The 55947-nt window shown below is 71.2% G+C and carries 57 protein-coding genes and 1 pseudogene (2 of these 58 running past the window's edge); 28 read left to right on the top strand and 30 right to left on the bottom strand.

What is annotated here, in order from left to right; all coding sequences use genetic code 11:
* Positions 1 to 467, top strand: partial view of a class II fructose-bisphosphatase gene (gene glpX, locus ABZ934_RS08315; protein WP_136213856.1) — the 3' portion only. 565 nt of this gene lie to the left of the window's left edge; the window shows 467 of its 1032 coding nt (coding positions 566-1032); the start codon falls outside the window, past its left edge; it ends in the stop codon at positions 465 to 467.
* 97 nt (positions 468 to 564) lie between these two features.
* Here glpX and ABZ934_RS08320 read toward each other — a convergent pair whose 3' ends face one another.
* The gene (locus tag ABZ934_RS08320) at positions 565 to 939 is read right to left on the bottom strand and encodes a WhiB family transcriptional regulator (protein WP_361310327.1); all 375 of its coding nucleotides are present in this window, start codon (positions 937 to 939) and stop codon (positions 565 to 567) included.
* A gap of 204 nt (positions 940 to 1143) precedes the next feature.
* The gene (locus ABZ934_RS08325; protein WP_361310010.1) at positions 1144 to 1836 is read right to left on the bottom strand and encodes a DUF1707 domain-containing protein; all 693 of its coding nucleotides are present in this window, start codon (positions 1834 to 1836) and stop codon (positions 1144 to 1146) included.
* 180 nt (positions 1837 to 2016) lie between these two features.
* On the opposite strand from ABZ934_RS08325, the gene ABZ934_RS08330 reads away from it, so the two are divergent.
* Both ABZ934_RS08330 and ABZ934_RS08335 read left to right on the top strand, forming a co-directional pair.
* On the top strand, positions 2017 to 3684 hold the full coding sequence (locus ABZ934_RS08330; RefSeq protein ID WP_361310013.1) for a fumarate hydratase: 1668 nt from the start codon (positions 2017 to 2019) through the stop codon (positions 3682 to 3684).
* A 169-nt stretch (positions 3685 to 3853) separates the two neighbouring features.
* Positions 3854 to 4645 carry a glycerophosphodiester phosphodiesterase family protein gene (locus ABZ934_RS08335; RefSeq protein WP_361310015.1) on the top strand — a complete coding sequence of 264 codons (792 nt, stop codon included), beginning with the start codon at positions 3854 to 3856 and terminating at the stop codon, positions 4643 to 4645.
* 47 nt (positions 4646 to 4692) lie between these two features.
* Here the strand turns inward: ABZ934_RS08335 and ABZ934_RS08340 are convergent, their stop codons facing one another.
* Entirely contained in the window at positions 4693 to 6222 is a 1530-nt protein-coding gene (locus tag ABZ934_RS08340) for a ricin-type beta-trefoil lectin domain protein (protein WP_361310018.1), read from the bottom strand.
* Positions 6223 to 6329: 107 nt separating this feature from the next.
* On the opposite strand from ABZ934_RS08340, the gene ABZ934_RS08345 reads away from it, so the two are divergent.
* The 3 genes from ABZ934_RS08345 to ABZ934_RS08355 all read left to right on the top strand — a co-directional run bounded on the left by ABZ934_RS08345 (position 6330) and on the right by ABZ934_RS08355 (position 10986).
* Positions 6330 to 7745, top strand: a complete 1416-nt coding sequence (locus ABZ934_RS08345) for a class II fumarate hydratase (RefSeq protein ID WP_361310021.1) — start codon at positions 6330 to 6332, stop codon at positions 7743 to 7745.
* Between the two features lie 103 nt (positions 7746 to 7848).
* Complete coding sequence (locus ABZ934_RS08350; protein ID WP_361310024.1) at positions 7849 to 8601, top strand: DUF402 domain-containing protein; 753 nt, start codon at positions 7849 to 7851, stop codon at positions 8599 to 8601.
* A gap of 228 nt (positions 8602 to 8829) precedes the next feature.
* Positions 8830 to 10986: a SpoIIE family protein phosphatase gene (locus ABZ934_RS08355; RefSeq protein WP_361310026.1), complete on the top strand. Its 2157-nt coding sequence runs from the start codon at positions 8830 to 8832 to the stop codon at positions 10984 to 10986.
* A gap of 109 nt (positions 10987 to 11095) precedes the next feature.
* Here the strand turns inward: ABZ934_RS08355 and ABZ934_RS08360 are convergent, their stop codons facing one another.
* Entirely contained in the window at positions 11096 to 13375 is a 2280-nt protein-coding gene (locus tag ABZ934_RS08360; RefSeq protein ID WP_361310029.1) for a transglycosylase domain-containing protein, read from the bottom strand.
* 242 nt (positions 13376 to 13617) lie between these two features.
* Here ABZ934_RS08360 and ABZ934_RS08365 point away from each other — a divergent pair, with 242 nt between their 5' ends.
* Entirely contained in the window at positions 13618 to 14562 is a 945-nt protein-coding gene (locus ABZ934_RS08365) for an SPFH domain-containing protein (protein WP_361310031.1), read from the top strand.
* Positions 14559 to 14849 (top strand): hypothetical protein, encoded by a 291-nt coding sequence (locus ABZ934_RS08370; protein WP_361310033.1) that lies wholly within the window; start codon positions 14559 to 14561, stop codon positions 14847 to 14849. Before ABZ934_RS08365 ends, ABZ934_RS08370 begins: the two co-directional genes overlap by 4 nt.
* 52 nt (positions 14850 to 14901) lie before the next feature.
* On the opposite strand, the gene ABZ934_RS08375 is transcribed toward ABZ934_RS08370, so the two are convergent.
* Positions 14902 to 15870: a hydrogen peroxide-inducible genes activator gene (locus ABZ934_RS08375; protein WP_361310329.1), complete on the bottom strand. Its 969-nt coding sequence runs from the start codon at positions 15868 to 15870 to the stop codon at positions 14902 to 14904.
* Between the two features lie 141 nt (positions 15871 to 16011).
* Between ABZ934_RS08375 and ABZ934_RS08380 the strand changes: the two genes are divergently transcribed.
* Positions 16012 to 16566: a peroxiredoxin gene (locus tag ABZ934_RS08380; RefSeq protein ID WP_361310035.1), complete on the top strand. Its 555-nt coding sequence runs from the start codon at positions 16012 to 16014 to the stop codon at positions 16564 to 16566.
* Positions 16567 to 16569: 3 nt separating this feature from the next.
* A complete protein-coding gene (locus ABZ934_RS08385; protein ID WP_361310037.1) occupies positions 16570 to 17106 on the top strand; it encodes an alkyl hydroperoxide reductase in 537 nt (178 codons plus the stop codon).
* A gap of 39 nt (positions 17107 to 17145) precedes the next feature.
* Here ABZ934_RS08385 and ABZ934_RS08390 read toward each other — a convergent pair whose 3' ends face one another.
* The 4 genes from ABZ934_RS08390 to ABZ934_RS08405 all read right to left on the bottom strand — a co-directional run bounded on the left by ABZ934_RS08390 (position 17146) and on the right by ABZ934_RS08405 (position 22203).
* A complete protein-coding gene (locus ABZ934_RS08390; protein WP_361310040.1) occupies positions 17146 to 18501 on the bottom strand; it encodes an AI-2E family transporter in 1356 nt (451 codons plus the stop codon).
* 139 nt (positions 18502 to 18640) lie between these two features.
* The gene (locus ABZ934_RS08395; protein ID WP_361310042.1) at positions 18641 to 19348 is read right to left on the bottom strand and encodes a transglycosylase SLT domain-containing protein; all 708 of its coding nucleotides are present in this window, start codon (positions 19346 to 19348) and stop codon (positions 18641 to 18643) included.
* A gap of 434 nt (positions 19349 to 19782) precedes the next feature.
* On the bottom strand, positions 19783 to 21099 hold the full coding sequence (locus ABZ934_RS08400) for a PhoH family protein (RefSeq protein WP_361310045.1): 1317 nt from the start codon (positions 21097 to 21099) through the stop codon (positions 19783 to 19785).
* A gap of 342 nt (positions 21100 to 21441) precedes the next feature.
* Positions 21442 to 22203, bottom strand: coding sequence for an isoprenyl transferase (locus ABZ934_RS08405; RefSeq protein WP_361129235.1), 762 nt, complete (start codon positions 22201 to 22203; stop codon positions 21442 to 21444).
* A gap of 127 nt (positions 22204 to 22330) precedes the next feature.
* Between ABZ934_RS08405 and mgrA the strand changes: the two genes are divergently transcribed.
* Positions 22331 to 23368: an L-glyceraldehyde 3-phosphate reductase gene (gene mgrA / locus ABZ934_RS08410; RefSeq protein WP_361310048.1), complete on the top strand. Its 1038-nt coding sequence runs from the start codon at positions 22331 to 22333 to the stop codon at positions 23366 to 23368.
* A gap of 165 nt (positions 23369 to 23533) precedes the next feature.
* Here mgrA and ABZ934_RS08415 read toward each other — a convergent pair whose 3' ends face one another.
* A complete protein-coding gene (locus tag ABZ934_RS08415; RefSeq protein ID WP_361310050.1) occupies positions 23534 to 24313 on the bottom strand; it encodes an A24 family peptidase in 780 nt (259 codons plus the stop codon).
* A 78-nt stretch (positions 24314 to 24391) separates the two neighbouring features.
* On the opposite strand from ABZ934_RS08415, the gene ABZ934_RS08420 reads away from it, so the two are divergent.
* The 3 genes from ABZ934_RS08420 (at position 24392) to ABZ934_RS08430 (ending at position 27108) form a co-directional block, all read left to right on the top strand.
* Positions 24392 to 24844, top strand: coding sequence for a DUF192 domain-containing protein (locus ABZ934_RS08420; RefSeq protein ID WP_361310331.1), 453 nt, complete (start codon positions 24392 to 24394; stop codon positions 24842 to 24844).
* 62 nt (positions 24845 to 24906) lie between these two features.
* Positions 24907 to 25524, top strand: a complete 618-nt coding sequence (locus ABZ934_RS08425) for an SMI1/KNR4 family protein (protein WP_361310053.1) — start codon at positions 24907 to 24909, stop codon at positions 25522 to 25524.
* Between the two features lie 297 nt (positions 25525 to 25821).
* Positions 25822 to 27108 (top strand): extracellular solute-binding protein, encoded by a 1287-nt coding sequence (locus ABZ934_RS08430; protein ID WP_361310056.1) that lies wholly within the window; start codon positions 25822 to 25824, stop codon positions 27106 to 27108.
* Positions 27109 to 27404: 296 nt separating this feature from the next.
* Here ABZ934_RS08430 and ABZ934_RS08435 read toward each other — a convergent pair whose 3' ends face one another.
* Positions 27405 to 28031, bottom strand: a complete 627-nt coding sequence (locus tag ABZ934_RS08435) for a hypothetical protein (RefSeq protein ID WP_361310058.1) — start codon at positions 28029 to 28031, stop codon at positions 27405 to 27407.
* Between the two features lie 376 nt (positions 28032 to 28407).
* Between ABZ934_RS08435 and ABZ934_RS08440 the strand changes: the two genes are divergently transcribed.
* Positions 28408 to 28545 (top strand): hypothetical protein, encoded by a 138-nt coding sequence (locus ABZ934_RS08440; protein WP_361310061.1) that lies wholly within the window; start codon positions 28408 to 28410, stop codon positions 28543 to 28545.
* A gap of 129 nt (positions 28546 to 28674) precedes the next feature.
* On the opposite strand, the gene ABZ934_RS08445 is transcribed toward ABZ934_RS08440, so the two are convergent.
* The gene (locus tag ABZ934_RS08445; RefSeq protein WP_361310064.1) at positions 28675 to 30270 is read right to left on the bottom strand and encodes an MDR family MFS transporter; all 1596 of its coding nucleotides are present in this window, start codon (positions 30268 to 30270) and stop codon (positions 28675 to 28677) included.
* Positions 30271 to 30391: 121 nt separating this feature from the next.
* On the opposite strand from ABZ934_RS08445, the gene ABZ934_RS08450 reads away from it, so the two are divergent.
* Positions 30392 to 30976, top strand: coding sequence for a helix-turn-helix domain-containing protein (locus ABZ934_RS08450; RefSeq protein ID WP_361310067.1), 585 nt, complete (start codon positions 30392 to 30394; stop codon positions 30974 to 30976).
* A 12-nt stretch (positions 30977 to 30988) separates the two neighbouring features.
* Here the strand turns inward: ABZ934_RS08450 and ABZ934_RS08455 are convergent, their stop codons facing one another.
* On the bottom strand, positions 30989 to 31507 hold the full coding sequence (locus tag ABZ934_RS08455) for an ATP-binding protein (protein ID WP_361310070.1): 519 nt from the start codon (positions 31505 to 31507) through the stop codon (positions 30989 to 30991).
* Between the two features lie 253 nt (positions 31508 to 31760).
* On the opposite strand from ABZ934_RS08455, the gene ABZ934_RS08460 reads away from it, so the two are divergent.
* Positions 31761 to 32612: a helix-turn-helix transcriptional regulator gene (locus ABZ934_RS08460; protein WP_361310072.1), complete on the top strand. Its 852-nt coding sequence runs from the start codon at positions 31761 to 31763 to the stop codon at positions 32610 to 32612.
* Positions 32613 to 32622: 10 nt separating this feature from the next.
* A complete protein-coding gene (locus ABZ934_RS08465; RefSeq protein ID WP_329197873.1) occupies positions 32623 to 32814 on the top strand; it encodes a hypothetical protein in 192 nt (63 codons plus the stop codon).
* Here ABZ934_RS08465 and ABZ934_RS08470 read toward each other — a convergent pair.
* The 15 genes from ABZ934_RS08470 to ABZ934_RS08540 form a co-directional block, all read right to left on the bottom strand.
* Positions 32809 to 33618: an alpha/beta hydrolase gene (locus ABZ934_RS08470; RefSeq protein WP_361310075.1), complete on the bottom strand. Its 810-nt coding sequence runs from the start codon at positions 33616 to 33618 to the stop codon at positions 32809 to 32811. The genes ABZ934_RS08465 and ABZ934_RS08470 overlap by 6 nt on opposite strands.
* Before the next feature lie 113 nt (positions 33619 to 33731).
* Positions 33732 to 34367: an OmpA family protein gene (locus tag ABZ934_RS08475; RefSeq protein WP_361310077.1), complete on the bottom strand. Its 636-nt coding sequence runs from the start codon at positions 34365 to 34367 to the stop codon at positions 33732 to 33734.
* Positions 34368 to 34371: 4 nt separating this feature from the next.
* Positions 34372 to 34953 carry a hypothetical protein gene (locus ABZ934_RS08480; RefSeq protein ID WP_361310080.1) on the bottom strand — a complete coding sequence of 194 codons (582 nt, stop codon included), beginning with the start codon at positions 34951 to 34953 and terminating at the stop codon, positions 34372 to 34374.
* Between the two features lie 27 nt (positions 34954 to 34980).
* Positions 34981 to 35634 carry a pilus assembly protein TadG-related protein gene (locus ABZ934_RS08485; RefSeq protein WP_361310083.1) on the bottom strand — a complete coding sequence of 218 codons (654 nt, stop codon included), beginning with the start codon at positions 35632 to 35634 and terminating at the stop codon, positions 34981 to 34983.
* Complete coding sequence (locus tag ABZ934_RS08490; protein WP_361310086.1) at positions 35631 to 35831, bottom strand: hypothetical protein; 201 nt, start codon at positions 35829 to 35831, stop codon at positions 35631 to 35633. Before ABZ934_RS08490 ends, ABZ934_RS08485 begins: the two co-directional genes overlap by 4 nt.
* Positions 35832 to 35941: 110 nt before the next feature.
* A complete protein-coding gene (locus ABZ934_RS08495) occupies positions 35942 to 36628 on the bottom strand; it encodes a response regulator transcription factor (RefSeq protein WP_361310089.1) in 687 nt (228 codons plus the stop codon).
* Entirely contained in the window at positions 36628 to 37854 is a 1227-nt protein-coding gene (locus ABZ934_RS08500) for an ATP-binding protein (RefSeq protein ID WP_361310091.1), read from the bottom strand. Before ABZ934_RS08500 ends, ABZ934_RS08495 begins: the two co-directional genes overlap by 1 nt.
* Positions 37855 to 37857: 3 nt before the next feature.
* Positions 37858 to 38748 (bottom strand): DUF5936 domain-containing protein, encoded by an 891-nt coding sequence (locus ABZ934_RS08505; RefSeq protein WP_361310334.1) that lies wholly within the window; start codon positions 38746 to 38748, stop codon positions 37858 to 37860.
* Positions 38749 to 38761: 13 nt separating this feature from the next.
* The gene (locus tag ABZ934_RS08510; RefSeq protein ID WP_361310093.1) at positions 38762 to 39700 is read right to left on the bottom strand and encodes a type II secretion system F family protein; all 939 of its coding nucleotides are present in this window, start codon (positions 39698 to 39700) and stop codon (positions 38762 to 38764) included.
* The gene (locus ABZ934_RS08515) at positions 39697 to 41124 is read right to left on the bottom strand and encodes an ATPase, T2SS/T4P/T4SS family (protein ID WP_361310095.1); all 1428 of its coding nucleotides are present in this window, start codon (positions 41122 to 41124) and stop codon (positions 39697 to 39699) included. Before ABZ934_RS08515 ends, ABZ934_RS08510 begins: the two co-directional genes overlap by 4 nt.
* A 2-nt stretch (positions 41125 to 41126) precedes the next feature.
* The gene (locus ABZ934_RS08520; protein WP_361310098.1) at positions 41127 to 41528 is read right to left on the bottom strand and encodes a TadE/TadG family type IV pilus assembly protein; all 402 of its coding nucleotides are present in this window, start codon (positions 41526 to 41528) and stop codon (positions 41127 to 41129) included.
* A 1-nt stretch (position 41529) separates the two neighbouring features.
* On the bottom strand, positions 41530 to 41913 hold the full coding sequence (locus ABZ934_RS08525; protein WP_361310100.1) for a TadE family protein: 384 nt from the start codon (positions 41911 to 41913) through the stop codon (positions 41530 to 41532).
* A gap of 4 nt (positions 41914 to 41917) precedes the next feature.
* Positions 41918 to 43186 carry an AAA family ATPase gene (locus ABZ934_RS08530; RefSeq protein ID WP_361310102.1) on the bottom strand — a complete coding sequence of 423 codons (1269 nt, stop codon included), beginning with the start codon at positions 43184 to 43186 and terminating at the stop codon, positions 41918 to 41920.
* Between the two features lie 7 nt (positions 43187 to 43193).
* Positions 43194 to 43895, bottom strand: coding sequence for a Flp pilus assembly protein CpaB (cpaB, locus tag ABZ934_RS08535; protein ID WP_361310104.1), 702 nt, complete (start codon positions 43893 to 43895; stop codon positions 43194 to 43196).
* Positions 43896 to 43934: 39 nt separating this feature from the next.
* A complete protein-coding gene (locus ABZ934_RS08540) occupies positions 43935 to 44867 on the bottom strand; it encodes a hypothetical protein (protein WP_361310106.1) in 933 nt (310 codons plus the stop codon).
* A gap of 353 nt (positions 44868 to 45220) precedes the next feature.
* On the opposite strand from ABZ934_RS08540, the gene ABZ934_RS08545 reads away from it, so the two are divergent.
* The gene (locus tag ABZ934_RS08545; protein WP_361310108.1) at positions 45221 to 46915 is read left to right on the top strand and encodes a glycoside hydrolase family 18 protein; all 1695 of its coding nucleotides are present in this window, start codon (positions 45221 to 45223) and stop codon (positions 46913 to 46915) included.
* Positions 46916 to 47048: 133 nt separating this feature from the next.
* Positions 47049 to 48386 carry a M14 family metallopeptidase gene (locus ABZ934_RS08550; RefSeq protein ID WP_361310111.1) on the top strand — a complete coding sequence of 446 codons (1338 nt, stop codon included), beginning with the start codon at positions 47049 to 47051 and terminating at the stop codon, positions 48384 to 48386.
* Positions 48387 to 48456: 70 nt separating this feature from the next.
* Here the strand turns inward: ABZ934_RS08550 and ABZ934_RS08555 are convergent, their stop codons facing one another.
* Both ABZ934_RS08555 and ABZ934_RS08560 read right to left on the bottom strand, forming a co-directional pair.
* A complete protein-coding gene (locus tag ABZ934_RS08555; protein WP_361310338.1) occupies positions 48457 to 48867 on the bottom strand; it encodes a RidA family protein in 411 nt (136 codons plus the stop codon).
* 174 nt (positions 48868 to 49041) lie between these two features.
* A pseudogene (locus ABZ934_RS08560) lies at positions 49042 to 49286 on the bottom strand (helix-turn-helix domain-containing protein); the annotation flags it as partial.
* Positions 49287 to 49447: 161 nt separating this feature from the next.
* Here ABZ934_RS08560 and ABZ934_RS08565 point away from each other — a divergent pair.
* From ABZ934_RS08565 to ABZ934_RS08600, 8 genes are all read left to right on the top strand, one after another.
* Entirely contained in the window at positions 49448 to 50728 is a 1281-nt protein-coding gene (locus ABZ934_RS08565) for an amino acid deaminase (RefSeq protein ID WP_361310113.1), read from the top strand.
* Positions 50729 to 50733: 5 nt separating this feature from the next.
* A complete protein-coding gene (locus ABZ934_RS08570) occupies positions 50734 to 52302 on the top strand; it encodes a D-aminoacylase (RefSeq protein WP_361310115.1) in 1569 nt (522 codons plus the stop codon).
* 48 nt (positions 52303 to 52350) lie between these two features.
* Complete coding sequence (locus ABZ934_RS08575) at positions 52351 to 53361, top strand: YdcF family protein (protein WP_361310117.1); 1011 nt, start codon at positions 52351 to 52353, stop codon at positions 53359 to 53361.
* 92 nt (positions 53362 to 53453) lie between these two features.
* The gene (locus ABZ934_RS08580; RefSeq protein WP_190183185.1) at positions 53454 to 53648 is read left to right on the top strand and encodes a hypothetical protein; all 195 of its coding nucleotides are present in this window, start codon (positions 53454 to 53456) and stop codon (positions 53646 to 53648) included.
* Positions 53649 to 53805: 157 nt separating this feature from the next.
* The gene (locus ABZ934_RS08585; protein WP_361310120.1) at positions 53806 to 54267 is read left to right on the top strand and encodes a nitroreductase/quinone reductase family protein; all 462 of its coding nucleotides are present in this window, start codon (positions 53806 to 53808) and stop codon (positions 54265 to 54267) included.
* 73 nt (positions 54268 to 54340) lie between these two features.
* Positions 54341 to 54715, top strand: coding sequence for a DUF6083 domain-containing protein (locus tag ABZ934_RS08590; protein WP_361310123.1), 375 nt, complete (start codon positions 54341 to 54343; stop codon positions 54713 to 54715).
* Between the two features lie 102 nt (positions 54716 to 54817).
* Entirely contained in the window at positions 54818 to 55480 is a 663-nt protein-coding gene (locus ABZ934_RS08595; protein ID WP_361310125.1) for a TetR/AcrR family transcriptional regulator, read from the top strand.
* A protein-coding gene (locus tag ABZ934_RS08600; RefSeq protein WP_361310127.1) for a dihydrofolate reductase family protein crosses the window boundary here: on the top strand, positions 55477 to 55947 show its 5' portion. It continues 60 nt past the right edge of the window; the window shows 471 of its 531 coding nt (coding positions 1-471); it begins with the start codon at positions 55477 to 55479; its stop codon lies off the right edge, out of view. Before ABZ934_RS08595 ends, ABZ934_RS08600 begins: the two co-directional genes overlap by 4 nt.

Consider the following 55947-nt stretch of genomic DNA (forward strand, 5'->3'; position numbering starts at 1 on the left):
AGGAGATCCGCGAGACCGGCGCCCGCATCAAGTTCATCTCGGACGGCGACGTCGCGGGCTCGGTCATGGCGGTGCGCGAGGGCACCGGCGTGGACCTGCTCCTCGGCATCGGCGGCACCCCCGAGGGCATCATCTCGGCCTGCGCCATCAAGTGCCTGGGCGGAACCATCCAGGGCAAGCTGTGGCCCAAGGACGACGCCGAGCGCCAGAAGGCCATCGACGCCGGCCACGACCTGGACCGCGTCCTGCACACCAACGACCTGGTGTCCGGCGAGAACGTCTTCTTCGTCGCCACCGGCATCACGGACGGCGAGCTGCTGCGCGGCGTCCACTACCGCTCGGAGACCGCGACCACGTCCTCGCTGGTCATGCGGTCGAAGTCGGGCACGATCCGACAGATCGACTCCACCCACCGCCTGTCGAAGCTGCGCGCGTACAGCGCGATCGACTTCCACCACGCCCGGTAGGAGCGTGCGGCCGGCGGGCAACGCGCGCGAGGGGCGGTCCTCCCGGTGGAGGACCGCCCCTCGCGCGTGCTGTCCGCTCACGTTCCTTCGGCCGGGGTCACCCCGCGGCGGCGACCGGTCCCGCGCCGCTGCCCTGGCGCAGCTCCGCGGCCCGGCGCCGCCGCCGGCCCAGGAGGACCCGCCGCTCGGCGGCGGTCAGGCCGCCCCACACGCCGTAGGGCTCGGGCTGGAGAAGTGCGTGCTCCCGGCAGGCGACCATCACCGGGCAGCGCGCACAGACCCGCTTGGCGGCCTCCTCGCGGGCGAGCCGCGCCGCGGTGGGCTCCTTGGAGGGCGCGAAGAACAGTCCCGCCTCGTCCCTGCGGCACACCGCCTCCGCATGCCAGGGGCCGTCCTCTTCCCTCGCCGGCACCCGCGGCTTCGGCACTGCGGCCGGACGCGCGTGGAGAGTCTTGACGTCGGCTACCTGCAGGGACTGATGCGGCGGATGCGGCACGGTCTACTCCTGACGACGTATACGCGAGCGAGAGACGATGCGTCTGTCCCTACCCGCTGTGCGTGCCCCTAAGCACTGCGTGCCGCGCGTCGGCCGCTCCGGCGAACTTCGACCGAAACGCGCCCCTCCGCTCCCACGCGTGTCGCCGTCGGTGGCCGCTCGCGGTGGTCGGGGCCGGGTTCAGCCGCCGAGCCGCTCGTGTCGCTTGCCGGCGAGGTCGGTCACCCGGGCGCCGCGCTTGGGTCGGGCCTCGATGTTGCCGAGCAGTGCGAAGCCGCGCACGATAACCAGCGGCGCCTGCGGGTCGGCCGCCGCGACGCCCTCGTCGGTCACCTCGAAGTTGCCGAGCACACCGCCGCCGTAGCCGCGGAGCGTCACGTTCTCCGGGACGACGATCTCGACGTTGCCGAGGACGCAGTTCACGTTGATCTCGGTGACCCGCTGCTCGAACACGGCCTCGGTGAGGTCGAGGGAGACGTCACCGAGGACGGAGACCGCGCGGATCAGCGCGCCCGGACGCCAACGACCCTTGCGGGTGGCGGAGCTGCAGACGGCCAGGACCGTCTCGGCCTCGGCGCCCACCGGCCCGGCGACCGGCACGGGAGGCGTGCCCGCCGCGGGGAGCCAGGCGCCGCCGTGGGCCGCGGGCAGGTCGCGCACGAGCACGTCCAGTTGCCCGACCGTCTTCACGGCGTACAGGGTGTCGAGGCGGTCGGAGTGCTCCTCGGCGGTCAGCCGGCCCTCGGCGAGCGCGTCGGCGAGGAGGTGCGCGATCCGGTCGCGGTCGGCGTCGGAGGCGCGCAGGTCGGCGACCGGGAGAACGGCGGGCGCGGCGGAGGCGGCGGGGGCGTTGGGGTGCTTTTCCAGGTCCACGCCGCCAGCATAGCCAGACACGATAGATCGCGATACTCCCCCGTCGATGACGTACTGAGCCCACGGTCCCGGGCCAGTGAGCCTTACCTCACAGACACAGCCGTCCGGCGAGGTCCTACGCTTGAGGACTGCGCTGCCAATTGGTCGTCAGCGCTGTCTGCCGAGTGAGGAATGGCCACGATGCCGGAGTTCGCGTACACCGACCTGCTGCCCTTGGGCGAGGACACCACCCCCTACCGGCTGGTGACCTCCGAAGGCGTCTCCACCTTCGAGGCCGACGGCCGTACGTTCCTCAAGGTCGAGCCGGAGGCGCTGCGCAAGCTCGCCGAAGAGGCCATCCACGACATCCAGCACTTCCTGCGTCCCGCGCACCTCGCGCAGCTGCGCCGGATCATCGACGACCCCGAGGCGTCCTCGAACGACAAGTTCGTCGCCCTGGACCTGCTGAAGAACGCGAACATCGCGGCCGCCGGCGTGCTCCCCATGTGCCAGGACACGGGCACCGCGATCGTCATGGGCAAGCGCGGCCAGAACGTGCTCACGGAGGGCGGCGACGAGGCGGCCCTGTCGCGCGGCATCTACGACGCGTACACGCGGCTGAACCTGCGCTACTCGCAGATGGCCCCGCTCACCATGTGGGACGAGAAGAACACCGGCTCGAACCTGCCCGCGCAGATCGAGCTGTACGCGACCGACGGCGGCGCGTACAAGTTCCTCTTCATGGCGAAGGGCGGCGGCAGCGCCAACAAGTCCTTCCTGTACCAGGAGACCAAGGCGGTCCTCAACGAGACCTCCATGATGAAGTTCCTGGAAGAGAAGATCCGCTCGCTCGGCACGGCGGCCTGTCCGCCCTACCACCTGGCGATCGTCGTCGGCGGCACCTCGGCGGAGCACGCGCTCAAGACCGCCAAGTACGCCTCCGCGCACTACCTGGACGAGCTGCCCACCGAGGGCTCCGCGCTGGGCCACGGCTTCCGTGACCTCGACCTCGAACAGCAGGTCTTCGAGCTGGCGCAGAAGATCGGGATCGGCGCCCAGTTCGGCGGCAAGTACTTCTGCCACGACGTGCGCGTGGTCCGTCTGCCGCGGCACGGCGCGTCGCTGCCGGTGGCCATCGCCGTCTCCTGCTCGGCCGACCGCCAGGCCGTCGCGAAGATCACCGCCGAGGGCGTCTTCCTGGAGCAGTTGGAGCGGGACCCGGCGCGGTTCCTGCCGGAGACCACGGAGGAGCACCTCAGCGAGTCCTCGGACGTGGTCTCCGTCGACCTGAACCAGCCGATGGAGACGATCCTCGCGACCCTCACCCGGCACCCGGTCAAGACCCGGCTGTCGCTGACCGGCCCGCTGGTCGTGGCGCGCGACATCGCGCACGCCAAGATCAAGGAGCGGCTGGACGCGGGCGAGGACATGCCGCAGTACCTCAAGGACCACCCGGTCTATTACGCCGGCCCCGCCAAGACCCCCGAGGGCTACGCCTCCGGCTCCTTCGGCCCCACCACGGCCGGCCGCATGGACTCCTACGTCGAGCAGTTCCAGGCGGCGGGCGGCTCCAAGGTCATGCTGGCCAAGGGCAACCGCTCGCAGCAGGTGACGGACGCCTGCGGCACGCACGGCGGCTTCTACCTCGGCTCGATCGGCGGCCCGGCGGCCCGCCTCGCGCAGGACTGCATCAAGAAGGTCGAGGTCCTGGAGTACGAGGAGCTCGGCATGGAGGCGGTCTGGAAGATCGAGGTCGAGGACTTCCCGGCCTTCGTCGTCGTCGACGACAAGGGCAACGACTTCTTCCGGAACCCCGCCCCGGAGCCCACCTTCACCCACATCCCGGTCCGCGGCCCGGGCCTGGCCTGACCTGGCGCCGCCGCCGCCGCTCAGCCGTACCGCGCCCCGCCCGGATCCGTCCGGGCGGGGCGCGGGCGTACGCGCCGCCGCCCGTCCACCGCGCCGGGTCGGGCCTCGGTTAACTTCGGGGTGACAGGGAGGCACCTTCCCGTTCACCCCGGTTCGCAAGGATTCCCGTATGACTGTGACGCCCTCCCTCCGCACCGCTCGCGACGTGCGGATCATCGCCCACCGCGGGGCCTCCTACGACCACCCCGAGCACACCCTGGCCGCGTACCGGCAGGCCGTCGAGGACGGGGCCGACGCGTTGGAGTGCGACGTGCGGCTCAGTGCCGACGGGCGGTTGGTGTGTGTGCACGACCGGCGGGTGGAGCGGACCTCGGACGGGCGCGGGGCGGTGTCCGCGATGACCTACGAGGAGTTGGCCGCGCTCGACTTCGGCCGGTGGAAGGGCGAGGAGCACCGCGGGGCACGGGTGCTGCTCTTCGAGGACCTGCTCAAGGAGGCGCTGGGCGCCGGCCGGCCCGTCGGGTTGGCCGTGGAGACCAAGCACCCCACCCGCGCCGGTGGCCGGCTGGAGGTCGAGTTGGTGCGGGTGCTCAAGGAGCACGGGCTCGCCGGCGGCGCCGACGGCCTCGTCGAGGTGATGAGCTTCTCGCGGACCGCCCTTGCCCGGTTGCACCGCCTGGCGCCCGGCCTGCCCGCCGTCTACCTGATCGAGCGGCGGCTGCGCCCCGCGCGCCCGCCGTTCGCGGGTCACGCCGGTCCCGGTATCGACCTCGTACGCCAAGACCCGGGACTGGTGGGCCGGTTGAAGGCGAAGGGGCTCGGGGTGCGGGTGTGGACGGTGGACGAGCCCGAGGACGTGGAGCTGTGCCTGCGCCTGGGCGTGGACACGCTGATCACCAACCGGCCCGGGCAGGTGCGGGAGCAGGTGGAGGCACACCGGGGCCGCCGAGCGCACCGGTAGGCACACCCGGCCGGGGACCGGCCGGGTGTGGGGGTGTGCGGGGCGGGTCAGACGAAGCGCTGGTTGGGCGAGCCGTTGCAGGTCTGCAGCCGCAGCGGTTCGTGCGGGGCGGCGACCGTCAGGCACATTCCGGTGGCGGCGGCGGGGCGCAGGGTGGCGCCGTCGCGGACGAACTGCTGGTTGGCGCCGCCGTGGCAGTTGTAGATGATCAGGGCGGTGCCGTTGCCGTAGGCGGCGCCGGGGGCGTCCAGGCAGCGGTCCTGGGTCAGTTCGGTGTGCAGGGCCTTGCGGGCGGTGTCGTACCACCAGCCCTGGTTGCGGCCGCCGTGGCAGTCCCAGCCCACCACCTTGGTGTCGTTGGCGCTGGAGCCGCCGAAGGTGTCGAGGCAGTTGCCGGTCGCCTCGTTCTTCAGGGGCCGGTAGAGGGAGTCCCAGGCGCCGGCGGTCAGGACGGGGGTCCCGGTGCTCGCCGGGTCGGCGCAGGACGCCTCACGCAGGCCGGAGTCGTAGAGCTGGGTCAGGCAGGACGCGAAGGCGCCGTGGCCGCGGTAGTTGGGGTGGAAGGACTGCCGGGCGGTGTTCTCGTCCCACGGGAAGTGGTCCCCGAGGTCGAGGTAGAGGCCGCGGGCCCAGGCGTCCTCCATGCACACCTCGTGGCCGTGGAAGAGCCGCGAGTTGTCCAGGTAGGTGGCGCCGGAGGCGAGGGCCGCCTCGCGCATGCCCTTCTCGAAGGTGGGCACCGCGTAGTTGCGGCCCCAGGCGGCGTCGGAGTCGTAGCCGGCGCAGCCCCCGGGGAGCTTGCCGGGGAAGGTCGGGTTGTCGTTGAAGTCGGGGCCGATGGGGCTCGGGTAGCCCATTACGACCAACTTGTAGTCGGAGTCGGCGTAGCCGGCGTCGCGCATGACCGTCTTGAGGTCCGCGACGGTCGCCTCGACCTTGGGCTTGAGGCCGTCGACACGGGCCTGCCAGCCGGGGCCGTACTTGGGCTCGCAGGTGCCCTGGCTGAGCACCCAGCGGGTGACGCAGTCCGTCATGACGGGGCCGAACTGGAGGTCGTCGTTGGCTCCGGCGACCAGCAGCACCATCTTGATCCGGGTGTTGCGGGCCTTGACGGCCAGGCTGTCGCTCTGCACCGGTTCGTCGGGGTACTGCTTGCTGCCGCCGATCCGGATGTTTCCGGTGTAGCCGCCGGAGCAGGCCACGTTGAAGGTGAAGTCGGCGGGGATGCCCGTGCGGTGGATCGCCGAGTCGGGCGAGCGGTGGCACTGGTTGGTGGAGGTGTTGGTGGCGGGGTCGTAATTGCCGACGCCCTCACCCGAGATCTCGCTGTCGCCGAGCGAGATCAGGCCGGTCTTGCGGTCGGCGAGCGGGCGGATGGCCGGGTCCCCGTAGATCTTGGTGGCCTCGGCCGCCCGGACGGCCTCCAGTTCGGGCGAGAGGGGGGTGACCGCCGGTCCGGCGACGGGTGCCGCCTGGGCCATGGGGGTGATGGCGGTGACGCCCCCGAGGGCGGCCGCGATCGCCGCGACGGCGGCGAAGGTAGATCTGAGCCTGGGTTTCGTACGGGCACGTGCCATGAACGCCTCCCCGGTATCGGTGTTACCCCCGGTATTTACTGGCCGGTAGGGGAGTTGGGAACACTTCGAACAAGACAATTGCTCAACTTTTTGAGGAGGTCATCGACATGACGGACGACCGGCAGGACACGGACGGCCCCGAGGGGTACCGGATCGAGCACGACTCCATGGGCGAGGTTCGGGTCCCCGCGCACGCCAAGTGGCGGGCCCAGACCCAACGCGCGGTGGAGAACTTCCCCGTCTCGGGACATCGGCTGGAGCGGGCCCACATCGCCGCACTGGCCCGCGTGAAGGCCGCGGCCGCCGTGGTCAACGCCCGGCTCGGCGTGCTGGACGAGGACATCGCCGAGGCGGTCCACGCCGCCGCCGAGGAGGTGGCCGAGGGGCGCTGGGACGAGCACTTCCCCGTCGACGTGTTCCAGACCGGGTCCGGGACCTCGTCCAACATGAACACCAACGAGGTGATCGCCACGCTGGCGAGCGAGCGGCTCGGCCGCCCGGTGCACCCCAACGACCACGTCAACGCCTCGCAGAGCTCCAACGACGTCTTCCCGTCCTCCGTGCACATCGCGGCGACCGCCGCCGTCACCGGCGAACTGATCCCGGCGCTGGAGCACCTCGCCACCGCGCTGGAGCGCAAGGCCGCCGAGTTCGCCCAGGTGGTCAAGGCCGGACGCACGCACCTGATGGACGCCACCCCGGTCACCCTGGGGCAGGAGTTCGGCGGGTACGCGGCCCAGGTGCGCTACGGCGTCGAGCGGTTGCGCGCGGCCCTGCCCCGGCTCGCCGAACTGCCCCTGGGCGGAACGGCCGTGGGCACCGGGATCAACACCCCGCCCGGGTTCTCCGCCGCGGTGATCGCGGAGGTGGCCGCCGTGACGGGACTGCCGCTGACCGAGGCGCGGAACCACTTCGAGGCCCAGGGCGCCCGGGACGCCCTGGTGGAGACCTCGGGAATGCTCCGTACGATCGCCGTCTCGCTCACCAAGGTCTGCAACGACCTGCGCTGGATGGCCTCCGGTCCGCGCACCGGATTGGCCGAAATCAATCTCCCGGATCTCCAGCCGGGGTCCTCGATCATGCCGGGGAAGGTCAATCCGGTCATCCCGGAGGCCGTCCTTATGGTGGCCGCGCAGGTGACGGGCAACGACGCGGCCGTCGCCGTGGCGGGGGCGTCCGGCAACTTCGAGCTCAACGTGATGATCCCGCTGATGGCGCGGAACCTGCTCGAATCGATCCGGCTGCTGGGCAACGCGAGCCGGCTGCTGGCCGACCGGACGGTGGACGGGATCACCGCCAACTCCGAGCGGGCCAGGGAGTACGCCGAGTCCTCGCCCTCCGTGGTGACCCCGCTGAACCGCTACATCGGCTATGAGGAGGCCGCCAAGGTGGCCAAGCGGGCCCTCGCGGAACGCAAGACGATCAGGGAAGTCGTACTCGAATCCGGCTACGTCGACCGGGGCGCGCTCACCCTCGACCAGTTGGACGAGGCATTGGACGTGCTCCGTATGACCCGGCCATGAAAAGCGCCGGGGACGGGGTCCGGTTTCGGTCGTTTCCCGTCCTCGGACAGGTCCGTGACCTGCACCGCAGCACAAGTACGGGCCCCCGCCCTAAGATCTGCGCATGACAGGTACCGGAGGCCGCGGGGACGGCGTCGCACACGGCCCCGCGCTCGGCGCGGCGGACGGGCCCGCGGCCGGGATCGCGGACGGGGTGCCGCGGCCGCGCTGGGCGCCCGGGGAGCAGATCCTCTGGCGCTACCGCGACCACGCCCCGGGGCGGGGCGGCCCCGTGCACATCTGCCGGCCGGTTACGGTGGTGCGCGACACCGACGAACTGCTGGCGGTGTGGATGGCGCCCGGCACCGAGTGCGTGAAGCCGGTGCTCGCCGACGGCACCCCGGTGCACGCGGAACCCCTGGCCACCCGCTACACGGCGCCGCGGACCACCGTACGCTCGCGCTGGTTCGGGGCGGGCGTGCTGAAGCTGGCACGGCCCGGTGAGCCGTGGTCGGTGTGGCTGTTCTGGGAGCGGGGCTGGCGGTTCAAGAACTGGTACGTGAACCTGGAGGAGCCCCGGACGCGGTGGTCCGGCGGCGTTGACTCGGTGGACCACTTCCTCGACATCGCCGTCTACCCCGACCGCAGTTGGGTGTGGCTCGACGAGGACGAGTTCGCGCAGGCGCGCCGGGTCGGGCTGGTGGACGCGTCGCTGGCCCACCGGGTGCGGGAGGCGGGCCGCGCGGCGGTGGAGGTGGTCAAGGAGTGGGGTCCCCCGTTCCGGGACGGCTGGCGGGACTGGCGACCCGATCCACGATGGCCCGTTCCGGTTCTGCCCGAGGACTGGGACCGCACCCCCGCGCATATGACGTCATGAGACCCTTGATGCGCCCCCGGGGTGCGACCGTAGGATCGTCCCCCGCCGGGCCGGACATCCGTAATCGACGTGCCGCACAGGGGACTTGGGCCAGACCGACGCGAGGTGAGGTAACGAGCGGGACGCGGAACCTCGGGGCGGTGGTGCCCCTGCCGCTGAGCGGGTATACCGCGACTGAACCGAGTTGAGTGCAGCGCACATCGAGCGCAGACGGACGGAAATCCACGCGTGACGGAGTACCCCACCTCCCAGGAGGGCCCGCAGCCCGTCGCCTCCGGCGGAGGTACGGATGACGCCGGCCACGGCAAGGCCCCGATCGTGGCCGCCGAGGCCGTGCGCACCTATGCGCAGAACACGGCCGGGGACCCGGACGGCGCCCGCGCCCCCGGCCGGTCCGCCGAACTGCCCCGGCCCCGGGGCGGCGGCGGGAGCGGCCGGCCGGCCGTCGACGGGGCGTCCGCCCCGGGCGGCGCGGGCGGCCCCGGGGCGGCCGACGGCGGAGCCGGCGGTGCGGGGGGCCTCGTACCCGGCGGCCCCGTACCGGGCGGCCCCGTACCGGGCGGCGGCGTACCGGGCGGCGGGACGGCGGACGTCGGCACCGCGCGCCGCGAAGGCGACCGGCTGCGCTTCGTCGGCGCGGCCACCCGCAGGATCGCGCGCGGCATCGACCTCGACGAGATCGTGCTCGGCCTGTGCCGGGCCACCGTGCCGACCTTCTCCGACGCCATCCTCGTCTACCTGCGCGATCCGCTGCCGGTCGGTGATGAGCGTCCCGTCGGCCCGGTCGTCTTAAGGCTGCGTCGCACCGACCGGCTCCGGCCCCTCGACGACCTGACGGGTGGCGACTTCGCCGGAGCGGGTGGTTCGGGCGCGGCCGGGTCCGGCGACTCCGGCGGCTCCGGCGGTGAACTCGATTTCAGCCGGCTCCCGCTGGTCGGCCCGCAGGGTGACCTGCCCGCCGCCGAGCTGTGCGAGATCCGGCCGGGCGGCCCGCTCGCCGAGGTGCTGCGCGGCGTCCGCCCGGTGTTCGGGTCCTCCGTCGCCGCGAAGGACGCCCTGTCGGAGCTGCTGGGCGGCGACCATCCCGTACCGCGCGGGCAGCGGGCCATCCTCGCGCCGCTGCGCGGCCGCCGCCGGGTGATCGGCGCGGCGGTGTTTTTGCGTACCCCGGAGCGGCCCGCCTTCGAGACCAACGACCTGCTGGTCGCCGCGCAGTTGGCCACGCACACCGCGCTCGGCATCGACAAGGCGGTGCTGTACGGCCGGGAGGCGTACATCGCCGACGAACTCCAGCGCACCATGCTGCCCGACAGCCTCCCCCAGCCCACCGGGGTGCGCCTCGCCTCCCGCTACCTGCCGGCCGCCGAGACGGCCCGGGTCGGCGGCGACTGGTACGACGCCATACCGCTGCCCGGCAGCCGCGTCGCGCTGGTCGTCGGTGACGTCATGGGCCACTCGATGACCTCCGCCGCGATCATGGGGCAGCTCCGCACCACCGCCCAGACCCTGGCGCAGTTGGACCTGCCGCCCGCCGAGGTCCTGCACCACCTGGACGAGCAGGCCCAGCGCCTGGGTTCCGACCGGATGGCCACCTGCCTCTACGCGGTCTACGACCCCGTCTCGCACCGGATCACCATCGCCAACGCCGGCCATCCCCCGCCCGTGCTCCTGCACCTGGGCGGGCGCGCCGAGGTGCTGCGCGTACCGCCGGGCGCCCCCATCGGCGTCGGCGGCGTGGACTTCGAGGCGGTGGAGCTGGACGCCCCGGCGGGCGCCACGTTGCTGCTCTACACCGACGGGCTGGTGGAGTCCCGGCTGCGCGACGTCTGGACCGGCATCGAGCAGTTGCGGGAGCGGCTGGCCACCACCGCGCAGTTGACCGGCGTGGACCACCCGCCGCCGCTGGAGGCCTTGTGCGACGACGTGCTGGACATGCTCGGCCCCGGCGACCGGGACGACGACATCGCGCTGCTCGCGGCCCGCTTCGACGGGATCGCGCCCAGTGACGTGGCGTACTGGTCCCTGGACCCCGAGGAGACCGCTCCCGGCCGGGCCCGCCGCCTCGCCCGCCGCGCGCTGGCCCGTTGGGGTCTGGAGGAGCTCCAGGACTCGCTGGAGCTGCTGGTCAGCGAGGTGGTGACGAACGCCGTCCGGTACGCCGAGCGGCCCGTGACCCTGCGGCTGCTGCGCACGGACGTGCTGCGCTGCGAGGTCGGCGACGACTCCCCGCAGTTGCCCCGCCAGCGCCGGGCCCGGGAGACCGACGAGGGCGGCCGCGGCTTGTTCCTCGTCAACCGGATGGCCCGCCGGTGGGGCGCCACCCGTCTGAGCAGCGGAAAGGTCGTCTGGTTCGAGCTGACGCTGCCGGGCGGCGACGTGGGCTGAGTCGCCCCGGCCACGACACGGCCGGTACCCCAGCGCCGATACGACACCGCTGATACGACACCGCCCCGCGACGTGATCGTCGCGGGGCGGTGTCCGTTTCACCGGGCCGTCAGGGCTGGCGCTGCTGTTCCTGCGCCGGCGGGAAGATGAACGACTGCGTCGGATCCGGTGCCTTCGTCGGGTCCTTCGTCGGCTTGGTCGGATCGGCGGTCTTCGTCGGATCCTTGGTGCGGCCGCTCGGGTCGATGCTCTTCGTCGGGCTCGTGGTGGCCGTCGGCGACTTGGTCCCCGTGGCCGTGGCGGTCGGGCTCGCGTCCTTGGTGGGGGCGGCGCTGCGGGTGGGCGCCTGGACGGGGCCCATGTCCGCGTCCGACAGGTCGAACTCGTCCGTGCTCACCGCGCTGAGGACGGAGGTGGTGTACGCCTTCCAGATCTCGGCGGGGAAGCTGGAGCCGCCCGCGCGGCCACCGCCGGCGGTACCGGTCAGGGTGACCTGGCCGTGGGTGTTGGGGTCCTCGCCGAACATCGCGACGACTGTGACGAGCTCCGGGGTATAACCGGTGAACCAGGCGGCCACATTGGACTCGGTGGTGCCGGTCTTGCCCGCGGCCTGGTAGACGTCGCTCTTCACGGCCCTGCCCGAACCGTCGGCGACGACGCCGGTGAGCACCTTGGTGACGGTGTCGGCGCTCTTGCGGCTGAGGACCTGGCCGCCGATCGGGCTGCCCGGGTTGTACTGGGCGTCCTTGCGCTCGGCCTTCTTGATGATGGTCGGGGTGACCTTCTTGCCGTGGTTGTCGAAGGTGGCGTAGACGCCGGCCATCTCCACGGTGTTGGCGCTCATGGTGCCGAGCGACATGGCCGGCTTGTCCTCGGGCCAGCCGTCGCGGTCCCGCATTCCGAGGGCAAGGGCCTGCTTCTTCACACTGGCCGGCTTGGCGTCCACGATCATCTGGGCGTAGACGGAGTTCACGGAGGAGTTGGTGGCCTCCTGCACCGTGAGCATCGGGTCGCCGTAGTTCCGGTCGTCCTGGTTCTGCGGGGCGAAGGGCACCGAACTGCCGACGACGGGGCGCTTGCTGGTGCCGTCGTAGAGGGTGTTCGGGGTGATCTTGCGGCCGTCCTGGGTGGTCGCCCCCGTCTCCAGCGCGGTGGCCAGCACGACCGGCTTGAAGGTCGAGCCGGGCTGGAAGTCGGTGCGCAGCGCGTTGCTGTTGTACTTCTCGCTCAGTCCCGTGCCGCCGTACATCGCGACGATCGCGCCGGTCTTCGGGTCCACGGAGGTGGCACCGGCCTGCACGCTCTGGTCCTGCGGCCGTCCCTCGACGTCCTTGCGCTTGAGCTGGGACTCCAGCTTGTCCTGGACCGCCTGCTCCATGGCGGCCTGCTTCTTCTTGTCGATGTTGAGCGTGAAGGTCCAGCCGCCGGCCGCGATCTGCTCGTCCTTGACGCCGTGGGCGTTCAGCTCGGCGTTGGCGGCCTGGATCAGGTAGCCCTTCTGCCCGTCCATACCCGGCGCGGGCTTGGGCTTGATGGGCTCCGGGAGCTGGATCGTCTTGCGCTTGGCGGGGTCCAGCTCGCCCATATCGACCATGTTGTCGAGGACGGCGTTGAAGCGGAGCGTCACGAGATGCCGGCCGTTCGGGCCCGCGAACGCCAGGTCGTACTGGCTCGGGGCCTGGATGACCGCGGCGAGGTAGGCGCCCTGCGCGAGCGTGAGCTTGTCGGCGTCGACGCCGTAGAAGGCTTGGGCGGCGGCCTGGATGCCGTAGGCGTTGCGGCCGTAGAAGTTGGTGTTCAGGTAGCCGGCGAGGATGTCGTTCTTCGACATGCGCTGGTCGACCTTGATGGCGATCACCAGCTCGCGCAGCTTGCGGGTCGCCGACTGGTCCTGGGTCAGGTAGTAGTTCTTGACGTACTGCTGGGTGATCGTCGAGCCGCCGGCCGTCCCCTTGCCGCGGAGGGTGTTGAACAGGCCGCGGCCGATGCCCATGACGTCGACGCCGCTGTCCTTGTAGAAGGACTTGTTCTCGATGGCGATGAACGCCGTCCGCACGTCTTCGGGGATCTTGTCGATCGGGACGATGACACGGTTCTTGTCACCCGTGCGCGCCATGATCGAGCCGTCGGCGTACTTGTAGGTGTTGCTCTGGAGGACCGCGTCGCTCCTGGGGTCCGGGGGGTCCACCAGGAAGTAGGCGGCGAACGCCCCGGCTACCAGGAGCAGGATCATCCCGAAGAACGCGCCGAGGATCTTCTTCCAGGTGAAGAAGCGGCGTATGCCGGTGCGTTTGCCGGCCGCCTTGCCCGCGCGCCCGTCTGAGCGCCCGCTCGGCGCTTTCCGCGCACCGCGCTGCTGCTGCGCCCGTCGCGCTCCTGCTCGGCTCATCGCTCCCGCTCCGCTCGATTACCCCCCCGACGTCAGCTCAGAAAACTAACACCGCAGGCTGTGACAAAGGTTGGCTAACCCTGACCAAATCTGGTCATTTCGGACGTGAGAATCAGCACCCACACCACTGGAACCGACGCTCAGGAGGCCCGAAGGGTTGCGGTGGACGTAAAAAGTGCTATCACTTTGCTAGAAGGTCCGGCCGATCGCGGCCGAACATCACCGACAAACGGGGGCAGACCATGACCACTTCATCGGCGACGGAATCGGACGCCACCGGTGTGTCTCCCGCCGTATCCCCCGCCGTGATACGTGAGTTCACCGCGCACAGCATCGGCGGCGGCCCGGCGCTGCTGCTCGGTCTCGCGGGCCTCGCGGCCGGTACGGGCCTGGTGGTCCTCGGTTCGATGACGGGGGTCGACGCCCTCAAGGTGGCGCTGATCTTGGCCGGCGTGCTGCTGGACATCACGGCCGTCTTCGCGATGAGCGGGCTCAACACGGTGGCGCCCGGGCAGGCCCGCGTCGTACAGCTCTTCGGCCGCTACCGAGGGACGATCCGGACGGAGGGCCTGCGCTGGGTCAACCCGCTCACCTCCCGCGAGAAGATCTCCACCCGCGTCCGCAACCACGAGACGAACGTCCTCAAGGTCAACGACGCGTACGGCAACCCGATCGAGCTGGCGGCGGTCGTGGTGTGGCGGGTGGAGGACACGGCCCGCGCGGTGTTCGAGGTCGAGGACTTCACCGAATTCGTGGAGACGCAGACCGAGACGGCCGTCCGGCACATCGCCATCGAGTACCCCTACGACGCCCACGACGAGGGCGGCCTCTCGCTGCGCGGCAACGCCGAGGAGATCACCCGCAAGCTGGCGGCGGAGCTCTCCACCCGCGTCGAGGCGGCGGGCGTGCACATCATCGAGTCCCGCTTCACGCATCTCGCGTACGCTCCCGAAATCGCCTCCGCGATGCTCCAGCGCCAGCAGGCGGGGGCCGTCGTGGCGGCCCGCAAGCAGATCGTCGAGGGAGCGGTGGGCATGGTGGAGCTGGCCCTGACCCGCCTGGCGGAGAAGGAGATCGTGGACCTGGACCCGGAGCGCAAGGCGTCCATGGTCTCGAACCTGATGGTGGTCCTGTGCGGTGATCGCGCGGCCCAGCCCGTCCTCAACACCGGGACCCTCTACCAGTGAGTCCCGCCGGCGACGCGCCCCGCTCCGGACCCGGCCCGGCCGAGGAACCGGAGCGGGGCGCGCGTGCGGGGCGCCAGGCGCGCAAGCAGGTGCTGCTGCGGCTGGACCCGCAGGTGTACGAGGCGCTGGCGCGCTGGGCGGGCGACGAGCTGCGCAGCGCGAACGCCCAGATCGAGTTCCTGCTCCGCCGCGCCCTGTCCGAGTCCGGTCGCCTCCCGGGCGGCGTCGCCCCCATCCCGCCGCGCGGCCGCCCGCCGAAGCCGTCGGACCAGGGGGCGTCCGACTAGGGGGCGTCCCGGTCCGCGCGTCAGCCCGTCAGTCCGTCAGTCCGTCAGTCCGTCAGTCCGTCAGCCACACCGGGAGCGGGCGGACCGCCTCGCGCAGGGAGGCGGCGATGGCGGTGAACTCCTCCTGTCGGGCCGTGCCGGTCCGCATGGCCAGCGCGATCCGCCGCGAGGGGGCCGGTTCGGCGAAGTACCCGGTGGCCAGGTGCTCGTTGCGGGCCGTCTCCAGGCGCAGTGCCGTACGCGGCAAGAGCGTGACCCCGAGCCCTCCGGCCACCAGCTGCACGAGCGTGGAGAGCCCGGCGGCGGTCGTGGTGACGTCCGCGCCGGCCGTGCGCCCCGCCTCGCGGCAGATGTCGAGCGCCTGGTCCCGCAGACAGTGGCCTTCGTCGAGCAACAGGAGTTGCAACTCGCGCAGTTCCTCGCGGGGGATATCCTTGCGTCCGGCGAGCGGGTGCTCGCGGGGCGCGAGGAGTACGAAGTCCTCGTCGAACAGCGGTAGTTCGGTGACACCGGGGACTCCCAGCGGTACCGCGAGCAGCAACAGGTCGAGCCGCCCGGCGGCCAGCCCCTCCAACAGCGAGGCCGTCTGCTCCTCGTGCACCTGGAGGTCCATCCGGGGGTAGCGGCGGTGGAACAGCCCGAGAACGGTCGGCAGCAGGTACGGGGCCACGGTGGGGATGACGCCGAGCCGCAACACCCCGGTGAACGGCGCGCGCACCGCCTCGGCCTCCTCCAGCAGTCCGCCCATCGCGTCGAGCACGGCCCGCGCCCGGGCGGCGATCCGCTCGCCGGCCGGGGAGAGCAGCACCTTGCGGGTGGTGCGCTCCAGCAACCGCACGCCGAGGGCCTCCTCCAGGGCGGAGACGGCCCCGGACAGCGCCGGCTGGCTCATCCCGATCGCCGCGGCGGCGTCCCGGAAGTGCAGGTGTTCGGCGACGGCCGCGAAGGCGCGCAGTTGCGCGAGCGTCGCCTGCCGGGCCGCTCCGTTCTTGGGTCCGAGCTTCGCTCCCCTATTACCCATAGCCACTGATAGGCACCTCCGATCACCAGCCACAAGAGTAGCTATTTCCGTAATCAATGCAGCTGTGCCAGCATGTGAGATCCGTCCAACCCCCTTGGAAAGCCCCCAAAAGGGGTACTTTCCTGTCTGCAAGGAGAGCACGTGCTCACTGTCGGTGACAAGTTCCCCACCTACGATCTGACGGCCTGCGTCTCGCTCGAGGCCGGCAACGAGTTCGCGCAGATCGACCACAAGACCTACGAGGGCAAGTGGCGCGTGGTGTTCTTCTGGCCGAAGGACTTCACCTTCGTCTGTCCGACCGAGATCGCCGCCTTCGGCAAGCTCAACGAGGAGTTCCAGGACCGCGACGCCCAGGTCCTCGGCGTCTCCGGCGACTCCGAGTTCGTCCACCACGCCTGGCGCAAGGACCACGCCGACCTGCGTGACCTGCCCTTCCCGATGCTGGCCGACTCCAAGCACGAACTCATGCGGGCCTGTGGCGTGCAGGGCGAGGACGGCTTCGCCCAGCGCGCCGTCTTCATCGTCGACCAGAACAACGAGATCCAGTTCACGATGGTGACCGCCGGTTCCGTGGGCCGTAACCCCAAGGAGGTCCTGCGGGTCCTCGACGCCCTGCAGACCGACGAGCTGTGCCCCTGCAACTGGAACAAGGGCGAGGGCACCCTGGACGCCGGCGCACTGCTGGCCGGTGAGTGAGCGATGTCCCTCGACTCCCTGAAGGCCGCCGTACCGGACTTCGCCAAGGACCTGAAGCTGAACCTCGGTTCGGTCATCGGCAACAGCGACCTCCCGCAGCAGCAGCTGTGGGGCACGGTCCTGGCCTGCGCGATCGCCGCCCGTTCCCCGCGCGTCCTGCGTGAGCTGGAGCCGGAGGCGAAGGCGGCCCTGTCGCCGGAGGCGTACACCGCCGCCAAGTCCGCCGCCGCGGTCATGGCGATGAACAACGTCTTCTACCGGACCCGGCACCTGCTGTCCGACCCGGAGTACAACACCCTGCGCGCCGGCCTGCGGATGAACGTCATCGGCAACCCGGGCGTGGAGAAGGTCGACTTCGAGCTGTGGTCGCTCGCGGTCTCCGCGATCAACGGCTGCGGCCAGTGCCTCGACTCGCACGAGCAGGTGCTGCGCAAGGCCGGTATCGGCCGGGAGACGGTCCAGGAAGCCTTCAAGATCGCCTCGGTGATCCAGGCCGTCGCCGTCACCCTCGACGCCGAGGCCGCCCTCGCCGCCGAGTAACGATCCGCACGGGTACGACCCCCAGGACCCCCGCAGCCGTCACCGGCGGCGGGGGTCCTGGGCGTTCGTGCCCTCTTCGGCTTCGGAGCGGGGGAGGGCCGTGGCGCCGTGCGGGCCCGGGCCCGTCGCGATGGCCGCGGCGCGCTGCTGGTCGCGCGAGTACGCCCGCAGGTACACCACAACGGTGTTGGTGACGGCGACCAGCGGTACGGCGACCACCGCGCCGCCGATGCCGGCGACCATCCCGCCGGCCGCCACCGCCAGCACCACGGCGAGGGGGTGTACCCGTACGGCACGGCCCAGGATGAACGGCTGGAGCACGTGCCCCTCAAGTTGCTGCACCGCCAGCACCACCAGCAGGACCATCAGCGCGATGAACGGGCCCTGGGTCACCAGGGCCACCACCACGGCCAGCGCCCCGGAGACGACCGCGCCGACGAGCGGGATGAAGGCGAAAAGGAAGATGAAGACGGCGAGCGGCACCGCCATCGTGACATCGAGGAAGTAGAGCCCGAGGCCGATGAACACGGCGTCGATGAGGGCGACGAGCACGGTGCCCCGGACATACGCGGTCAGGGTGCGCCAGGCGCGCGGGCCGGCGCCCGCGACCCCGGGGCGGGCCGCACGCGGGACCAGGCCGAGCGCCCAGGTCCAGATGCGCTTGCCGTCGTAGAGCAGGAAGAGGGTCGAGAACATCGAGAGCAGGATGCCCGTCAGCACCTCGACGAGGACCGTCACGCCTTGCAGGCCGGCGGAGGTGATCTGCTCGGTGTTGGTGCCGATGGTGTCGGTGAGGCTCTTCGCGATGTCGTTGATCTGCTTCTCGGTGACGTGGAACGGACTGTCCAGCAACCAGAGTTTGAGTTCGTCGATGCCCTCGCGCACCCGGGCGGAGAGGGTGTCGAGGTTCTCCATGACCTGCCACACCACGAACCAGCCGACCAACCCGATCACGACGAAGCCGAGGATCGCGGTCACGGCCGTGGCCAGCCCGCGCGGCAGCCCGAGCCGCCGCAGCCGCACGACGAAGGGCTGGAGCAACGCGGTGACGAGCAGGGCGGCGGAGAAGGCGAGGACCACGAGGCGGACCTCGCTGATCACCTTCATCAGCACCCACAGCATCCCGGCGAGGAGCAGCAGCCGCCAACTGGCTTCGGCGGCCACCCGCATCCCCCAAGGGATGACCGTCACCGGATCGGGCCGCTCCCGCCAACCGGAGTCGCCGCCGGGTGCGATCACGGTCGCGGGCACCGGCCCGTCGACGGGGGCCGGGACCACGACGGGGACGTCGACGGCGGTCTCCGCCTCGACCTCGGCCCGCCGTTCGTCGAGGCGCGCGCCGATCTGGCTGAGCCCTCTGCCGAGCCGGCCGAGCCAGCCTGCCCTCTTCGTCATGTCGTTCCCTTTCCCCCCGCGCGCGGACCCACTCGCCCGACCGTACACGCGGGGAGCCCCGCACCGTAGGACGGTGCGGGGCTCCCCGAGGTTGATCGCCGGGACCAAGTTTCCCGGGACGAGGTGAGACCGGGACGGCCTAGTACCAGCCGTTGGCCTGGTGGAAGCTCCAGGCGCTGCACGGGCTGCCGTAGCGGTCGTTCATGTAGCCCAGGCCCCACTGGATCTGCGTGGCCGGGTTGGTGCGCCAGTCGGCGCCGGCCGAGGCCATCTTGGAGCCGGGCAGAGCCTGGACCAGGCCGTAGGCGCCCGAGGAGGAGTTAACTGCCTGGTAGTTCCAGGTCGATTCCTCGTTGATGATGTTCGAGAAGCACTGGAACTGACCGGCCGGCACGATCTGTCGGGCGATGTCCTTGACCTGGGCGACCGTGTAGGAGCCCTGGACGGCGAAGTCGCCGGCGCTGCGCGTCGCGGAGCGGCTGGCGACCTGCTCCTCTTCGTGCTTCTTCGCTTCGTCTTCGGCCTTCTTCTTGGCCGCGGCCGCCTCGGCGTCCGTCTTCTTCGCCTTGGCGTCGTGCGCCGCCTGGATGCGCGCCGCTTCCTCGGCCGAGCGCTGGGCGTCGGCTTCGGCGGCGTGGGCGATGGAGTCGGCCTGCTGCGTCAGGGACGCGCTCTGGACCTGCGCCTGGTCGCCGACCGGGATGTCAGTGAGAAGAGTCGTTCCGGCGGCGGTCGTTTCGAGATTGTTCGGGGTGGCGTCGCCCGCCGCAACGCCCACGACTGCGCCGACGGTGGTGACCGCGGTGGCCGAAGCCACTGCGAACCCCCGGACCGAGATCCGGCTCACACGGTGTCCTTCCAGCAGCGTCCGCAGTGACCGCGCGGCGCAATAGTGCCCCTCGACACTGGCCTCCATGAATCCGCGGTCACTGGAGGCTCGGGCCCGGGGCAACTCCCTCGCGGGGGTTGCCGGCTAGCTCGGGCGGCATACGGCGACCGGCTCTGGAGTTGTTGGTGTACGTGTACCTCGCGAGAGGTACAGGAGTGCCGTATGCGGGGCCTGACGGAAAGCAGACTCTGCCGGACCACGACGCCGCAGGGCAATTCCACGTTGCGTGGGAAAGGTCACACCTGCCGGAACGCCCCTGATTTCGCCGAAGACCTGTGCAGCACGACGCCGCCCGACTAGGCTGCTGCGCCTTGCGCCGGGCGGCGTCAACTCATTCTCCGCCTATGGGGTTTCTGCCCCTTTTCGTCTCCGCGGTTACCGCTTCCCCGGGGTCAGAGCGCCTCCAGCATCTCAGTGACGAGCGCGGCGATCGGGGAGCGCTCGGAACGCGTCAGCGTGACGTGAGCGAACAGCGGATGGCCCTTGAGCTTCTCAACGACGGCGACCACCCCGTCGTACCGGCCGACCCTCAAGTTGTCCCGCTGCGCCACGTCGTGGGTCAGGACGACCCGCGAGTTGGCCCCGATCCGGGACAGCACGGTCAGCAGGACGTTGCGCTCCAGCGACTGGGCCTCGTCCACGATCACGAAGGCATCGTGCAGCGAACGGCCGCGGATGTGCGTGAGCGGCAGGACTTCCAGCATCCCGCGGTTCAGCACCTCTTCGATGACCTCGCGCCCGGCGACGGAGGAGAGGGTGTCGAAGACCGCCTGCGCCCAGGGGCTCATCTTCTCGGCCTCGGTGCCCGGCAGGTAGCCGAGCTCCTGCCCGCCCACGGCGTACAGCGGCCGGAAGACCATCACCTTCTGGTGCTGCCGGCGCTCCAGCACCGCCTCCAGGCCGGCGCACAGGGCCAGTGCCGACTTGCCGGTGCCGGCCCGCCCGCCCATCGAGAGGATCCCGATCTCGGGATCGAGCAGCAGGTCCAGCGCGATGCGCTGCTCGGCGCTGCGGCCGTGCAATCCGAACGCCTCGCGGTCGCCGCGCACGAGACGGACGTTTCCGTCCGCCGTGACCCGGCCGAGTGCCTTGCCGCGCTCCGACTGGAGGACGAGCCCGGTGTGCACCGGCAGTTCGGCCGCCTCCGGCACGTAGAGCCGTTCCTCCGAGAAGAGCAGGTCGACCTGCTCCCCGGACAGCGCGAGCTCGCTCATGCCGGTCCAGCCGCTGTCGGTGATCGCCAGCTCGGCCCGGTACTCCTCGGCGAGCAACCCCACGGAGGATGCCTTGATGCGCAGCGGCAGGTCCTTCGAGACCACCGTGACGTCGTAGCCCTCGGCCTGGAGGTTGCGGGCGACGGCCAGGATGCGGGAGTCGTTGTCTCCCAGCCTGAAGCCCGCGGGCAGGACGCCGGGGTCGGAGTGGTTGAGTTCGACGCGCAGGGTTCCGCCCAGATCGCCCAGCGGGATGGGGGCGTCGAGGCGACCGTAGCGAACCCGGAAGTCGTCGAGCAGGCGCAGGGCCTGGCGCGCGAAGTATCCGAGTTCGGGATGGTGCCTCTTGGCCTCCAGCTCGGTGATCACCACGATCGGGAGCACGACCTCGTGCTCTTCGAAGCGGGAGACCGCGTTGGGGTCTGCCAGCAGGACGCTGGTGTCGAGGACGTAGGTCCGCCTGTCGGGCAGGCGGCGCTTTGTGCTGGTCACCACGGAAGGACGTACCCCCTCGGAAGAGGTCGGGCCATGAAGACCGGACCGGTCATCGGCACCCATGCGCGGGCCGATTTCCGGCCCTCCACTTCGTCCGTGCGAACCGCACGCGCGTCCTGGTGCAAAGGGCCTCCCGGGCGGACGGCCCCATGCCGTCCGCTGAGACTCGACACCCGTGGATCGGGCGTCGACCTGCTAGGGGTATGCCCTCGAACCGGCGCGCCCATGCCATGGCATATGACGGACGCTCGGTGAAGCGCTGGTGAAGGCTTCGCGACGTGGAGGGGTGCCCCCAGAGGGGGCCGAGGGGGTGTCAGGTGGCCGGAACCGGGTCCCGGCTCGTCAGGTGCCGTACCGCCGGTGGCGCGCGGCGTAGTCGCGCAGCGCCCGCAGGAAGTCGACCTTGCGGAAGGCCGGCCAGAAAACCTCGCAGAAGTAGTACTCCGAATGGGCGCTCTGCCACAGCATGAAACCGGACAGCCGCTGCTCGCCGCTGGTGCGGATGACCAGGTCCGGGTCGGGCTGGCCGCGTGTGTAGAGGTGTTCCGCGATGTGGTCGATGTCCAGGACCTCGGCGAGCTCCTCGAAGGAGGTGCCCTTCTCGGCGTGCTCCAGCAGCAGCGAGCGGACGGCGTCGGCGATCTCCTGCCGGCCGCCGTAGCCGACCGCGACGTTGACGAGTATCCCGTCGACGTCGTGCGTGGCCTGCTCGGCCTCCTTGAGCACCGTCTGGGTGCCGGCGGGGAGGATGTCCAGGTTGCCGACGTGGTGGACCCGCCAGCGGCCGTCCGCGGCGAGGCCCCGCACGGTGTTCTCGATGATGTTGAGCAGCGGACGGAGTTCGACCTCCGGCCGGTCCAGGTTGTCGGTGGACAGCATCCACAGGGTGACGACCTCGACGTCCGTCTCGGTGCACCAGCCCAACATCTCGGAGATCTTGTCGGCCCCGGCCTGGTGGCCCTGTTCCGTCGTCCCTCCGGACGCCTTCGCCCAGCGCCTGTTCCCGTCCAGGATCACGCCGATGTGCTTGGGCGACGCGTCGTGGTCGAGGCGGCCTTCCACCCGGCGTGCGTAGAGCCTGTACACCAGGTCGCGCAGCTTCACGATCTTCCAGCCCCTCCGTGCGTCCCCCGTGCGGATTGCGGTCCTACCCCCGAGCCCGCCACATTACTGCGCGGCGGGATCGGGTACCCAACTCGGCCGGTCACAGGTCCGTGATAGGGAGGACAACGTGACTGATACCAATCCCTATCGGGCAGAGCCCTCGCGCTACGACTCCATGGAGTACCGCCGCACGGGCCGCAGCGGCCTCAAACTCCCGGCCATCTCCCTGGGCCTGTGGCACAACTTCGGCGACGACAAGTCGCTGACCTCGCAGCGTGCCATTCTGCGCCGGGCCTTCGACCTCGGCGTCACCCACTTCGACCTCGCCAACAACTACGGCCCGCCGCCCGGTTCGGCCGAGCTGAACTTCGGCAAGATCTTCGCGCAGGACTTCGCGTCCCACCGCGAGGAACTGGTGCTCTCCACCAAGGCCGGCTACCTGATGCACGCCGGCCCGTACGGCGAGTGGGGCAGCCGCAAGTACCTGCTCGGTTCGCTCGACGCCTCGCTCAAGCGGATGGGCGTCGACTACGTCGACATCTTCTACTCGCACCGGTTCGACCCGGAGACCCCGCTGGAGGAGACCATGGGCGCCCTCGCGTCCGCGGTCCGGCAGGGCAAGGCGCTGTACGTGGGCGTGTCCTCGTACACGGCCGAGCAGACGGCCGAGGCGGCGCGGATCCTCGTCGAGATGGGCGTGCGCCCCCTCATCCACCAGCCCTCGTACTCCATGATCAACCGCTGGACGGAGGAGGACGGGCTGCTGGACGTGCTGGAGGACGCCGGCATGGGCTGCATCTCCTTCGTGCCGCTGGCACAGGGTCTGCTGACGGGCAAGTACCTCAAGGGCATCCCGGAGGGCTCGCGGGCCACCCAGGGCAAGTCCCTGAACCCGGACCTGCTCTCGGACGACGTGGTGCGGCGCCTGAACGGCCTGAACGACATCGCCGCCCGGCGCGGGCAGTCGCTGGCGCAGCTCGCGCTGAACTGGGTGCTCCGGGACAGTCGGATGACCTCGGCGCTCATCGGCGCGTCGAGCGTGGCGCAGTTGGAGGAGAACGTGGCCGCGCTGGCCGGTCCGCCGCTGACCGCGCAGGAGCTGGAGGAGATCGATTCCCACGCCGTCTCCACGCCCGGCACCAACATCTGGGCCCAGCGGGGTTGACGTGCGTCGCGCCCGCGGCACTGACCTGCGCTTTCGCGGCGGTGCCCGCGGGGGTGGGGAGAAAAGAAAAACGGGCCGGTCCGTGGGGGGGATACGGACCGGCCCGAGGGGGGGGTTCCACCATAACCCTTCGTAAAGCGTCCTGCGTGCATCGGCGCGGAATGACTACGCTCCGAATTCGCCCAGCAGCAATCCCGTGAGTGCGCCGGCGGTCATGAAGGGGCCGAACGCGAAGGCCGTCCGCGCCTCACCACGGCCGCGCAGCACAAGGGCGAGGCCGTATACGGCGCCGTAGAGGAAGCCCAGGAACGTTCCGGCGAACCATACCCCCCACCCGTACCACCCAAGAGCGACCCCCAGCGAGAGCGCCAGCTTGACGTCGCCGAACCCCATCCCGGCGGGATTGATCAGGAACAGCACGAGGTACGAGCCTCCCAGCGCGGCCCCGCCGAGCAGCGCGAGCCGCCACGACCCGGCGGCGCCCGGCAGCAGGGCCGCGCCGCCGAGCAGCGCGGCGGTCAGCGCGGCGAGCGGCAGGGTCAGCGGGTCGGGCAGCCGGTGCACCGCCAGGTCGACCAGGCCGAGCAGGACCAGGGCGGGGGCGAGCGCCACGAAGGCGACCACCTCGGGGCGGGGCCCGCCGGCCACGGCCAGGGCGGCGCAGACCGCGCCGGTCAGTGCGGCGGTGCGGGCGGAGGAGGGCCCGTACGGATGCGGCCGCGCGGGTGGCGCCCCGCCGGGTCCGGCCGGGTAGGTCCCTACGGGTGACCCTCCACCGCCCGGGCAGCGCGCGAGGCCGAGCCGGCCGGGCAGGGGGTGGCCCTCGGGACAGCGGTCGCGCCAGGGCTGCTCCGGCTCCACGGACAGCCGGTAGGCGGCGCGGGGCAGCAGCAGCCCACCGGTCACGCCGTACACGGCGGCGAGGATGATCACGGCCAGGCCCATGGGCAGACCGTAGGCCCCGGCGGGCGGCACGGGCATGGGCCCGGGGGCCCATCGACCCCTACCCTGACCGGCATGGCGATCAGGCGGCACTGGACGGACGGTAGGGCCACCCTCAGGATCGGCGGCCCGGCGGGAACCGCGCCCGGGACCCGGCCGGGGGCTCCGGCCCGCGCCGACCCGGCCCGACCGGAGGTCCCGCCGGAAGTCCTGCCGGAAGTCCCGTTGGAGATCGCCGCCTCGTACCGGTCCCGCACCCGGGGCCTGCTCGGCCGCGACGGGATCACCGGCGCCCTGCTGCTGACCCCGGCGGCCAGTGTGCACACCTTCCGTATGCGCTTCCCCATCGACGTGGCGTACCTGGACCGGAACCTCACCGTCATCGCCGTGACCACGATGCCCCCCGGCCGCCTCGGCCTGCCCCGCCCGCGCGCCCGGCACGTCCTGGAGGCCGCGGCCGGCGCCATGGCCCGGTGGGGCCTGCGCGCCGGCACCCGGGTGGACGTACGGCCCGACAGTCGAGACGGCCGCTAGGCGGCGCGCGCCCCCGGGGGTAGGTTGGGGCGGTTGAGCTGGGGTGGTGGCAGGGGAGCGGCATGACGGAGAACGTTGCGGTCAAGGCACTGGAGCAGATCATGCCCGCGACGCACGGCGCCGACGAGGACATCGACTGGCCCGCCGTCGAAGCGGCCTGGGGGACCCGGTTCCCCGCCGACTTCATCGCGTTCATGGGCCGTTTCGGCTCCGGCTCCATCAACGGCGAGGCCGACATCCTGCTTCCGCTCCCCAAGCCCGGACTCCAGTGGGCCCCCGCCGAGATGGCCGAGGAGACCGAGAACGCCCGGCAGGTGTGGGAGACCGAGGGCGGCCGGACCGCCTTCGACGTGGACCCCGAGTCGATCATCGCGTGGGGCGTCACCGGTGGCTCCGACATCCTGTGCTGGCTGACCACCGACCCCGACCCGGACCGCTGGCCCGTCCTCGTCGTCGGGCGCCACACCGCCGAATCGTTCGCGGTCTATCCGTACGGCATGGCGGAATTCCTCTACCGGCTCTGCTCGGACGACTTCGACGTGAGCCCCGTCAGCATCACGTTCTGGGACGGCGGGCACCTCAGCTTCGTGCACTGGCGCAAGGCGCAGCGCCGTTGGCAGGAGGGCCGCAACCCCGAGACGGGCGAGCCCGACCCGTACGCGGGCGAGTTCGCCGACTAGTCCCGGCCGCTGTCTGCTTCCTCGCCCTCTCCTCTCCCCCTCCCTCTCGCCTGACCCGTTTCCAACGGAAACGGGCGTTTCCCCATGTCTACGCGCGTCGAAATTCTGGATCGCATATCGGAAAACACCATAAGGAATAAGGCCAGTTGGAGCATTGAACACAACTGCCGCCCCAATGGGACCAACCGCCCTGCCGTCAGGAGAGAATTCCGGCCAACGGGCCACGGAAGGACACCTCGGCCCGGAGTAACTCATTAGTAACACCGGGAATCACAAGAAAATCAGGGGAATCCACCCGTGCGACGAACAATATTCGGCCCGACCGCCGGTGCGGCCGTGATCGGTCTACTGATACCTCTCGCAGGCTGCGGCAGTTCCGGCGGAGGCACAGGTGACAGCGGTACGCTGCGCCTCGTCGCGGCGGAATACGGTGACAGTTCGGCCACCAGCTCCAAGGCTTACTGGGACAAGGTGACGCACGACTTCACCGCCGCCCACCCCGACCTCAAGGTCGAGGTGCAACTGCTGCCCTGGGCCGACATCGACCGCGAGGTCTCCCGCATGGTGAAGGCCGGCAACGCGCCGGACATGGCCCTCATGGGTTCGTACTCGGACTTCGCGGCGCAGGGCAAGCTCTATTCCGCCGACGAACTCCTCACCGTCACCGCGGAGGCGAACTTTCTCCAGCCCCTCACCGAGGCCGGTTCCGTCGGCAGCACCCTCTACGGCCTGCCCTTCGTGGCGAGCAGCCGCCTGCTCTTCTACAACGACACCCTGTTCAAGCAGGCCGGAATCAGCGCGGCGCCCAAGACCTGGGCCGATCTGCAGACCGACGCCAAGGCCCTCAAGGAGAAGGGGGTGAAGATCCCCTTCGCTCTGCCGCTGGGTCCGGAGGAGGCGCACGCCGAGGCGTTGATCTGGGAGTTGAGCAACGGCGGCGGCTACGCCGACAGCAGCGGCAACTACAGCCTCGCGTCGGACCAGAACATCGCGACCTTCAAGTGGATCAAGGACCGCCTGGTCACCCCCGGGCTGACCGGGCCGGGCTCCCCGTCGCAGTTCAACCGCGCCGACGCCTTCGCCGCGTTCCTGCGCGGCGAAGTCGGCATGGTCAACGGCTACCCGTCGCTCGCCTACGAGGCGCGCGCCAAGAACATCGAGGTCCGCGCCGTTCCGATGCCGGTCTCCGACACCCTCGGCGCGAGCGAGATCCCGCCCACCGTCGGCGTGGCGGACTGGATGATGGCGTTCAAGCAGAACGGCAAGCGTGCCGAGATCGGAACGTTCCTGGACTTCGTCTACCAGGACAAGTACCTGTCGGACTTCGCGAGCCGCTACCACCTGCTCCCCGCGACCGTCAGCGCCTCCCGCACCCCCTCCGGCGGCGGCATCGACAAGAACGACGAGCAGTTCCTGACCGCGCTGCGCGGGGCCCAGCTCTACCCGGTGAACGACCCGTCCTGGGTGACGGTCAGTGACACCATCAAGCGCAACATCGGCCGTGCGGTGGAACCGACGGGTGACGCGAAGAGCGTCTTGGAGGACATCGCCTCCAAGGCGAACGCGGCCCGCAAGCAGCACTGATCGGGCCGCCCCCGACGGCCGTCGCCACGGCCATGACCATCACGGTCGCCGTCGCCACCGTCCCACGAGGTCTCAGCGCGTCAGCCCTCAGCGCTCAGCCCTCACCGACCGGCAGGTGTCCCGCGGTCCGGCCGATCCCGGGCGAACTCCCCCCGCATCAGGGGGCCTTCGCCTCGCTCCGCATCCACCCCATGCGGCATGATGATTTCCACGGCCCTTGATCCGAGGCCGCGGCCCAGCCGTCCGGCGACCACCCACAAGGTGCGCGGGCGGCCGGCCTTCCCGGGGCGCGCCCCTCAGTGGATCCGCCCGTTGTCGTCCGAGAACGCCGTACGGTACTGCTCGCAGCTCGAATCCCAGTGCAGGGTTCCCCGCAGCGTCCCGTATCCGGACCGGGTGACCGACCACTCCACCGTGTACTCGCCGCTGTCGCAGGCGATCCGCTTCCCGCCGGGGACCTTGACCCGGCCCGTGGCGGGCCGGCCGGTCAGCTCCTGGTCCACCTCCGCCGCCGTCGCCCGTCCGGCGGTGCGCAGCACGGCGTGCACGACGATCGGGTGCTTGCCGTCCTTCGTCGTCACCGCCTTCTTGACGAGCTTGGAGTCGGCGACGGACCACGCGAACTCGAACGAGGGCGTCCAGGACATCGTCTTCGGGTCGGGAACCTCCCGCTCCCACTGCTGGCCGCCCTTCGATTCGGTCCGGGTCACCGTCTTGTACTGGATGTTCGGGTAGAGGCGGAACTGGGCTTCCACCTTGTGCATGTCGTCCTTCGTCCACATCGACTTCATCGCCTTCTCGTCGCCTGCCGGGTCCTGGAGGAAGGTGCCCTGTGCCGCGGTGGCGGCGGACTGGCCGAGGGCGGGGGCGAGGGCCGCCAGGGCGGCGGTGAGGACGAGGGCGGCGGTGCGGGTGCGGTTCATGCCCGGTCCAACGGGGGCTCGTGGCGGGCCGGAACGACACCGGGGGCGCGTTCACCCGTAAGGGAGCCGGCACCTGCCGCGGAGGTGACACATCCGCGGAGCGCCGGGAATACCACCTGATCAGCGCCAGTTGGGCCGGGTGTTCGACAGGTGCGGAAGCACAGGGGGATTCCATGAGCGTGAAGGTGAACGGCACCGTTGCCGACGCCCGCGCAGTTGGAGATCCAGGCGGCGGCCGGCCCGGTGCCGGAGCTGGTGCCCATCGCGTTCAACTGGCACACCGACCCGCCCATGGACCTCGTGGCGTACGGCAACCACCCGCTGGTGAAGGGGCAGGGTCCGGCGTCGGCGGGCGGGGTCGGCACGGCGGCCGGCGGTGGGCCCGGAGGCGTTCGGCCACTGCGGTGCGGCGGGTGCGAACGGCTTCGCGGACCCGGTCACCGGCATCGCGTACGGCTACACGCGCCGCCGCTTCGGCTTCCCGGGCGGCACGGCCCCGGAGAACTTCCCCTGACGGCGGCGGTACTGAAGGTGGCCCGGGCGGCCTCCTGACGGGAAACGGCCCGGCCCCGGGGATCCGTCGATCCCCGGGGCCGGGTCGTTTTATGCCATGCCGTGCCATGCCGTGCCGTACCCACGGGCTTCAGTGGGCGATGGACTCCGGCGCGAGCTGCGCGGGCTTGTCGCCCTCGCCGGCGGCGCCGGCCGGGGCCGGACCCGCGCCCCGCAGCGGGACCTCCTTGACGAACCAGGCCGCCAGGAAGCCCAGTACGGCGATGGCCGCGCCGAGCAGGAACGCGGAGTGCGTACCGTCGGCGACCGCGTGCTGGTAGGCGTCGCGGATGGCCTCGGGCAGCTTGGCCAGGCTGGCCGCGTCGAGCTGCGCCGAGCCCGCCTTGGCGGCGGCGGCCGGACCGAGCCGGTCGGTCATGGTGTCGGTGACCCGCGAGGTGAACAGGGAACCCATCAGGGCCACGCCGAAGGAACCGCCGAGCGTACGGAAGAGGGTGGCGGAGGACGAGGCGACGCCCATGTCCTTCATGTCCACGCTGTTCTGCGCGACCAGCATCGTGATCTGCATCAGGAAGCCGAGGCCGGCGCCGAGCACCGCCATGTAGAGCCCGGAGACCAGTCGGCTGGTGTCCGTGTCCATCGTCGCGAGCAGGAAGAGCCCGACGACCATGAGCGCGCCGCCGACGATCGGGAAGACCTTGTACTTGCCGGTGCTGGTGGTGATCCGGCCCGCGATCAACGAGACGGCCATCATCGAGAGCAGCATCGGCAGGAGCAGCAGCCCGGAGTTGGTGGCGGAGGCGCCCTGCACGGCTTGCTGGAACAACGGCAGGTAGAGCACGCCGCCGAACATCGCGAAGCCGACGAGGAAGCCGATCACCGACATGAGGGTGAAGTTGCGGCTGCGGAAGATGTGCAGCGGCATGACGGGCTCGGCGGCCTTGGTCTCGACGTAGAGGAACGCGGCGATCGCGAGGACGCCGACGACGATCAGGCCGATGATCTCACCGGAGCCCCAGGCGTACTCGGTCCCGCCCCAGGTGGTGACCAGCACGGTGGAGGTGATGGCGATGGTCAGCAGGGCCGCGCCCAGGTAGTCGATCCTGGGGCGTTCGCCCTGTCCGGTCTTCTTCGGCAGGTGCAGGACCGCGGTGACCATCGCCAGCGCCACGGCGCCGAGCGGGAGGTTGATGTAGAAGGACCAGCGCCAGCCCATGTGGTCGGTGATGGTGCCGCCGACCAGCGGGCCGCCGATCATGGCGAGGGCCATCACGCCGGCCATCATGCCCTGGTACTTGCCGCGCTCGCGGGGCGGTATCAGGTCGCCGATGATCGCCATGACGCCGACCATCAGACCACCGGCGCCCAGGCCCTGGATCGCGCGGAAGCCGATCAACTGACCCATGTCCTGGGCCATGCCGCTCAGGGCCGAGCCGATCAGGAAGATCACGATGGAGGTGAGGAACGAGCCCTTGCGGCCGTACATGTCGCCGACCTTGCCCCAGATGGGCGTGGAGGCGGCCGTGGCCAGCGTGTACGCGGTGACCACCCAGGACAGGTGCTCCAGTCCGCCCAGCTCGCCGACGATCGTCGGCATCGCCGTACCGATGATCATGTTGTCGAGCATGGCGAGCAGCATCGCGATCATGAGTGCCATGAGTACGACGCGGACGCTGCGGGGCTTCACCTCCCCGGGGTTCTCCGCTTGTTTCGTCATCTCCACCATGTCGTCCACTCCCCTGGCACTTTCCGCACCCGGCCACTTACTTGCCGCCCGGCTAGTTCACTACACTGGTGAAGGTAGACGCGTCACTAGCCGGGCGTCAAGTAAGTTTTTGGGGAGAGTCATGTCCAGCAGCAGTCCGCACCAGCGGCGTGGGAACACGCGTCAGCGCATCCAGGACGTCGCGCTGGAGCTCTTCGCCGAGCAGGGTTACGAGAAGACCTCGCTGCGCGAGATCGCGGAGCGGCTGGAGGTCACCAAGGCGGCGTTGTACTACCACTTCAAGACCAAGGAAGACATCATCATCAGCGTCTTCCAGGACCTGACCCAGCCCATCGACGAACTGATCGGCTGGGCCGAGGAACAGCCGCGCACGCTGGAGACCAAGCGCGAAGTGCTGCGCCGCTACAGCGAGGCGATGGCCTCCGGGGTCTCGCTGTACCGGTTCATGCAGGAGAACCAGGCGACGGTGCGGGAGCTCAGCATCGGCGACACGATGAAGAAACGGCTCTTCGCCCTGGTGGAGCTGCTCCGGGCCGAGGACGCCCCGCTGGCCGACCAAGTGCGCTGCATCAGCGCGCTGTTCACCCTGCATGCCGGAATGATGTTCCTCCAGCACGTGGAGGGCGACCCCGAGGAGACCCGTAAGGCGGCCCTGGAAGTCGCCACGGACCTCATCACCCAGGCCCACCACCACCAACAGTCGTAGCCCGGGGGCACGTCAGGCGGAGAGGTACCCGACCGCCCCGGCCCCGGGGAGGGTCGCCCAGGTGCGCGTACCCCCACCGGGCTCGCGGGAGCCCTCGAACCCCCAGGCCCCGCCGCACTCCCTGACGACCGCCGCCATCAGCCGCAGCGCGGAGCGCCGGCGCGCCTCGCAGTGCGCGGCGAGGCGGGGGTGCGCGTGGGGGGCGTGACCGTCGTAGACGGTGAGCCGGAGGGCGTCGTCGCGGTGCCGGACGGACAGGTAGAGGCTCTGCCCGGGGTTCAAGTACCACGCCGCGCCGACCAGTTCCCCGGTGACCTGCACGGCCGCCGGCGCGAGCGGGTCGAGCCGGTGGGCGTGCAGCGCGGCCCGTACGGCGCTGCGGGCGATCTGGGCGCTGTACGGCTCGCCGGGCACGGTGAGGCTGCACGCGAGGTCGTCGGCGCCCGGAGGCCCGGTGGGGGCGGCGGGCGCGGCCGGGCAGGCGGTGAACCCGCCGGTGGGGGCAGCGGCCGGGGCAAAGGGGCTGGGCATCGGTGACTCCCTGGTGTGACGTTGCTGGACGGCTGACGCGACTTCGGCGAGTTCGACGCGCACGGGTGGCTGACGCGGGCGGGGAGCGTGGCTCGTCGCCGAGGCCCGAGGCATGCTGCGGCGATGCACTTCAACTTCCCTGCGTGAGCGGTGCGTTACGCAACGTAGTGCAACACGTGGGCTATTCACCACCCCATCACGGCGATTGGCCCACTTTGAGATGCCGCGGCGCCTGACACGGCAGACTGCAGCCATGCCGCCGAGGATTGCGCCGACCGAACGACAGAAGCGACTGGGCGCAGAGCTGCGCAAGTTGAGGCTGGCGGCGGACGTGTCCGCCGAATCCGCCGCAGGGCTGCTCGGCGTCGACCGTTCCAAGGTCTCGGCCATCGAGCAAGGCGTCCGAACCATCAGCGAGGAACGGCTCCGGACGCTGGCCTGCCACTGCGACTGTGCGGACGAGCGGTACATCGACGCGCTTGTGGCCATGGCCCAGCCCCAGAAACGGGGTTGGTGGGAGCGCTACCGAGGCTCCTTGTCCGCCGCGATGCTCGACATCGCCGAGACGGAAGCCCATGCCACCCGCATGCGGTGCGCACACTCGGTGCATGTTCCAGGGCTGCTCCAAACCAGCGATCATGCCCTCGCTCTCTTCCGGTTCGTCGTGCCGACCCTCCCGGAACAAGAGATCGCCCTGCGCCTGGCCCATCGACTGGAACGCCAGCAGGTGCTGGAGGGCGACTCGGCGCCCGAGTACGTCGCGGTCGTTCACGAGGCGGCACTGCGTATGCGCTTCGGCGGCCGAAAGGTGGCGCGCGCCCAACTGGAACACCTGCTGCACGCGTCGGAGCGGCACAACGTCGTCTTGCGCGTCCTCACCTTTGACGCGGAGGGCTTCCCGGGCGCCGGCCAGACGGTCAACTATCTGGAGGGACCGGTCCCCCCACTGGACACCGTGCAGGTCGACAGCACACACGGCGCGGACTTCCTGCACACCGAGGCACAACTGTCGAAGTACCGTTCCCAATTGGACTGGACGGAACGGCTCAGCCTGCCGCCCGGCCCGTCCCGGGATTTCATCCATCACCTGGCTCGCGAGCTCTGAGGGGACATCGATGGCCGACATCACCTGGGAAGACGCCTTCTGCGGCGAGGGTGCGAGCTGCTACCGGATCGGGGTGGACGGGGACGGCAACAGCTACATCGCCCTCTCCGGCCAGGAGGACACGTACCTCACCGACACCACGGACGCCCTGCGCCAGCTGATCCGGGACATCAAGGCCGGCAAGGCCGACCACCTCCTATGAGGCCAGGAACCCGGTGAGGGTGTCGACGTAGGCGTCGGGGTGCGTGAGGTGGGGGACGTGTCCGGCACCCTCCAGGAGGACGACCCGCGCCCCGCGCGCCCCCCGCAGCGCCTTGGCGAGCGTGGCGACGATCCCCTGGAACCACGGCATGCCCTCGCCGCCCGTGGTCAGCAGGGCGGGGCCGGTGTAGCCGGCGGCCAGACGCGGGAGGTCGACCATGGCCCACGCCGGGTCGGACTGCTCGTCGAGGAAGGTGGGGGCGTTGGCGATGAACGTCTCGCGGGTCCGCTCCGGCACCCGGTCCCACTCCCCCGGCCCGGAGACCACCTCCTCCACGAAGCGCCGGGCCGCGGCCTCGTGGTCGCCGCCGCGGATGTCCGCGAAGACGGCGTCCAGCCGCAGCCGGGCGGCTTGCGCTTCCTGATCGCCCTCGACGAGGCCCAGCAGCGGGGGCTCGTGGGCGGCGAGACTGCGGAACAGGTCGGGGCGGCGGGTGGCGAGGCCGAGGGCGATGGACCCGCCGAAGGAACTCCCGGCGACGTGGGCCGGGGCGAGGTCCAGGGCCTCGATGAGCGCCGCGAGGTCGTCCTCGTCCTGCCTGCGGGTCCCCTGGCCGGGCGGACGCTCGCTGCGGCTGTGGCCCCGGCGGTCGTAGACCAGTACCCGGTACGACTCGGCGAGGCGCGGGGCGACCATCCGCCAGCCGTAGTGGTCGACCCAGGACCCGTGGACCAGTACGAGGGGATCGCCCTCGCCCGTGACCTCGTAGAAGAGTTCCACGCCGTTCACCCGAGCCCGTGGCATGCCGAGTCTCCTGATCCGCCGGTAGGTCCGCCGGGACACATACCTCGGGGTGCCACGGCTCACACGTGGGTTTAGCCCGGGTGGCGGTCCGCGTGCGGGGACGACAGGGCGGCCTACTTCTCGCTACGGGGGAAGGTCACCTCGACGCGACGGTTCTTCTTGCGGCCCTCTTCGGTGCCGTTGTCGGCGATGGGGTAGTCCTCGCTGTACCCGCGGACGTCGAAGATGACCCCGGGACTGGTCACGGTCTTGGCGAGCTCCGCCTGCACGGCGTCGGCACGCTGCTTGGACAGTTCCTTGCCGTGCTCGTAGCTGCCCTGGTCGTCGGTGAACCCGAAGACCCGTACGCGGGTCGCCTTCTGCTGGTTGATCTCCTGCGCGATGGCCTGGATGCGGGCGGCCGCCTGGGCGTTGAAGACGGCACTGTCCTCGGGGAACAGCACCTCGGCCTGTAGGGCCATCATCACGGTCTGGTTGGTCTCCTGCCGCCGCTGCTCGCCGCCGAGGTCTTCGACGACCTCGGCGATGTCGAGCACCTTGACGGGGGCCAGGGTCCCGCCCTGCGGGATCTTGAGCCCGGGGGCGTTGGAATCGATGGCCACGGGCGCGGCGGCGGAAGGCTCGGTCCCGGGCGGCACGGAGGGCTTGACGTCGTCGGCGTACGCGGAGGTCGCGCCGAGGAGGTGGGCGCCGGCGATGACGAGGCCGGCGACGACGGTCGCGACGGAGACGCGGTGGCGTTTGGTCATGGGGTCACCCGGAGATCTTGACGGTGGCCGTGGCGAAAGTGGGGAGGCTGAAGTCCACCTCGGTGGTAGTGGCGGGGGGCGCGGGGAACTGGGCGAAGAAGGGCACCGTTTGCCCTGGGTCGATGATGGTCAGCCCGGTCGTGCACAGGCATCGCCCGTCGGTGTCGCGAAGCACGTAGTAGCGCTTCTTGCCGGCCTTGTCGACCAACGTCACGCCCGCCACCGATGCGCCACTGCCGTTCAGCTCGTTTCCCCGCCAAGCCGCGGTGCTGGCGAACGGTTGGCCGCCGGTGTTCTTCAATTGGCCGCTGACGGTGAGAAAACCCCCGGCGTCACGAACGGCAGAGTTGACTGTAAGGGTCATGCCCGCTTCCCCGTTGACCGTGGCGAGGATCTGGGCCGCCGGGGGAGCCTCACTCTTCGCCGCCCCTGATGGAGACGCCCCTGCGCTCCCCTGCGGCTTCACGGCGCTCGGCCCGGCAGGCTTGTCGGACTTGCCCTCGCCGCCACACCCCGTCAGGGTAAGGGCCAGGGCCGCCACCATGCCCACAGCGGCTTTCCCGTGGGTCGCGCGCCGAACACTCATGTACACAGCTTCCTTGTCTCTCGGTCGTCAGGCGATCAGGCGTAGGTCGAACAAGGCTGCGGCCAGTGAACGCCACGAGCTCGGTCGGGCAGGGTCGTAGACGACCAAGGCGCCCTTGTCGCACCCGAACTCGATCCGTCCGGGTGGCGGAGGTATGGATGTGGACGTGGGTGCGGGTGTGGGGGTGGGCGTCGAGCCACCGGTGCCCTTTGGCTCGGCCGACTTGATCCGACAGCGTGGGACGATCTCCGCCGTGGCGAAGGCTGTGCCGTGATGCCCGCTCGCCCCGGGGACCACCGAATCCCCCACCGTCCCGTTCGTCTTGGTTCGGGCGGTGAACCGGAGGCCCGTGCGGCTGCACGAGGTTGTCGCATCGTTCTTCGCTGCGAAGTCCGCCGCCGCCCCACAGGGGCCCGGACCGCTCTCGAAGCGGTTGCCTTGCAGGACCTGTTCCCAGTCTTCCGGCGTAAGGGTGGCCAGGTCGACGCCGGACATGAGGTTGTCCCTGGCCTCCCGTGCCGCCGCAAGTGCGGCGGCGTCGGCGGCTCCCTGCGCACTGCTGCGTACGATCCCGGCCTTGCTGATGGTGAAGTAGGCCAGGACGGCGAAGAGCATGCCTGCGATCACCACGACGTAGATCGGGAACGCCTGCCCGCGATCTCGTAGCTGCCTCGCGATCACTTCCCGGCGGTGATCGATGCGACCGCCGTGGAAATTCGATTGGTGATGGCCTGCCCGATCCCGGTACCGATGATCGCGCCGATGATGACCACGACCACCAGGATGATGCCCAGGTACTCGAAGGCCGTCTGGCCGCGGTCCGTCGCGGTCTTCGTGCCGTACCGCTTCCGCATCCTTGCCAGGGTGTTGTGTGACATGGGGGTTTCCTCCCGGGCCGGTGCCGTTGTCGATGGGCGGACCGTACGGGGAGTTACGGGTGATAACCAAGGGTCCCGGGGCCCAAATACGGACCCACTGCGCAGTGCGTCTACCCATGGCCGGTCACCCCTGGACGGGCCGTGCCCAGCCAGCGGGCTATCGCTTCGCTGCGGGTGGTGGTCTGGAGCTTCGCGAAGATGCGGTTGATGTGGTTCTTGACCGTCTTCTCGCTGATGAAGCAGGCCGCCGCGATCTGTTGGTTGTTCATCCCGGACGCGATCAGATCCATGACCTCCTCCTCCCGCGAACTCAGGCCGTGTGCCACGTGGTTGACGAGTCGCTGAGAAGACTGTGCCACAACTGGTTGCGTTTGCGAAGAGGCGCGGAGTTCCGCGAGGAGGGCGTCGGCCGCCGTCGGGGTGAAGTGGGCGCGGCCCGCGTGGGTGTCGTGGATGGCGCGGATCAGGTCGTCCGGGGTGAATTCGCCGTGGACGAGGTAGCCGCCCGCGCCCAGGAGCAGGGCCTCCCGGACGACCTCCGACTCCGTGCTGTACGTCAGCATCAGGACCGGGGCGAGGCGGACGAGGTGCGGAAGGGCGGAGATGCCGTCCACGCCCGGCATGCGGACGTCGAGTAGGACGACGTCGGGCCGGTGGAGGCGGGTCAGGTTCAACGCCTCCCGGCCGTCCGCCGCCTGGGCGGTGACATCCAGGTCCTCGGCGGTCGCCAGCAAGGCCGTCAGGCCGGCCCGGACGACCGGGTTGTCGTCGGCGATCAGGATTCGCAGTGGGGGCATCACAGGCTCCCGAGGGGGAGTTCGAGGCGGACCCGGGTACCGGGGCCGGTCGGGCGGGGGCCGATGCGGAAGCCGGCGCCGATGGCCGCCGCGCGTTCCCTCATGCCGATCAGGCCGAAGTGGCCCGACTCCGAGAGGGCCGTCACGTCGAGACCATCCGGCGGCAGGCCGCAACCGTCGTCCTCCACCGTGAGCACCAACTGGGGCCCGGAAACGGCGGCCTCGACCTCGACCGACGACGCCGATGCGTGCCGACGGGCGTTCTCCAAGGCTTCCGAGACCACCGCCAGGAGGTGCGTCGCGACCGCCGAGGGGAGTAGGGGCAGCGCCCCGGACGCACGGACCTGCACGCCCGCGCCCGCCAGGCCCCGCAGCTCCGCCGACAACGAGACGCCCGGGGTGTCCAAGTCCCTGCGGAGGTCCGTCAGCAGGGCCCGCGACTCGGCCGCCGCCCGGCGCGCCGCCTGCGCCACCGCCCGCGCCTGGCGGCGGGTCGCCTCCGGGTCGTCGGCGGTGCGGGCGAGGGCGTCGGCGGACAGGGCCAGGCCGTGCAGGGTCTTCGACACCGAGTCGTGCATCTCGCGGGCCAGGCGGTCCCGTTCGGCCCGTACCGCCTCGGCCACCGCCAGCCGCGCCCGCGTCTCGGTCAGGGCCTGGCCGGCCGCTCCGAAGCGGAAGAGGAGGCCGCGCAGCGAGGCCCCGGCGGCGCCCGCGAGCAGGCACAGGCCCGCGAGGGTCGTACCGCCCGACGCCGCCACCACCGGGCCCGACGCCGCCACCACCAGGGCCGCCTGCAGGACCGCGTAGACCGCCGAGCCGCGCCACCCGTAGACCAGCCCGGCCAGCAGCGGAGTGCAGAGCGCGACCGGACCGAGCGGCGACGCCGGGGTGGCGGTGATCAGGAGCAGGGCGCTGAACGCCATGTCGACCGCGAGCAGCCAGCGGTGGCGCAGCAGCAGCGGGCCGAACCGCTCCCAGTCGCGGAAGGCGACGTACGACAGCATGAAGGTGAGCAGGACCGCCCCGCCGACCAGGTAGACGGGGGCGCCGGGGGCGGTCCGGCCGAGCGCGAGGGGCGCGCCGAGGGCGGTCATCACCATCCGGAAGGCGAAGACCTGCCGGCACAGCGCCTGGAGGGCGTTCACCCGGAGGGTGAGGGACGGCAGCACCTCCGAGCGCACCGGCTCGCGGGGCGCGGCCGCGGTGAACGGCAGGGTGACGGCCATGGCTCACCCGCTCCCGAACAGGGCGCCGAAGTCGATGTTCGCCCCGTACACGAAACCGCAGACGAGCAGGATCAAGGTGCCGGGCAGCATGAACATGGTGACCGTGAAGGTGGCCTTCGGGATCGCCCGAGCGGCCCGGCGGCGGGCGTTCTGCGCGTCCGTGCGGCGCATGTCCTCCGCGATGGCGATCAGTGTCTCCACGATCGGGGAACCCAGTTCCTCGCCCTGCTGGAGCGCGGTGACGAACTGCGCCACCTGCTCGGAGTCGTTGCGCCGGCGCAGTTCGTCGAACGCCTGGCGGCGGCTGACGCCCATGTCCATCTGTTGGAGGGTGATGCGGACCTCGTCCGACCAGGGTCCCTCGTACTTGTCCGCGACCCGCTCCAGCGCCTGCCGGAAACCGAGCCCGGCGCTGACGACGACGGCCAGTACGTCGAGGAAGTCCGGCAGCGTCCGCTCGATGTGGTCCCGGCGCACCCGGATCGCCGACCAGAGGCCGACCTCGATCCAGAACAGGCCGAAGGCGACCATGAGCAGGGCGGCCACCACCTGCCCGTTGATCAGCATCGCGAAGGCGCCCAGCGCGCCGAGGAACCCGTACACCGCGCGCCGGGCGGCGTACCGGTCGATGGTCAGGCCGGCCGGGTTGCCCGCCATGTCGATCTGGCGGCGCTTGCGGGCCACCCGGTCCTGGCCCATCGCGCGCAGCACCAGGGGGGCCCAGCGGATGCCGAGGCGGTCGACGAGGGAGCCCACGGCGGTGGTGCGGGTGGCCCCGACTTCCAGGGCGAGGACGAGGTCACCGGGCAGTTTGACGTCGGCGCGGTAGAGGCGGATCCCGTACAGGGCGCCGAAGACCGACAGCCCGAGGGCGGCGGCGAGCAGGAGTGTGATCACGCGGTCCTCCTCACACTTCGATCTTCGACAGCCGGCGGATGAGGATGAACCCCAGGGTGAAGAGGCCGAGCGCGATGATGACGGCCGTCTGCCCGATGAAGGCGCCCGTCATGCGGTCCAGGGCGCCCGGCATCATCATGTCCACGAGCAGCAGCGAGCCGAGTCCGATGGCGGGCACCAGGTACGCCGTCACCGTCACCTGCGAGAGCTGCGTACGGATCTCCCTGCGCGTCTCCTTGCGCTGCTCCAGCGTCACCGTGAGGTTGCGCAGGCTGCCCACCAGCGCGCCGCCCGCGCGGGCGGACAGCACCAGCGTGGAGACGAGGACGACGAGTTCGCGCGAGGGCAGGCGTTCGGTCAGTTCGCCCAGGGACTCCTCGATGGAGTGGCCGACGGCGAGGCGGTCGGCGACCCGGCCGAGTTCCTCGCCCGCCGGGGCCTCCAGTTCCTCCGCCGCCATGCCGATGGCGGTGCGCAGTGCCAGGCCGGCCTGGGTGGCGTTGGCCAGGATGCGGGCCAGTTCGGGGAGTTGGTTGATGAACCGCTCCGTGCGGCGGGTGCGCTGCCAGTTGAGGAAGGCGTTGCCGGCCCACAGCCCGATCAGACCCGCGACCGGGCCGAAGAACGGGGCCAGGAGGGCGGCCGAGACGAGCCAGACCCCGGCGACCGACATCAGCATGTAGACGAGGAACTCGCCCGGGGTGAGGTCCAGGCCCGTCGTGGCCAGCTTCACCTCGATCCGGCGGCCCGGCCGGGTGCGGCGCAGCCGGCGGTCGACCCCGCGGAAGCGGCGCCGGCGGCCCAGGGGCTCCGGGGCGCCGCTCGCGGTGAGGCGTTCGATGAGGGCGGCGCGCTGGGCGCGGCCGGCGGCGTAGGCGTGTGCGCCGAGGACCACGAGCAGGCAGGCGAGCAGCGTGGCGCCGAGGGTGAGGAGGATCAGTGGGTTCACAGGGCGTTCCGAGTGGTCCAAGGGGTCCCGGGGGCGCCGGGGGAACCGGTCGTCCAAGGGGCTCCGGGGGCGCCGGGGAGCCCGGGGCCGGCGGTGGTCCGGGCGGCGAGTTGGTCGTCGGACAGGGCGACCCCGAATGCCTGCGGGATCGGCTGGTTGTTCATGTAGAGGCGGTCCGCGACCGTGCGCGGCAGCGGGTAGTACGCGAAGTGCCCGTGTACGCGGCCGTCGGCGCCCATCGGCCGGGCCACGAACCGGCACACGGTGATGATCCGGAAGGGTTCACGGCCGTGTGAGTCGAGGAGGGAGATCTCGGTGATGCGGCGCGAGCCGTCGCCGAAGCGGGTGAGCTGGACGACGACGTCCACCGCGCTGTTGATCTGGTCCTGGAGCGCCTCGAACGGGATCTCCACCTCCGACATGGACGCCAGGGTCTGCAGGCGCGTCAGGGCGTCCTCGGAGCTGTTGGCGTGGACGGTGGCGAGGGAGCCGTCGTGGCCGGTGGACATCGCCTGGAGCATGTCGAGGGTCTCGCCGCCGCGCACCTCGCCGACGATGATGCGGTCGGGGCGCATGCGCAGCGAGTTGCGTACGAGGTCGCGGATGGTGATCCGGCCACTGCCCTCGACGTTCGCGGGGCGGGATTCGAGACGGATGACGTGGGCCTGCTGGAGCTGGAGTTCGGCCGAGTCCTCGATGGTGATGATCCGCTCGCCCTCGGGGATCAGGCCGGAGAGGGCGTTGAGGAGGGTGGTCTTGCCGGTGCCGGTGGCCCCGGAGACGATCACGTTCATCTTGGCCTGCACCAGGCCGGACAGCAGGAGCAGCATCTGCTCGTCCAGGGAGCCGAGGCTGATCATCTCGTGCAGGGTGAACGCCCGGGGGAAGCGGCGGATGGTCAGCGTGGCGCCGGTGAGGGAGAGCGGCGGGATGATGACGTTGACGCGCTCGCCGCTGGGCAGTCGGGCGTCCACCATCGGGTTCGCCTCGTCCACGCGGCGGTTGACGGTGGAGACGATGCGCTCGATGGTCTGCATGAGCTGCTCGTGCGAGGCGAAGCGCAGGGGCAGTTGTTCGACGCGTCCGGCGCGCTCGACGAAGATCTGGTCCGGGCCGTTGACCATGATCTCGGAGATCGACGGGTCTTCGAGGAGCGGTTCGAGGACGCCGAGGCCGAGCGCTTCGTCGACGACGCGGCGGATGAGCTGGGCGCGTTCGACGGTGGAGAGGACGGGGCCCTCGCGGCTGATGATGTGGCCGAGTACGCGTTCCAGGCGGGCCCGGCGCTCGGCGGGCGCGAGCGCCGACATCTCGGCGAGGTCGATCTCCTCCAGCAGCTTCGCGCGGTAGGCGGAGACCAGCCGGCCGTCCTCGCGCGGGTTGTGGCGGTCGTCGGGGGTGTTGACCCGGGAACGCAGGCTCATCGTCAGGGTCCCTTCGGGTCGTCGTTGGGCATGACGGCGGTGGCGGTGGCGGGGTCGAGCCCGAGGCCGGGGATGATCGACGTGACATCGATGCTGGCGGTCGCGGTGACGGCGTCGGCGGTCTTGCTGAGCATCACCCTCGCGCCCAGCGAGGACTTCACCGCGGCGACGCCCGCCGCCTGCCCCGCCCCCGGTTTGCGGGCCTCCACCCGGGCCGCCGTTCGCGCGGCGGTCTCCGCCTGCTGGTGGACGTACCCGACCCAGCCGAGCTGGATGCCGCACAGCGCGACGAAGAGCAGGATGGGGATGAAACCGATGTACTCCAAGGCGACTTGGCCCCGGTCCTGTGCGGCACCGTCTCGTGCGGCGCCGTCTCGTGCGGCGCCGCGCCGGGTCCCTCTCATCTCACTCCCCCTCCCTCTCCTGCTCCTGTGACGAGCCGCCTTCGCCCGTGATGGGCACGCCGATGTCGAGCCCGGGCACCAGTACGGGGACGTTGAGCTTGACGGTGGCCTTGTAGATGTCCCCCGCGTTGCCGCAGTCCACCGTCATGGTCCAGGCGTCCCCGATGTGCCGGCGCGCCGCCGTCTCGCACGCGCCGTCGCCGTGCACGGCCCCGACGCGCGCCGCCTCGTCCGCCGCGTTGCCCGCCAGGGAGAACGCGTACCCGATCAGGACGCACTCCCACACCGCCGCGACGAGCAGCAGGATCAGCGGCACCATGCCGACGAACTCGACGGCCACCTGGCCGCGGTCCCCCGGGGCGCCGCCCCGGCTCCGCGCGGGCACGCCCTCACCCCTCCCGGCCCCGGCGCAGCCGGGCCAGTGGCCCGGCCGTCGCCCGTACGGCCAGTTCGGCGGAGGGGGCTTCCGAGGCGGTGGCGGAGGTCGGGGCGGTCAGCAGGCCGAGTTCCCCGGCCAGCTTCCACAGGGCCTGCTTGACGGTGGAGCGGTTGTCGAGGTCCTGGACCCGGCCCGCGTCGATCACGGCCTGGAGCTCCTTGAAGGCGGCCGGGACGGTGGTACGGGCGCCCCGGGTCCTGGTGATCTTCTCGATCAGCGCCGGCTGGATCTCGGTGTGCCTGCTCCAGCGGTTGACGACCATCACGGTGTCCTCGGCCTTGCGCACCTGGAGCCGCTCCCACATCCGGACCAACCGCTTCGCCGCCCGCACCGCGACGACGTCGGGGGTGGTGACCAGGACCGCCACCTCGGCGAGTTCCACGGCGGCCGCGTTGGCCCCGGTGACCTGGGTCCCGCAGTCGATGACGATCAGCTCGTAGCGGGCGCGCAGGGCGGCGATGACGTGCCGGGCCGCGCGTTCGTCCACCTCCTCGCCCCGTTCGCCGTCGCCCGGGGCCAGCAGCAGCGCCAGCCCGGTGCGGTCGTCGTACACGGCGTCCTGGAGGACGCGGGGGGAGATGTCCTGGATCCCGGCGAGGTCGGCGATGGAGCGGCGGAACTGCACGTCGAGGTACGAGCCCACGTCCCCGGCCTGGAGGTCCAGGTCCACCAGGGCCGTACGGCGCCCCGAGGCGGCCGCGGCCAGGGCGAACTGCACCGCCGTGAAGGTGGTTCCGACGCCGCCCTTGGCGCCGGACACGGTGACCACCCGGCCGCCGGGTCCCGTGGGCGTCTCCGGGCCCCGGCCCAGGTGGCGGCGTACGCCCGCGGACCACTGGGCGGCTGCCTGGACGCGGGCGGCGAGTTCCTCGTAGGAGAGCGGGAGGCCGATCAGGCCGCGCGCGCCGCAGTCCATGGCGGCGGAGAACAGGGCGGGTCCGGCGTCGGAGGACAGCAGGACCACGCCCACCGCGGGGAAGCGCAGGGCGACCTCGCGGACGAGTTCCAGGGCGGGCAGCGGGCCGATCCGCTCGTGGACGAGGACGACCTCGGGCAGTGCGTCGACGGACTCGGCGGCGAGCCGCGCCAGGGTGTCGAGCAGGGCGGTCGAGTCGGGGAGGGGCCCGGCCGATTCGGCGGCCGGGAGCCGGCCCAGGAGGGTGGCGATGAGGCGGGCGGCGTCCGGGTCGCCGACCGCGGGGAGGATTCGGGTGCTCATCCGGACCTCACTTGTCCCCGTCGAGGGTGTACGTGCGGTCGCCCGGGGCGGGGACCGACTCGGTGCCGGGGGCCACCAGGGCGAGCCGTACGTGCTCCGCGAACGACTCGGCGTACGCGACGCGCTGGGTGTCCTTGGTGTTCAGGGCGAAGGTGATCGGGACCGCCTCGGCGGGGCCCTTCTTGTCGCTGTCCTTGTCGAGGGGAGTGAGCTTGCCGACGTTCAGGACGCGGGCGTTGGCGACGATGATCACCGAGCGGGATGGATCGGTGTCCTTGGCGCCCTTGAAGGTGGCGATGATGTTGACCTTGGCGCCGGAGGTGATCTTGCCCGCCACGCCGGTCGCGGCGTCGATCATGATCGCGATCTCCTGCTCGCCCGGCTGGAGCTGGGGTTTGTCGACGAACATGTCCTCCTGGAGGAGGGAGCCCTTCTTGAGCGTGGTGAGGGCGATCTTGCCCTTGAGTGCGCCGAGGTCGGTCACCGCGGTCTCCGAGAGCCACCGCTTGGGGACCTTGACCTCCTCGAACTGATCGGTCCCGAGAGGGCTGTACGGGGCGATGTCCCCCTTCACGCGGTACGCGACGACCTCGGACCCGACCTTGGAGTTGACGTCGCCGATCACCACGAGGACGCCGGCGAACGCCGCGAGCGCGCACAGGACCGACAGGAGCAGCAGGATGACGCCGCGGCGCTGGCGTGAGTTCATGGCCGTACTACCTCGCCGTTCTTCGTTCGTTCGGGCCGGTCAGAGTCGGGATCTGGACGGTGCGGCGCTGTGTCCGCCGGCGCTGTGTCCGCCGGCGGGTGGCGGCGCCGGTGGGGGCGCGGTCAGCGGGGCCGCGCAGAAGCCGCAGCGGTCGCCGATGAGTTCCATGCCGCACCAGCGGCACTCCTCGCGGCGGACCGAGGCGACGAGCTGGTAGAGCACGGACGGGTCCGGGATGGCCGCGGCGAACTCGACGAGTTTGGCGGTGCCCCACCAGGCGGCCGAGTCGGCGGGCAGCGGGTTCTCCATGACGCCCGCCACCTGCCAGGCGGGTGCCAGTTCGGCCGTCACCCAGTCGGAGGCGAGCCGGCCGCGGGCGAAGGTGAGGTGGGTGACGAAGCCGGGGCCGGGCGGCAGCACGGAGCCGCCGCCCGCGTGCGCGCCGGAGGAGGCCGTGGGCGTCAGCCGGGCCAGGTGGGGCGTGGGGTGGGCGAGTACGGCGAACTGGGCGCCCGGCGACCAGGAGCGGGCGTGCGCCTTGAGGCCGACCGGCACCCGGTCCAGTTTGGCGACGCTGCCCAGCAGGGCGCCCGCGTGGATGTAGTGGGACAGCAGCCGGGCCGCCGAGGCGACGACCCCGGGGCTGAACTCGCAGACACTGATCTGGCGCAGCTGACGTACCAGCAGGGCGGCGCCCAGCGGCGGCAGGTCGGCCTCGACGAGGGCGATCCGGTCGGTTTCCAGGATGGCCCGTACGGTGTGCAGCCGTCGGACGGCGGCGGCCGGCAGCCAGGTCGGTACGACGACCACGAGGTGGCCGTGCGCCTCCAGAAGGGCGGTGGTCTCGGCGAGGGCGCCGTCGAGGTCGAGCTGCCCGGGCGGGCGCAGGACGGTGGCGCCGGGGGTGTGTCGGTCCGGGGCCGGCAGCACCAGATCGGCGGTGGTGACAGCAATGGCGGTCGGCACGCGCATCCCCCCGTTCACCCCGTACACCGCGGTCTTCGCCCGCCCGTCACGCGGCCTTCACCTCCGCGTACGAACGGCGCGACCGCTCACGACCAGCGCACTTCCCCCCCTGCCTCAGCACCATATCCGCGTCGTCCGCGGTGGGGCAGGGCCTTGCTGATTCCCGTGCCGGCAGCACATGTCACAGGTGGCCGGAAATCCGGACAACAAGGACCGCGCTTCCGGCTGAACCGTGTTGATTTCAGGCCACATTGACAAGAGTATTGACACCGGGATTGGTCTGGACCAACTTGGCTCCCGGGGCCCCCACACGCCCCGTCGCCCCCTTCAGATCCCCTTCTCCCCCCACCGGAGCCTTCGTGAACCGCATACGCTCCCTCGCCCTGCCCCTCGCCGCCACTCTCGCCGCCGGCGCCCTGACGGCCCTCACCGCCGGTACGGCGCAAGCCGCCGACGTCAACGTCGCCCGTAACGGAGGCTTCGAGTCCGGCCTGGCCGACTGGAGTTGCACCGGCGGCAGCGGCCTCGCCGTCTCCTCCCCCGTCTTCGCCGGCTCCGGCGCCCTCAAGGCCACCCCGGCCGGCCAGGACTCCGCCCAGTGCTCGCAGACCGTCACGGTCAAGCCGAATTCCACGTACACGCTCAGCGCGCAGGTGCAGGGCTCGTACGTGTACCTCGGCGCGACCGGCACCGGCACCCAGGACGTCTCCACGTGGACCCCCGGCTCCGGTGGCGGCTGGCAGAAGCTCTCCACCATCTTCTCCACCGGCCCGAACACCACCCGGGTCACCGTCTGGACGCACGGCTGGTACGGCCAGCCGGCCTATCTCGTGGACGAGTTCAGCGTCTTCGGACCGGACGGGGGCGGCGGCACCGACCCCGGTCCGGGCGTCCCCGGGGCGCCCTCGGGGGCCGCCGTTTCCGGTCAGAGCGCAAGCGCCCTCACCCTTTCGTGGAACGCGGTCAGCGGGGCGAGCGGCTATTACGTGTATCAGGACGGCGTGCGCGTCCGTACCGTCTCCGCCTCCCCGGTCCAGCTCACCGGGCTCGCCGCAGGCACCTCGTACGCGCTACAGGTGAGCGCGTACAACGCCGCCGGCGAGGGCCCGAAGTCGGCGGCGGTGACCGGCACCACCACGGGCGGGGGCAACCCGACCCCGAACCCGTCGGTGCCCAAGCACGCCCTGACCGGCTACTGGCAGAACTTCAACAACGGCGCGACCGTCCAGAAGATCTCGGACGTCTCCGCGCAGTACGACATCATCGCCGTCTCCTTCGCCGACGCCACCACCACGCCCGGCGCCATCTCCTTCACCCTCGACTCGGCCGGTCTGGGCGGGTACACGCCGGCGCAGTTCAAGGCGGACATCGCGGCGAAGAAGGCGGCCGGGAAGTCGGTCGTCCTCTCGATCGGCGGCGAGAAGGGCACCATCTCGGTCAACGACCCCGCATCGGCGAACAACCTGGCGAACTCGGCGTACGCGCTGATGCAGGAGTACGGGTTCAGCGGGATCGACATCGACCTGGAGAACGGCCTCAACCCGACCTACATGACGCAGGCGCTGCGCTCGCTGTCCGCGAAGGCGGGGTCCTCGTTCGTCCTGACCATGGCGCCGCAGACGATCGACATGCAGTCGACGGCCGGCGGCTATTTCAAGACGGCCCTGAACGTCAAGGACATCCTGACCGTCGTCAACACCCAGTTCTACAACAGCGGCTCGATGAACGGCTGTGACGGCAAGGTCTACTCCCAGGGGACGGTGGACTTCCTGACCGCCCTCGCCTGCATCCAGTTGGAGGGCGGCCTGGACCCCTCGCAGGTGGGCCTGGGCGTCCCGGCGTCGCCCAGCGGCGCGGGCAGCGGCTACGTCTCGCCGGCCGTCGTGAACAACGCCCTGGACTGCCTGGCGCGCGGCACGAACTGCGGGTCCTTCAAGCCGTCGAAGACCTACCCGGGGCTGCGCGGCGCGATGACCTGGTCGACCAACTGGGACGCCAAGGCGGGTAGCGCTTGGTCCGACACGGTGGGTCCGAAGGTCCACTCGCTCCCGTAGGCGGTACGTGTGGGGGTGTCCGACCGGTCCGACCGATTTTTGGCCGGTTTCGATTTCTTGACCCGGACATGCCACGAGAGCACGCTGTGCGTCATCCGCACGGCTACCCCCACACTCCCACCCAGGAGAACGCATGCGGCTCCACAACCGTCGGAGGGCCGCCGTCACGGCGGCCCTCCTGACCCTGGCGCTCGGCGCCCCCGCCTACGGGATGAGTGCGACGGCCGCCCCACCACCCACCCCCTCGACCGCCACCCAGGACGAGTCCATCACCCAGTACGAGGTCAAGGGCCCGGCCACCCCCGCCGAACGCACCGCCCTGCTGCGCACCGGCGTGTCGATCGACGAGGTGGACGCCCGCTCCGTCGTCGTCAGCGCGGACCCCGCCCAGGCCAGGGAGCTGCGCAGGCTCGGCTACCGGATCACCCCGCTGCCCGGGCCACCCGACCGCTCGCTGGGCAACGTGGCCACCGGGACGAGCGACTTCCCGTCCGCCGACTCGAACTACCACAACTACGCCGAGGCGACGAACGAGATCAACCAGCGGATCGCCCAGTACCCGGCGATCATGAGCAAGCAGGTCATCGGGAAGTCGTACCAGGGCCGGGACATCATCGCGATCAAGATCAGCGACAACGTCGGGACCGACGAGGCCGAGCCCGAGGTGCTCTTCACCCACCACCAGCACGCCCGTGAGCACCTGACCGTGGAAATGGCCCTGTACCTGCTCAAGGAGTTCGGCTCCAAGTACGGCTCCGACGCCCGTGTCACCAACATGGTCAACAGCCGTGAGATCTGGATCGTGCCGGACCTCAACCCCGACGGCGGCGAGTACGACATCGCCTCCGGCTCCTACCGTTCGTGGCGCAAGAACCGGCAGCCCAACTCCGGCTCCTCCGCCGTCGGCACCGACTTGAACCGGAACTGGAACTACAAGTGGGGCTGCTGCGGCGGCTCCAGCGGCAGCAAGAGCTCCGAGACCTACCGCGGCTCCGCCGGCGAGTCGGCGCCCGAGGTGAAGGTCGTCGCCGACTTCGTCCGCAGCCGTGTGGTGGGCGGCAAGCAGCAGATCAAGGCCGCCATCGACTTCCACACCTACAGCGAACTGGTCATGTGGCCGTTCGGGTGGACGTACAACGACACCGCGCCCGGCATGACCGCCGACGACCTCGCCGCCTACAAGAAGATCGGCACCGGCATGGCGGCCAGCAACGGCTACACGGCGGAGCAGTCGAGCGACCTGTACATCACGGACGGGACGATCGACGACTGGCTGTGGGGCGACCAGAAGATCTTCGCCTACACCTTCGAGATGTACCCGAGCGACACCGGCGGAGGGGGTGGCTTCTACCCGCCCGACGAGGTGATCGACCGCGAGACGGCGCGCAACCGGGACGCCGTGCTCCAACTGCTGGAGAACGCGGACTGCATGTACCGGTCGATCGGCAAGGCCGCGCAGTACTGCGTCTAGCAGACCGCCGGCCGGACGAGCCGGGGGCGCCCCACCACCAGGGGGGCGCCCCCACACGCTCTCGCGGGTCCTATCCGAGGACGGCCAGCGCGTCGATCTCGACGAGCAGACCCGCTGGCAGGCCCACGTAGACCGTGGTGCGGGCGGCCGGGGCCTCCTTGATGCCCTGCTCCTCGAAGTAGGCGTCGTAAATCTCGTTCATCTCGGCGAAGTGGTCGGTGTCGGTGAGGTACACGCGGATCATCACCGCGTCGTCCCAGGTAGCGCCGCCCGCCTCCAGCACGGCGCGGACGTTCTCCAGCGTCCGCAGCGTCTGCTCGCGCAGCGACGGACCGGCGAGGGTGGCCGGCTGGCCCACCACGTACGGCAGGTAGCCGACCTGGCCCGCGACCTGGAGGATGTTCCCCTTGCGCACCCCGTGCGAGAACTTGGCGGGCGGGGCGTTGTGGGTCTCGGGCGTGACGGCGATCTTCTCGGTCATGGGGCGCCTTCCTGTAAGGGGATCGTCTCGGTGTGCGTCGCCGGAAGCGGAGTGCTCCCGGCCGATGGTCTCGGCGGTACGGCGCCCCGGGGCGGCAGCCGGCCCGCTCCCCTTCGAGGGCCGGCTCCCGCGTGAGCCGGTTCGGCTCCTCCGGGTGCGGGCCGGCGATCTCGCGGACGTCTCACGGCCGTCGAGGTGCTCGGCGGCCTCGGCGGCCTCGGCGGCGGGGGTGAACTGGGCCGCCCCGAGCCGGTAGCGGCCGGCCGGCGGTGGACGAAGCCGTGGGCGCGCAGGGTGCGCGGCAGGCGCTGGGCGGTGCTCTGGTGCACGCCGAGCGCGTCCGCCACCGCGCCGAGCCCGGCCGGGCCCTCGGCCAGGGCGGACAGGATGGGCAGCGCCCGCTCCACCGACTGGTTCACGCCCCGCCCCTTCGCGACCGCCCGAGGTTCTGGCGCCCCCTCGCGCCGCCCGGGGCCCGGGGAACCGACCGCCGTTGACCCGTCGTCATCGGGGATGTTAGACAGCAACGGGCACCACCTGCAATGGACGTCGCGCACAGCGCGACGCGAGAGGATTCCGCATGGGCAGCGACGCAGTCCGCCGGCTCGCCGACGAACCGGTGGACCACCGCTTCAAGGGCCTCCCGCCGGACGCCGAAGCCTCCGCCCTGACCGTCGGCATGCTGGCCGCCGAGCGCCGCGACCTGTTCACGGGCGGCTTCACCACCCCGGTCCTCACCCTCGACGCGGACGCCCTCGCCCACAACCTGGCCGCCCTGGAGACGTACGCCCGGCGCCACGGGCTGGCCTTCGCCCCGCACGGCAAGACCTGCATGGCCCCGCAGCTGTTCCGGCGCCAACTGGACCACGGCGCCTGGGGCATCACCGCCGCCGTACCCCACCAGGCCCGCGTCTACCGGGCCTTCGGCATCCGGCGGATCTTCCTCGCCAACGAGCTCGTCGACGCCGCCGCCCTGCACTGGGTGGCCGGTGAACTCGCCGCCGACCCCGAGTTCCGCTTCGTCTGCTACGTCGACTCCGTGCGCGGCGTCCGGCTCATGGACCGCGCCCTCGCGGGCCGGGGCGCCACCGTCGACGTCGTCGTGGAACTCGGCGCCGGGGAAGGGGCCCGCACGGGCGCCCGTACCGAGGACGACTGCCGCGCCGTCGCCGACGCCGTCGCGCAGAGCGACACGCTGCGCCTGGTCGGCGTCGCCGGGTACGAGGCCGAGGTGCCCGGGGCGGACCCGGACTCCGTGCACGCGTACCTGCGCCGGCTCACCGGCCTCGCCGTCGAGTTCGACAAGGCGGGCCGGTTCGCCCGGGACGTGGAGGAGATCGTCGTCAGCGCGGGCGGCTCCTCCTGGTTCGACGCCGTCGCCGACGTGTTCGCGCAGCTGCCCGACTTGTCGCGGCCGACGCTGCGGCTCCTGCGCTCGGGCGCGTACGTCTCCCACGACCACGGCTGGTACACGCGTCTGACCCCCTTCAACCGCCTCCCCACGGAGGGGGACCTCCGCCCCGCGTTCCGTCTGTGGACGCAGGTCGTCTCGCGCCCCTCCTCCACCCAGGCGTTCGTCAACGCCGGAAAGCGCGACATCGCGTACGACCTCGGGCTGCCCGAGGTCGAACTGGTACGGGACCCGCTCGACGGCGTCGAGCGGCCCGCCACCGGCGTCCGGGTGCTCAAACTGTCCGACCAGCACGCCTGGCTGGAGACCGACTCGGCCGACGACCTCCAGGTGGGCGACTGGGTGGCGCTGGGCATGTCCCACCCCTGCACGATCTTCGAGAAGTGGCCGCTGATCCCGGTGGTGGACGCGGACGGCACGGTCGGCGACTACGTCCGCACCTTCTTCTAGCCGCGGTGGACCTGGTGGTCCGGGGGGCTCGCGTCGTGGACGGCACGGGCGGGCCCTCGTACACCGCGGACGTGGCCGTCCACGAGGGCCGGATCGAGGCGATCGGCCGGATCCGGACGGGCGGCCGGCGCACCCTGGAAGCGCACGGCCTGGTGCTCGCCCCCGGCTTCGTGGACATGCACGCCCACAGCGACCTGGCCCTGCTGCGGGACCCGGACCACAGCGCGAAGGTCGCCCAGGGCGTGACCTTGGAGGTCCTCGGCCAGGACGGCCTCTCCTACGCGCCCGTCGACGACCGCACCCTCGCCGGCGTCCGGGCGGCGATCGCGGGCTGGAACGGCCCCGGCGACGACATCGACTTCGACTGGCGCACCGTCGGCGAGTACCTCGACCGGCTCGACTCCACCGGCATCGCGGTCAACGCCGCCTACCTCGTCCCGCAGGGCACCGTCCGCGCGTACGCGGTCGGCTGGGACGACCGCCCACCCACCGCCGCCGAACTGGACCGGATGCGCGCGCTCGTCGCGGACGGCCTCGCCGAGGGCGCCGTCGGCATGTCCTCCGGACTCACCTACACCCCCGGCATGTACGCCGACGACGCCGAACTGACGGCGCTGTGCCGGGTCGTGGCCCGGTACGGCGGCTATTACTGCCCGCACCACCGCTCGTACGGGCGCCACGCGCTGACCGCCTACGCCGAGATGATCGCCCTGGCCCGAGAGGCGGGCTGCGCCCTGCACCTCGCTCACGCCACCATGAACTTCGCCGAGAACCGGGGCCGGGCCGGGGAACTCCTCGCCCTCCTCGACCGGGCGCGGGCGACCGGCGCCGACCTCACCCTCGACAGCTACCCGTACACCCCCGGCTGCACCACCCTCGTCGCCCTGCTGCCGAGTCGGGCGGGCGCGGGCGGCCCGGAGGCGGTGCTCGCCCGACTGCGGGACGACTCCGAGGCCGAACGGATCCGGTACGCGCTGGAAGTCGACGGCTCCGACGGCTGCCACGGGGTGCCGGTGGACTGGTCTACGGTCGAGGTGTCCGGCGTGGGTGACCCCGCCTTCGGCCCGTACGTCGGCGCCCGGCTGCGCGGCTGGGACGAGGCGCGGCGGCTGCTGCTCGGCGACCGGTTGCGGCCCTCGATCATCCAGCACGTGGGTCACGAGGAGAACGTCCGGGCGATCATGCGCCACCCCGCGCACACCGGCGGCTCCGACGGCATCCTCCAGGGCGCGAAGCCCCACCCGAGGGCGTACGGCACGTTCCCGCACTATCTCGGCCGGTACGTGCGCGAGCTGGGCGTGCTGTCGCTGGAAGAGTGCGTGGCGCACCTCGCCGGGCGTCCGGCGGCCCGGCTGCGCCTGCCCGACCGGGGGCTGGTCCGCCCCGGCTACCGCGCCGACCTGGTGCTCTTCGACGCGGACACGGTGGCGGCCGGATCGACGTACGAGAACCCGCGGGCGCTGCCGACCGGCGTCCCGTACGTCTTGATCGACGGCCGCTTCGTGATGCGCGACGGCCGCAGGACGGACGCCCTGGCCGGGCGCGCGATCCGCAGGACCCCGAAGGACGCGTAGCGCCGGCGGCCCGGAGGCCGTTCACACACGGCGCCTACGATGACCACCATGATCGCTTTTGCCCCGGCCGCGGCGTTGTTCGTGTTCTTCTGCCTGAGCGTGCGGGAGGACCGCCGGCGTTTTCGCAACGCGGTCCTGCTGGGGCTGACGTTCGTCAGCCTGGCGCTGGGACTGCTGGCGCGGATCACGCGACTGCCGTCGAGCCTCGCCGTGGTCCTGGTCGTCGCCGTGTTCCTCCTGCCGGCCCTCGGGGTGGTGGCGCTCGCCTGCTTCCTGGTCGCCAACGGGGTCACGATGGTGCGCAAGGAGGGCCGCGGCCTCGGTAACCTGCTGTCGCTGCTGGCCGGCCTGGCGATCTTCGGGGTGCTCGGGCTGGCCCTCGTCACCGTGCTGAGCGGTTCCGGCAAGCTGGCCGGGATGACCGCGATGGTGGTCCTGATCGCCGCGTACGTCGCGTTCCTCTTCCTCTGCTTCCTCGCGTACGCCTATCTCTACGGGCGGATCAAGGTGCGCGGCGACGTCGACTACGTGGTCATGCTCGGCTCCGGCCTGGTCGGCGGCGACCGGGTGCCGCCGCTGCTGGCCTCCCGTCTGCGCAAGGGCAAGCAGATCTACGAGGCCCAGCGCGCCCGGGGCGGCCCGGCGCCGGTGCTGCTGCCCTCGGGCGGCAAGGGCTCGGACGAGAAGGTCCCCGAGGCGCGGGCCATGGCGGACTGGCTGATCGCCGAGGGCGTGCCCGCCGAGCACATCCGGCTGGAGGACCGCTCGCGCACGACGGAGGAGAACCTCTCCCTGAGCGCGTCGATCATGACCGAGGGGACGCCGGGGTACCGGTGCGTGGTCGTGACCAACAACTTCCACGCGTTCCGGGCCGCGATGATGGCCCGCAAGGCCGGGGTGAACGGGCAGGTGCTGGGTTCGCCGACGGCCGCGTACTTCTGGCCGAGCGCGACGATCCGCGAGTTCGCGGCGGTGTTCATGGAGCACAAGGGCGTCAATCTGGCCGTCTGCGGGTCGCTGTTCGCGCTGGGTGTGGTGCTGACGCTGGTGGTGCGCTGAGGGAGGTAGGGGCCCCGCGACGGCCGACGTGCGTTCATGACGCGGGCGCCGGAGGATGAGGGGAAACGGGGACACCCCCGAGGAGGTACGCGATGGAACGTGAATCGGACCAGCAGCCCCAGCACGCGGACCGCCCGTCCAAGCTGTGGACCGGCGGCGAGCGGCCTTACGACCCCGAGGACCTCGTCATGGCGACGGGCGCCGACCCGACTCCGGAGCGGGTCGAGAAGGCCCGGAAGATGATCGAGCGGGAGGGTCCGTCGGTCATCGAACGCTACCTGCCGTAAGCGGGCGCGGGTCCACTCGGGAGGCAGGGGGCGGTCCATCCGACGCCGCTCCCGGTCCGTGCCCACCGGCGGGACCGGGAGCGGCAATCGGCGTGTGCGCAACCCCTCGCGCCGGGCGTCGTTAGGCCGCGGGGGGCCGAAGCCGGAGGACGCCGTGATGCAGACCGTCACCATCGACTGGGACCACCCCACCGACCCGGGGCCGGGTCGCGCCCTGGAACACGTCCGGGTTTATGTGGGCTCGGGGGGCCTCGACGGCCATCTCTGGCACGGTGTACCGACCCTCCTGCTCACCACGGTCGACCGCGACCGGGGACGCACCGAGCGCACCCCGCTGATCTACGCCCGTGACGGCGGCCGGCACCTCGTCGTGGCCGCCGGCCCCGTCCCCGGCGCCCCGGCCCCGCGGTGGTACGCGCACCTCACCGCCCACCCCGAGGTACGGCTCCAGGTCGGCGCCCTCTCCTTCCAAGCGCTGGCCCGCACGGCGGACCGGCAGGAGCGGGAGACGTACTGGGAGGCGTTGACCGCGCTGTGGCCCGCGTACGAGGACCACCAGGCGGCCGCCGCACCCGGCGAGGTCCCGCTCGTGATCCTGGACCGGTTCGGTCACCCGTAGGGATGGCGGGTCCCCCGTACGGCGGTTGCGCGCCCCCGTGCCGTGCTACCAACGGCACGGAGGTGGGACCGCGTTGCACGATGATCCCCGCACGCCGATCGCGGTGGGCGACGTACTGGCCGGCGCCCTCGCGGCGATCGGCGGCCCCGACTGCCGCGCGGGCCGGCCCGCCACCTGCCGCGACTGCGGCGACGCCGCCCTCTGGCACCGCACGGCGCACGGACGTTGGATCCTGATGCAGCCCGGGAGCGTCCCGCACCACTTGGTCCCGCCGGGCCACCGCTACCGGATCGGCTCCGACGGCACGGCGGTCCACCTCGGCGACGGGGCGCCCACGGATGCCTGCCGGGTCACCCACTTCGACATCTGCCCGGCCGGCCCCGCGCCCCGCCATCCCTACCTGCTCCGCCTCTGGCAGCACGCGGCGGCCCGCCGCGGCCGGCTCTAGCGGGATTCCAGCGAATCGCCACCGACCGGCCCGCATCCCTGCTTTAATGAATGCACAGTCATTTATTAATCGGCTCCGAAGGGGCAGGGGCGGAGGTGGGGCGTGGCCGGACGACCCCGAGGCGTCGACGACTCCACGATCCTGCGGGCGGCCGTCGAGGTGATGGGCCGGACCGGACCCGCGAAGCTCACCCTGGCCGCCGTGGCGCGGGAGGTCGGGCTGGTGCCCGGAACGCTCGTGCAGCGGTTCGGCTCCAAGCGCGGGCTGCTGCTCGCGCTGACCCGGCACGGCGCGGCGCGGTTCGCGGACCTCCGGGAGCGCGTCGGCCGCGAGGACGGTTCGGCGCTCGACGCGCTGGCCCGACTGATCGCCGGGACCTGGAGCCCGGTGGCCACCCCGCAGGCGTACGCCCATCACCTGGCCTTCCTCTGCTCCGACCTGGCCGACCCGGAATTCCGCGAGTCGGCGCTCGCCTCGGAGCGGGCCCAACACGACGCCTGCCGGGCGCTGCTCGACCGGGCGGCGGACTCGGGCGAGCTCCACCCGGACACCGATGTCACCGCTCTCACCGAGACCGTCCGGGCGGCCGTCACCGGGGCCGGGCTGCTCTGGGCCGTCGACCACGAGGGCGGCCTCGCCGAGCGCCGGCGCGCCGCCCTGATCGCCACCCTCGCGCCGTACCGCACCGACGCGACCACCATCGCCGGCGGCACCGCAAGGGCCATCGGCACCACCGGCACCACCGAACGAGGGGACACCGCATGATCTGGGACCGCACCTTCCGCACCGCCGTGACCATAGGCGTCAGCCTCGACGGGTTCATCGCCCGCCCCGACGGCGACATCGAGTGGCTGACCACCCGCGGCGAGGCCGCCGGGGACACGGGCTACGAGGAGTTCATGGCCGGGATCGACACCCTCGCCATGGGCCGCAACACCTACGAGAAGGTCCTCACCTTCGGGTTCTGGCCCTACGAGGGCAAGCGCGTGGTGGTCCTCAGCACCACCTTGACCACGGACGACCCGCGCGTGACGGTGTACCGCTCGCTGGAGGACTTGCTGGCGGGCCTGACGGAGCTGGGCGCGAAGAGCGTCTACGTGGACGGCGGCCGGATGGTCCGGACGTTCCTGCGCGAGGGCCTCCTGGACGAACTCACCCTCACCACCGCACCCGTACTCCTCGGGTCGGGCCTGCCGCTCTTCGGGGCGCTGGACGAGGACGTGGAACTCACC

The sequence above is a fragment of the Streptomyces sp. NPDC046557 genome (assembly GCF_040645975.1).
Classification (GTDB): Bacteria; Actinomycetota; Actinomycetes; order Streptomycetales; family Streptomycetaceae; genus Streptomyces.

Excerpts from the sequence above, each read along its gene's own strand:
- ABZ934_RS08330 (WP_361310013.1), top strand. The coding sequence starts at position 2,017 with ATGCCGGAGTTCGCGTACACCGACCTGCTGCCCTTGGGCGAGGACACC.
- ABZ934_RS08335 (WP_361310015.1), top strand. The coding sequence starts at position 3,854 with ATGACTGTGACGCCCTCCCTCCGCACCGCTCGCGACGTGCGGATCATC.
- ABZ934_RS08340 (WP_361310018.1), bottom strand. The coding sequence starts at position 6,222 with ATGGCACGTGCCCGTACGAAACCCAGGCTCAGATCTACCTTCGCCGCC.
- ABZ934_RS08345 (WP_361310021.1), top strand. The coding sequence starts at position 6,330 with ATGACGGACGACCGGCAGGACACGGACGGCCCCGAGGGGTACCGGATC.
- ABZ934_RS08350 (WP_361310024.1), top strand. The coding sequence starts at position 7,849 with ATGACAGGTACCGGAGGCCGCGGGGACGGCGTCGCACACGGCCCCGCG.
- ABZ934_RS08360 (WP_361310029.1), bottom strand. The coding sequence starts at position 13,375 with ATGAGCCGAGCAGGAGCGCGACGGGCGCAGCAGCAGCGCGGTGCGCGG.
- ABZ934_RS08365 (WP_361310031.1), top strand. The coding sequence starts at position 13,618 with ATGACCACTTCATCGGCGACGGAATCGGACGCCACCGGTGTGTCTCCC.
- ABZ934_RS08375 (WP_361310329.1), bottom strand. The coding sequence starts at position 15,870 with ATGGGTAATAGGGGAGCGAAGCTCGGACCCAAGAACGGAGCGGCCCGG.
- ABZ934_RS08385 (WP_361310037.1), top strand. The coding sequence starts at position 16,570 with ATGTCCCTCGACTCCCTGAAGGCCGCCGTACCGGACTTCGCCAAGGAC.
- ABZ934_RS08390 (WP_361310040.1), bottom strand. The coding sequence starts at position 18,501 with ATGACGAAGAGGGCAGGCTGGCTCGGCCGGCTCGGCAGAGGGCTCAGC.
- ABZ934_RS08415 (WP_361310050.1), bottom strand. The coding sequence starts at position 24,313 with ATGGGCCTGGCCGTGATCATCCTCGCCGCCGTGTACGGCGTGACCGGT.
- ABZ934_RS08425 (WP_361310053.1), top strand. The coding sequence starts at position 24,907 with ATGACGGAGAACGTTGCGGTCAAGGCACTGGAGCAGATCATGCCCGCG.
- ABZ934_RS08435 (WP_361310058.1), bottom strand. The coding sequence starts at position 28,031 with ATGAACCGCACCCGCACCGCCGCCCTCGTCCTCACCGCCGCCCTGGCG.
- ABZ934_RS08445 (WP_361310064.1), bottom strand. The coding sequence starts at position 30,270 with ATGGTGGAGATGACGAAACAAGCGGAGAACCCCGGGGAGGTGAAGCCC.
- ABZ934_RS08450 (WP_361310067.1), top strand. The coding sequence starts at position 30,392 with ATGTCCAGCAGCAGTCCGCACCAGCGGCGTGGGAACACGCGTCAGCGC.
- ABZ934_RS08455 (WP_361310070.1), bottom strand. The coding sequence starts at position 31,507 with ATGCCCAGCCCCTTTGCCCCGGCCGCTGCCCCCACCGGCGGGTTCACC.
- ABZ934_RS08460 (WP_361310072.1), top strand. The coding sequence starts at position 31,761 with ATGCCGCCGAGGATTGCGCCGACCGAACGACAGAAGCGACTGGGCGCA.
- ABZ934_RS08465 (WP_329197873.1), top strand. The coding sequence starts at position 32,623 with ATGGCCGACATCACCTGGGAAGACGCCTTCTGCGGCGAGGGTGCGAGC.
- ABZ934_RS08470 (WP_361310075.1), bottom strand. The coding sequence starts at position 33,618 with ATGCCACGGGCTCGGGTGAACGGCGTGGAACTCTTCTACGAGGTCACG.
- ABZ934_RS08475 (WP_361310077.1), bottom strand. The coding sequence starts at position 34,367 with ATGACCAAACGCCACCGCGTCTCCGTCGCGACCGTCGTCGCCGGCCTC.
- ABZ934_RS08480 (WP_361310080.1), bottom strand. The coding sequence starts at position 34,953 with ATGAGTGTTCGGCGCGCGACCCACGGGAAAGCCGCTGTGGGCATGGTG.
- ABZ934_RS08490 (WP_361310086.1), bottom strand. The coding sequence starts at position 35,831 with ATGTCACACAACACCCTGGCAAGGATGCGGAAGCGGTACGGCACGAAG.
- ABZ934_RS08495 (WP_361310089.1), bottom strand. The coding sequence starts at position 36,628 with ATGCCCCCACTGCGAATCCTGATCGCCGACGACAACCCGGTCGTCCGG.
- ABZ934_RS08500 (WP_361310091.1), bottom strand. The coding sequence starts at position 37,854 with ATGGCCGTCACCCTGCCGTTCACCGCGGCCGCGCCCCGCGAGCCGGTG.
- ABZ934_RS08515 (WP_361310095.1), bottom strand. The coding sequence starts at position 41,124 with ATGAGCCTGCGTTCCCGGGTCAACACCCCCGACGACCGCCACAACCCG.
- ABZ934_RS08520 (WP_361310098.1), bottom strand. The coding sequence starts at position 41,528 with ATGAGAGGGACCCGGCGCGGCGCCGCACGAGACGGCGCCGCACGAGAC.
- ABZ934_RS08530 (WP_361310102.1), bottom strand. The coding sequence starts at position 43,186 with ATGAGCACCCGAATCCTCCCCGCGGTCGGCGACCCGGACGCCGCCCGC.
- cpaB (WP_361310104.1), bottom strand. The coding sequence starts at position 43,895 with ATGAACTCACGCCAGCGCCGCGGCGTCATCCTGCTGCTCCTGTCGGTC.
- ABZ934_RS08540 (WP_361310106.1), bottom strand. The coding sequence starts at position 44,867 with ATGCGCGTGCCGACCGCCATTGCTGTCACCACCGCCGATCTGGTGCTG.
- ABZ934_RS08550 (WP_361310111.1), top strand. The coding sequence starts at position 47,049 with ATGCGGCTCCACAACCGTCGGAGGGCCGCCGTCACGGCGGCCCTCCTG.
- ABZ934_RS08555 (WP_361310338.1), bottom strand. The coding sequence starts at position 48,867 with ATGACCGAGAAGATCGCCGTCACGCCCGAGACCCACAACGCCCCGCCC.
- ABZ934_RS08565 (WP_361310113.1), top strand. The coding sequence starts at position 49,448 with ATGGGCAGCGACGCAGTCCGCCGGCTCGCCGACGAACCGGTGGACCAC.
- ABZ934_RS08575 (WP_361310117.1), top strand. The coding sequence starts at position 52,351 with ATGATCGCTTTTGCCCCGGCCGCGGCGTTGTTCGTGTTCTTCTGCCTG.
- ABZ934_RS08580 (WP_190183185.1), top strand. The coding sequence starts at position 53,454 with ATGGAACGTGAATCGGACCAGCAGCCCCAGCACGCGGACCGCCCGTCC.
- ABZ934_RS08585 (WP_361310120.1), top strand. The coding sequence starts at position 53,806 with ATGCAGACCGTCACCATCGACTGGGACCACCCCACCGACCCGGGGCCG.